The 56,081-nt window shown below is 71.6% G+C and carries 55 protein-coding genes and 1 tRNA gene (2 of these 56 running past the window's edge); 28 read left to right on the forward strand and 28 right to left on the reverse strand.

The window, feature by feature from the left end:
• Both metX and C8E83_RS04185 read right to left on the reverse strand, forming a co-directional pair.
• Window positions 1–1,031, reverse strand: partial view of a homoserine O-acetyltransferase MetX gene (gene metX / locus C8E83_RS04180; RefSeq protein WP_121368579.1) — the 5' portion only. 217 nt of this gene lie to the left of the window's left edge; only the first 1,031 of its 1,248 coding nucleotides appear in the window; the start codon lies at window positions 1,029–1,031; its stop codon lies beyond the left edge, outside the window.
• A gap of 109 nt (window positions 1,032–1,140) precedes the next feature.
• Window positions 1,141–2,469, reverse strand: a complete 1,329-nt coding sequence (locus tag C8E83_RS04185; RefSeq protein ID WP_121371725.1) for a bifunctional o-acetylhomoserine/o-acetylserine sulfhydrylase — start codon at window positions 2,467–2,469, stop codon at window positions 1,141–1,143.
• 140 nt (window positions 2,470–2,609) lie between these two features.
• On the opposite strand from C8E83_RS04185, the gene C8E83_RS04190 reads away from it, so the two are divergent.
• Window positions 2,610–3,380 (forward strand): SDR family oxidoreductase, encoded by a 771-nt coding sequence (locus C8E83_RS04190; RefSeq protein ID WP_121368580.1) that lies wholly within the window; start codon window positions 2,610–2,612, stop codon window positions 3,378–3,380.
• A gap of 37 nt (window positions 3,381–3,417) precedes the next feature.
• Here the strand turns inward: C8E83_RS04190 and C8E83_RS04195 are convergent, their stop codons facing one another.
• Together C8E83_RS04195 and C8E83_RS19380 are read right to left on the reverse strand one after the other, a co-directional pair.
• Window positions 3,418–4,209, reverse strand: coding sequence for a transglutaminase-like domain-containing protein (locus tag C8E83_RS04195; protein ID WP_121368581.1), 792 nt, complete (start codon window positions 4,207–4,209; stop codon window positions 3,418–3,420).
• Window positions 4,206–5,810 (reverse strand): outer membrane protein assembly factor BamB family protein, encoded by a 1,605-nt coding sequence (locus C8E83_RS19380; RefSeq protein ID WP_170159838.1) that lies wholly within the window; start codon window positions 5,808–5,810, stop codon window positions 4,206–4,208. Before C8E83_RS19380 ends, C8E83_RS04195 begins: the two co-directional genes overlap by 4 nt.
• Before the next feature lie 93 nt (window positions 5,811–5,903).
• Between C8E83_RS19380 and C8E83_RS04205 the strand changes: the two genes are divergently transcribed.
• From C8E83_RS04205 to C8E83_RS04230, 6 genes are read left to right on the forward strand one after another with little or no spacing between them, the layout of a single operon-like run.
• Window positions 5,904–7,484 carry an FAD-dependent oxidoreductase gene (locus tag C8E83_RS04205; RefSeq protein WP_170159839.1) on the forward strand — a complete coding sequence of 527 codons (1,581 nt, stop codon included), beginning with the start codon at window positions 5,904–5,906 and terminating at the stop codon, window positions 7,482–7,484.
• 32 nt (window positions 7,485–7,516) lie between these two features.
• Complete coding sequence (locus tag C8E83_RS04210; RefSeq protein ID WP_121371726.1) at window positions 7,517–8,161, forward strand: alpha-ketoglutarate-dependent dioxygenase AlkB; 645 nt, start codon at window positions 7,517–7,519, stop codon at window positions 8,159–8,161.
• A 57-nt stretch (window positions 8,162–8,218) separates the two neighbouring features.
• The gene (locus C8E83_RS04215) at window positions 8,219–8,734 is read left to right on the forward strand and encodes a phosphoribosyltransferase (RefSeq protein WP_121368583.1); all 516 of its coding nucleotides are present in this window, start codon (window positions 8,219–8,221) and stop codon (window positions 8,732–8,734) included.
• Entirely contained in the window at window positions 8,731–9,474 is a 744-nt protein-coding gene (locus tag C8E83_RS04220; RefSeq protein ID WP_245981401.1) for a Type 1 glutamine amidotransferase-like domain-containing protein, read from the forward strand. The genes C8E83_RS04215 and C8E83_RS04220 overlap by 4 nt, the downstream gene beginning before the upstream one ends.
• 2 nt (window positions 9,475–9,476) lie before the next feature.
• A complete protein-coding gene (locus C8E83_RS04225) occupies window positions 9,477–10,178 on the forward strand; it encodes a uracil-DNA glycosylase (protein WP_121368584.1) in 702 nt (233 codons plus the stop codon).
• A 4-nt stretch (window positions 10,179–10,182) separates the two neighbouring features.
• Window positions 10,183–10,782 (forward strand): GNAT family N-acetyltransferase, encoded by a 600-nt coding sequence (locus tag C8E83_RS04230; protein WP_121368585.1) that lies wholly within the window; start codon window positions 10,183–10,185, stop codon window positions 10,780–10,782.
• Window positions 10,783–10,807: 25 nt separating this feature from the next.
• Here C8E83_RS04230 and C8E83_RS04235 read toward each other — a convergent pair whose 3' ends face one another.
• The 3 genes from C8E83_RS04235 to C8E83_RS19385 form a co-directional block, all read right to left on the reverse strand.
• Window positions 10,808–11,164 carry a DMT family transporter gene (locus C8E83_RS04235; RefSeq protein WP_121368586.1) on the reverse strand — a complete coding sequence of 119 codons (357 nt, stop codon included), beginning with the start codon at window positions 11,162–11,164 and terminating at the stop codon, window positions 10,808–10,810.
• Between the two features lie 370 nt (window positions 11,165–11,534).
• Window positions 11,535–13,478: a chaplin family protein gene (locus tag C8E83_RS04240; protein WP_170159840.1), complete on the reverse strand. Its 1,944-nt coding sequence runs from the start codon at window positions 13,476–13,478 to the stop codon at window positions 11,535–11,537.
• Between the two features lie 164 nt (window positions 13,479–13,642).
• Window positions 13,643–15,082 carry a hypothetical protein gene (locus C8E83_RS19385; RefSeq protein WP_170159841.1) on the reverse strand — a complete coding sequence of 480 codons (1,440 nt, stop codon included), beginning with the start codon at window positions 15,080–15,082 and terminating at the stop codon, window positions 13,643–13,645.
• A 202-nt stretch (window positions 15,083–15,284) separates the two neighbouring features.
• Between C8E83_RS19385 and C8E83_RS04250 the strand changes: the two genes are divergently transcribed.
• Window positions 15,285–16,706 carry an amidase gene (locus C8E83_RS04250; RefSeq protein ID WP_121368588.1) on the forward strand — a complete coding sequence of 474 codons (1,422 nt, stop codon included), beginning with the start codon at window positions 15,285–15,287 and terminating at the stop codon, window positions 16,704–16,706.
• 237 nt (window positions 16,707–16,943) lie between these two features.
• On the opposite strand, the gene C8E83_RS04260 is transcribed toward C8E83_RS04250, so the two are convergent.
• From C8E83_RS04260 to C8E83_RS04280, 5 genes are read right to left on the reverse strand one after another with little or no spacing between them, the layout of a single operon-like run.
• Window positions 16,944–17,732 (reverse strand): ATP-binding cassette domain-containing protein, encoded by a 789-nt coding sequence (locus tag C8E83_RS04260; protein ID WP_121368589.1) that lies wholly within the window; start codon window positions 17,730–17,732, stop codon window positions 16,944–16,946.
• Window positions 17,729–18,508: an ABC transporter ATP-binding protein gene (locus C8E83_RS04265; RefSeq protein WP_121368590.1), complete on the reverse strand. Its 780-nt coding sequence runs from the start codon at window positions 18,506–18,508 to the stop codon at window positions 17,729–17,731. Before C8E83_RS04265 ends, C8E83_RS04260 begins: the two co-directional genes overlap by 4 nt.
• Window positions 18,505–19,371 carry an ABC transporter permease gene (locus C8E83_RS04270; RefSeq protein WP_121368591.1) on the reverse strand — a complete coding sequence of 289 codons (867 nt, stop codon included), beginning with the start codon at window positions 19,369–19,371 and terminating at the stop codon, window positions 18,505–18,507. Before C8E83_RS04270 ends, C8E83_RS04265 begins: the two co-directional genes overlap by 4 nt.
• A gap of 2 nt (window positions 19,372–19,373) precedes the next feature.
• On the reverse strand, window positions 19,374–20,327 hold the full coding sequence (locus C8E83_RS04275) for an ABC transporter permease (RefSeq protein WP_121368592.1): 954 nt from the start codon (window positions 20,325–20,327) through the stop codon (window positions 19,374–19,376).
• Window positions 20,328–20,330: 3 nt separating this feature from the next.
• Window positions 20,331–21,899 carry an ABC transporter substrate-binding protein gene (locus tag C8E83_RS04280; protein ID WP_121371728.1) on the reverse strand — a complete coding sequence of 523 codons (1,569 nt, stop codon included), beginning with the start codon at window positions 21,897–21,899 and terminating at the stop codon, window positions 20,331–20,333.
• A gap of 309 nt (window positions 21,900–22,208) precedes the next feature.
• On the opposite strand from C8E83_RS04280, the gene C8E83_RS04285 reads away from it, so the two are divergent.
• Both C8E83_RS04285 and C8E83_RS04290 read left to right on the forward strand, forming a co-directional pair.
• On the forward strand, window positions 22,209–22,634 hold the full coding sequence (locus C8E83_RS04285; protein ID WP_121368593.1) for an SIP domain-containing protein: 426 nt from the start codon (window positions 22,209–22,211) through the stop codon (window positions 22,632–22,634).
• A gap of 74 nt (window positions 22,635–22,708) precedes the next feature.
• The gene (locus C8E83_RS04290; protein ID WP_170159842.1) at window positions 22,709–23,542 is read left to right on the forward strand and encodes a DMT family transporter; all 834 of its coding nucleotides are present in this window, start codon (window positions 22,709–22,711) and stop codon (window positions 23,540–23,542) included.
• A 13-nt stretch (window positions 23,543–23,555) separates the two neighbouring features.
• On the opposite strand, the gene C8E83_RS04295 is transcribed toward C8E83_RS04290, so the two are convergent.
• A complete protein-coding gene (locus C8E83_RS04295) occupies window positions 23,556–24,212 on the reverse strand; it encodes a hypothetical protein (RefSeq protein WP_121368595.1) in 657 nt (218 codons plus the stop codon).
• Between the two features lie 94 nt (window positions 24,213–24,306).
• On the opposite strand from C8E83_RS04295, the gene C8E83_RS04300 reads away from it, so the two are divergent.
• The 3 genes from C8E83_RS04300 to C8E83_RS04310 all read left to right on the forward strand — a co-directional run bounded on the left by C8E83_RS04300 (window position 24,307) and on the right by C8E83_RS04310 (window position 26,489).
• Window positions 24,307–25,083, forward strand: coding sequence for an SGNH/GDSL hydrolase family protein (locus C8E83_RS04300; RefSeq protein WP_121368596.1), 777 nt, complete (start codon window positions 24,307–24,309; stop codon window positions 25,081–25,083).
• A gap of 122 nt (window positions 25,084–25,205) precedes the next feature.
• Window positions 25,206–25,622: a hypothetical protein gene (locus tag C8E83_RS04305; RefSeq protein WP_121368597.1), complete on the forward strand. Its 417-nt coding sequence runs from the start codon at window positions 25,206–25,208 to the stop codon at window positions 25,620–25,622.
• A gap of 168 nt (window positions 25,623–25,790) precedes the next feature.
• Window positions 25,791–26,489, forward strand: coding sequence for a phosphotransferase (locus C8E83_RS04310; protein WP_245981404.1), 699 nt, complete (start codon window positions 25,791–25,793; stop codon window positions 26,487–26,489).
• A gap of 146 nt (window positions 26,490–26,635) precedes the next feature.
• Here the strand turns inward: C8E83_RS04310 and C8E83_RS04315 are convergent, their stop codons facing one another.
• From C8E83_RS04315 to C8E83_RS04355, 9 genes are all read right to left on the reverse strand, one after another.
• Complete coding sequence (locus C8E83_RS04315; protein ID WP_121368599.1) at window positions 26,636–27,100, reverse strand: hypothetical protein; 465 nt, start codon at window positions 27,098–27,100, stop codon at window positions 26,636–26,638.
• Between the two features lie 97 nt (window positions 27,101–27,197).
• A complete protein-coding gene (locus C8E83_RS04320; protein ID WP_121368600.1) occupies window positions 27,198–27,986 on the reverse strand; it encodes an ABC transporter ATP-binding protein in 789 nt (262 codons plus the stop codon).
• Entirely contained in the window at window positions 27,986–29,056 is a 1,071-nt protein-coding gene (locus C8E83_RS04325; RefSeq protein WP_211331660.1) for a FecCD family ABC transporter permease, read from the reverse strand. The genes C8E83_RS04320 and C8E83_RS04325 overlap by 1 nt, the downstream gene beginning before the upstream one ends.
• The gene (locus C8E83_RS04330) at window positions 29,053–30,111 is read right to left on the reverse strand and encodes a FecCD family ABC transporter permease (protein WP_121368601.1); all 1,059 of its coding nucleotides are present in this window, start codon (window positions 30,109–30,111) and stop codon (window positions 29,053–29,055) included. The genes C8E83_RS04325 and C8E83_RS04330 overlap by 4 nt, the downstream gene beginning before the upstream one ends.
• A complete protein-coding gene (locus C8E83_RS04335; protein WP_170159843.1) occupies window positions 30,104–31,165 on the reverse strand; it encodes an iron-siderophore ABC transporter substrate-binding protein in 1,062 nt (353 codons plus the stop codon). The genes C8E83_RS04330 and C8E83_RS04335 overlap by 8 nt, the downstream gene beginning before the upstream one ends.
• A 100-nt stretch (window positions 31,166–31,265) precedes the next feature.
• Window positions 31,266–32,165 (reverse strand): siderophore-interacting protein, encoded by a 900-nt coding sequence (locus tag C8E83_RS04340; protein ID WP_245981406.1) that lies wholly within the window; start codon window positions 32,163–32,165, stop codon window positions 31,266–31,268.
• 97 nt (window positions 32,166–32,262) lie between these two features.
• Window positions 32,263–33,120, reverse strand: coding sequence for an SDR family NAD(P)-dependent oxidoreductase (locus C8E83_RS04345; protein ID WP_121368604.1), 858 nt, complete (start codon window positions 33,118–33,120; stop codon window positions 32,263–32,265).
• A complete protein-coding gene (locus tag C8E83_RS04350; protein WP_121368605.1) occupies window positions 33,117–33,473 on the reverse strand; it encodes a Fe-S oxidoreductase in 357 nt (118 codons plus the stop codon). The genes C8E83_RS04345 and C8E83_RS04350 overlap by 4 nt, the downstream gene beginning before the upstream one ends.
• A gap of 36 nt (window positions 33,474–33,509) precedes the next feature.
• On the reverse strand, window positions 33,510–34,913 hold the full coding sequence (locus C8E83_RS04355) for a dihydrolipoyl dehydrogenase family protein (protein ID WP_121368606.1): 1,404 nt from the start codon (window positions 34,911–34,913) through the stop codon (window positions 33,510–33,512).
• 146 nt (window positions 34,914–35,059) lie between these two features.
• Between C8E83_RS04355 and C8E83_RS04360 the strand changes: the two genes are divergently transcribed.
• Window positions 35,060–35,233 (forward strand): CsbD family protein, encoded by a 174-nt coding sequence (locus C8E83_RS04360; RefSeq protein WP_121368607.1) that lies wholly within the window; start codon window positions 35,060–35,062, stop codon window positions 35,231–35,233.
• Between the two features lie 66 nt (window positions 35,234–35,299).
• On the opposite strand, the gene C8E83_RS04365 is transcribed toward C8E83_RS04360, so the two are convergent.
• The 4 genes from C8E83_RS04365 to C8E83_RS19730 form a co-directional block, all read right to left on the reverse strand.
• Window positions 35,300–36,124, reverse strand: coding sequence for a crotonase/enoyl-CoA hydratase family protein (locus C8E83_RS04365; protein WP_121368608.1), 825 nt, complete (start codon window positions 36,122–36,124; stop codon window positions 35,300–35,302).
• 13 nt (window positions 36,125–36,137) lie between these two features.
• The gene (locus tag C8E83_RS04370) at window positions 36,138–36,923 is read right to left on the reverse strand and encodes an arginase family protein (protein WP_245981408.1); all 786 of its coding nucleotides are present in this window, start codon (window positions 36,921–36,923) and stop codon (window positions 36,138–36,140) included.
• Window positions 36,924–36,995: 72 nt separating this feature from the next.
• A complete protein-coding gene (locus C8E83_RS04375; RefSeq protein WP_121368610.1) occupies window positions 36,996–37,754 on the reverse strand; it encodes a PspA/IM30 family protein in 759 nt (252 codons plus the stop codon).
• An 81-nt stretch (window positions 37,755–37,835) separates the two neighbouring features.
• A complete protein-coding gene (locus C8E83_RS19730) occupies window positions 37,836–39,917 on the reverse strand; it encodes a TPM domain-containing protein (protein ID WP_121368611.1) in 2,082 nt (693 codons plus the stop codon).
• A 129-nt stretch (window positions 39,918–40,046) separates the two neighbouring features.
• Between C8E83_RS19730 and C8E83_RS04385 the strand changes: the two genes are divergently transcribed.
• Together C8E83_RS04385 and C8E83_RS04390 are read left to right on the forward strand one after the other, a co-directional pair.
• Entirely contained in the window at window positions 40,047–40,928 is an 882-nt protein-coding gene (locus C8E83_RS04385; protein ID WP_121368612.1) for an EamA family transporter, read from the forward strand.
• Window positions 40,929–41,071: 143 nt separating this feature from the next.
• Entirely contained in the window at window positions 41,072–41,287 is a 216-nt protein-coding gene (locus C8E83_RS04390) for a hypothetical protein (RefSeq protein WP_121368613.1), read from the forward strand.
• Between the two features lie 127 nt (window positions 41,288–41,414).
• On the opposite strand, the gene C8E83_RS04395 is transcribed toward C8E83_RS04390, so the two are convergent.
• A tRNA-Arg gene (locus C8E83_RS04395) sits at window positions 41,415–41,486 on the reverse strand.
• Between the two features lie 64 nt (window positions 41,487–41,550).
• Between C8E83_RS04395 and C8E83_RS04400 the strand changes: the two genes are divergently transcribed.
• Window positions 41,551–42,222 (forward strand): pyridoxine/pyridoxamine 5'-phosphate oxidase, encoded by a 672-nt coding sequence (locus C8E83_RS04400; RefSeq protein WP_121368614.1) that lies wholly within the window; start codon window positions 41,551–41,553, stop codon window positions 42,220–42,222.
• Between the two features lie 43 nt (window positions 42,223–42,265).
• Here C8E83_RS04400 and C8E83_RS04405 read toward each other — a convergent pair whose 3' ends face one another.
• Window positions 42,266–42,907: a hypothetical protein gene (locus tag C8E83_RS04405; protein WP_147430081.1), complete on the reverse strand. Its 642-nt coding sequence runs from the start codon at window positions 42,905–42,907 to the stop codon at window positions 42,266–42,268.
• Between the two features lie 70 nt (window positions 42,908–42,977).
• Here C8E83_RS04405 and argS point away from each other — a divergent pair, with 70 nt between their 5' ends.
• From argS to C8E83_RS04460, 11 genes are all read left to right on the forward strand, one after another.
• Entirely contained in the window at window positions 42,978–44,654 is a 1,677-nt protein-coding gene (argS, locus tag C8E83_RS04410) for an arginine--tRNA ligase (protein WP_121371730.1), read from the forward strand.
• 2 nt (window positions 44,655–44,656) lie between these two features.
• The gene (locus C8E83_RS04415) at window positions 44,657–45,448 is read left to right on the forward strand and encodes an LmeA family phospholipid-binding protein (protein WP_121368616.1); all 792 of its coding nucleotides are present in this window, start codon (window positions 44,657–44,659) and stop codon (window positions 45,446–45,448) included.
• On the forward strand, window positions 45,448–46,869 hold the full coding sequence (gene lysA, locus C8E83_RS04420) for a diaminopimelate decarboxylase (RefSeq protein WP_121368617.1): 1,422 nt from the start codon (window positions 45,448–45,450) through the stop codon (window positions 46,867–46,869). The genes C8E83_RS04415 and lysA overlap by 1 nt, the downstream gene beginning before the upstream one ends.
• On the forward strand, window positions 46,866–48,218 hold the full coding sequence (locus C8E83_RS04425; RefSeq protein ID WP_121368618.1) for a homoserine dehydrogenase: 1,353 nt from the start codon (window positions 46,866–46,868) through the stop codon (window positions 48,216–48,218). Before lysA ends, C8E83_RS04425 begins: the two co-directional genes overlap by 4 nt.
• Before the next feature lie 54 nt (window positions 48,219–48,272).
• Window positions 48,273–49,355, forward strand: a complete 1,083-nt coding sequence (gene thrC / locus C8E83_RS04430) for a threonine synthase (protein WP_121368619.1) — start codon at window positions 48,273–48,275, stop codon at window positions 49,353–49,355.
• On the forward strand, window positions 49,352–50,314 hold the full coding sequence (gene thrB / locus C8E83_RS04435) for a homoserine kinase (protein WP_121368620.1): 963 nt from the start codon (window positions 49,352–49,354) through the stop codon (window positions 50,312–50,314). Before thrC ends, thrB begins: the two co-directional genes overlap by 4 nt.
• 207 nt (window positions 50,315–50,521) lie before the next feature.
• Complete coding sequence (gene rho / locus C8E83_RS04440) at window positions 50,522–52,771, forward strand: transcription termination factor Rho (protein WP_121368621.1); 2,250 nt, start codon at window positions 50,522–50,524, stop codon at window positions 52,769–52,771.
• A 2-nt stretch (window positions 52,772–52,773) separates the two neighbouring features.
• Window positions 52,774–53,856, forward strand: a complete 1,083-nt coding sequence (prfA, locus tag C8E83_RS04445; RefSeq protein WP_121368622.1) for a peptide chain release factor 1 — start codon at window positions 52,774–52,776, stop codon at window positions 53,854–53,856.
• Window positions 53,853–54,746: a peptide chain release factor N(5)-glutamine methyltransferase gene (prmC, locus tag C8E83_RS04450; RefSeq protein WP_425454750.1), complete on the forward strand. Its 894-nt coding sequence runs from the start codon at window positions 53,853–53,855 to the stop codon at window positions 54,744–54,746. The genes prfA and prmC overlap by 4 nt, the downstream gene beginning before the upstream one ends.
• A 37-nt stretch (window positions 54,747–54,783) precedes the next feature.
• The gene (locus tag C8E83_RS04455) at window positions 54,784–55,461 is read left to right on the forward strand and encodes an L-threonylcarbamoyladenylate synthase (protein WP_121371732.1); all 678 of its coding nucleotides are present in this window, start codon (window positions 54,784–54,786) and stop codon (window positions 55,459–55,461) included.
• A 28-nt stretch (window positions 55,462–55,489) separates the two neighbouring features.
• Window positions 55,490–56,081 carry the beginning of an MraY family glycosyltransferase gene (locus tag C8E83_RS04460; RefSeq protein ID WP_121368623.1) on the forward strand. Its footprint extends 788 nt past the window's final position, so 592 of the gene's 1,380 nt are visible here — the first part of the coding sequence; it begins with the start codon at window positions 55,490–55,492; the stop codon falls past the right edge of the window.

The raw sequence follows: 56,081 nt of genomic DNA on the forward strand, positions 1-56,081 counted from the left end.
AGGATCAGCGACTTCGCCGTCACGCGCTGCAGCGCCGTCTCGACGCCGCCGCGGTCGCGCCCGAGGTCGTGCGAGTTCATGGCCCGGGCCAGGGTGATGTAGCTGTTCGCGTCGAAGCGGCGCGTGAACTTGTTGCCGTGGAAGTCGAGGTAGCTCGCGACGGCGAAGCGGCCCTGGCCGACCATCGGCGACAGCTCGCTCTGCCAGGATCGGCCGAAGCGGTCGTTGAGCTCGTCGGGCGAGCGGTAGCTGAGCAGCGCCATGCGCCGCGCGAGGGCGAGGCCGCGGTAGGGGCCGTCGCCGTCGGGGGCGTCGTAGTAGTCGCCGCCGGAGAATGAGGGGTCCATGTGGATCGCCTCGATCTGGACGATGTTCTGCGCGATCTGGTCGGCGCTCGTGAACGACGTGGTCGACAGGGCTGCGAGGCGCTCGACGCGGTCGGGGAACGTGACGGCCCATTCGAGCGCGTGCATGCCGCCCATCGACCCGCCGACGACGGCGGCGAAGCGGTCGATGCCGAGGGCGTCGGCGAAGCGGGCCTGCGCCTCGACCTGGTCGCGGATCGTGAGGTGCGGGAATCTCGCGCCCCACTCGCGGCCGGAGTCGTCGAGGGAGGCGGGGCCGGTCGACCCCTGGCAGCCGCCGAGCATGTTCGGGGCGACGACGAACCAGCGGTCGGTGTCGACGGCGAGCCCCGGACCGACGATGCCGGTCCACCAGCCGGCGGTGGCGTGCCCGGCCGAGGCGTCGCCGATCACGTGGCTGTCGCCGGTGAGGGCGTGGAGCAGCAGGATCACGTTGGAGTCGTCGGCCGCCCGCTCGCCGAAGGTCTCGTAGGCGATGCGCGGCTTCGTGAGGACGTCGCCGCTCTCGAGAGCGAGGTCGTCGATCGTGACGAAGCGTCGGCCGCCCACGGGGTCGCCCTCGCGCCAGGCGCCGGTGGCCGGCGGCTTGCCCAGCATCGACCTGCGTGCCCGGTCGGTCACGACGCTCGAGGGCACCGTGTCTTCGGAGGTTGTCTGCCAGTCCATCGGTCTCAGTGTGACAGGAGACGGGCCGCGCCCGCGAAGTGTGACGCGATGTGCGGCACGCGGGTCGCGGCCCGTCTCGACGGTGTCGGAGCGGTCGCAGGATCTCGGGTCAGCTCGACTTGAGGAGCCCCTCCGTCACCTGCCGCGCGGCTTCGAACCCGGCCTCGAGGTCGGCCTTGAGGTCGTCGACGTTCTCGAGCCCGACGCTGAGGCGCACGAGGCCGGGCGTCACGCCGGTGGTGAGCTGCTGCTCCGGCGTCAGCTGCGAGTGGGTGGTCGAGGCGGGGTGGATGACGAGCGAGCGCACGTCGCCGATGTTCGCCAGGTGGCTGAACAGCGACAGCCCGTCGACGAGGGCGCGGCCGGCGTCGACGCCGCCCTTCAGTTCGAACGAGAGGACCGCGCCGACGCCTCGGGGCGCGTACTTGTTGGCGGCGGCGTACCAGGGGCTCGTCGGCAGGCCGGCGTAGTAGACCGTCGAGACGTCGTCGCGGGCGTCGAGCCACTCGGCGATCTCCTGAGCGTTCTGCACGTGGCGCTCGATGCGGAGGCTGAGCGTCTCGATGCCCTGGATGAGGGCGAAGGCCGTGTCGGCCGAGTTCGACGAGCCGAGGTCGCGGAGCAGCTGGACGCGCGCCTTGATGATGTAGGCGAGCGGGTCGCCGACGGCCGCGGTGTAGCTGGCGCCGTGGTACGAGGGGTCGGGCTCGGTGAGCTCGGGGAACTTCTCGACGTTCTTCGACCACTCGAACCTGCCGCCGTCGACGATGAGGCCGCCGATGACGGTGCCGTGGCCGCCGAGGAACTTCGTCGCCGAGTGCACGACGATGTCGGCGCCGTGCTCGAACGGGCGGATCAGGTACGGGGTGGCGATCGTGTTGTCGACGATCAGCGGGACGCCGTTCTCGTGGGCGATGCCCGACGCGAGCTCGATGTCGAGGACGTTGATCTTCGGGTTGCCGATCGTCTCGGCGAAGAACAGCTTCGTGTTGGGGCGGACCGCGCGGCGCCACTCCTCGGCGTCGTCCTGGTTCTCGATGAAGGTCGTCTCGATGCCGAGCTTCGCGAGCGTGTACTTGAAGAGGTTGTAGGTGCCGCCGTAGATCGACGACGACGACACGATGTGGTCGCCGGCCTTCGCGATGTTGAGCACGGCGAACGTCTCGGCCGCCTGGCCGGACGCCACCAGGAGCGCGCCCGTGCCGCCCTCGAGCGCGGCGATGCGCTGCTCCACGACGTCGTGGGTGGGGTTCATGATGCGCGAGTAGATGTTGCCGAACTCGGCCAGCGCGAAGAGGTTCTTCGCCTGCTCGGAGTCGCGGAAGACGTACGAGGTCGTCTTGTAGATCGGGGTGGCGCGGGCGTGCGTGGTCGGGTCGGGCTGGGCCCCGGCATGGATCTGCTGGGTCTCGAACTTCCAGGCGGGCTGGTCGGTCATCATGGCTCCTGACTGTGGGTTGCCTGAAGCGTAGGAGCGTCCCCTACGAGCGGGCAATGGATCGGACATGCGACGTAATCTCACGCGGGCCGGGTCGACTAGCGTTGCTGACGAAACCACGTCGAGAGGAACATGTCAGCATGGCGAAACGCGTACTGGTCACCGGAGCGAGTTCGGGCATCGGGGAGGCGACCGTGGAGCTGTTCCGCGCGCGCGGCTGGGACGTCCTCGCCGTGGCCCGCCGTGAGGACCGCCTGCAGGAGCTCGCGGAACGCACCGGCGCCGAGTGGTTCCGCGCCGACGTCACGAGCGACGCCGACATGGAGGCCCTCCGCGACCACGTCGAGGCCACCGGTCCGCTCCACGCCCTCATCAACAACGCCGGCGGAGCCTTCGGCCTCGCCACGGTCGAGGAGGGCTCGATCGACGACTGGCGGAACATGTACGAGGTCAACGTGATCGGCACGAAGCGCACGATCTCGCTGCTCCTGCCGGCCCTCCGTCGCGGAGCCGACGACGCTGGCTCCGGCGACATCGTGAACATCACCTCGATCGCCGGGCACAGCGTGTACGAGAAGGGCGCGGGCTACAACGCCGCCAAATTCGCCGAGCACGCCCTCACCGCGGTCCTGCGCCTCGAGCTGAACGGCGAGCCGCTCCGCGTCATCGAGGTGGCGCCGGGCATGGTCAAGACCGACTTCTCGCTCGTGCGGTTCGAGGGCGACCAGGCCAAGGCCGACGCCGTCTACGACGGAGTGGTCGCGCCGCTCACCGCCGACGACATCGCCGAGGCCATCGTCCACTCGGTCGAGCTGCCCAGCCACGTCAACATCGACCTCGTCACCGTCAAGCCCGTGGCCCAGGCCGCGTCGACGAAGCTCGCGCGGGGCGAGCTCGTCACGAAAAAGTAGCGGGCGGCGACGAGCGATCGGCCGGTGCGCCGAGCGCTCAGCCGATCGACACGAAGTCGCGGACGTCGTCGCGGGGAAGCTCGTCGACGACGGCGCCGACCTCGAGGTCGAGCAGCTTCACCCAGCCGCCGGAGGACGACAGGAACGCCGTGTCGGACGCGTCCCGCCCCGTCGCGATCCGGATCAGGCTCTGCCGCGGAGCCAGCGCCGTCGCATCGACGACGAACCAGGTGCCCTCGACGAGCGCCTCGGCAACCGCGTGGAAGTCCATCGGGTACAGCCCGGGCGCGTACACCGAGACCAGCCTGGCCGGCACGTCGAGTGCTCGCAGGAGCGCGACGACGAGGTGCGCGTAGTCGCGGCAGACGCCCCGACGGTCGAGGAACGTCTGCACCGCGCCGTCCGTCGGCGCGCTCGACCCGGGCACGTACGACAGGTGCGCGCCCACCCACGAGGACACCGCGGAGACGAGCTCGCGTCCTGCGAGGCCCGCGAACTCGCTGCGCGCGGTCGGGAACAGTGTGTCGGACTCGCAGTAGCGACTCGGGCGGAGGTACTGGATCTCGTCGAGCGGGACTGTCGCGATCGGCTCCTGCCGCCCCTCGACCTCGACCCGGTAGTCGATCTCGCAGGTGCCTGGCTGCATCTCGGCGACGTGCAGCCGCGTGCCCCGGTCGTCGACGATCTCGCGGACGTCGAGCGGCGCGCCGCCCTGTGACACCGACAGGGTCTCGGAGATCCGCTGGCCGTCGGAGGCCGCGACCGACAGGACCAGCGAGGCCGGCGCCTGGGCGCTGAGGGTCATCCGCGAGAAGGCGCTGCGCTTCATCCTGCGAGCATGCCATGCCCGACGGGCGCTCCGTCGCGCTGTGCGTCGTGCGCAGAGACCGACACCAGCTCGTGCGAGACGCCGTCGGAGCCCGTCTCGACCAGGTGGCCGCCCCAGAGGGCGATGGACTTCGCCCGGTACGTCCATAGCTGGTGCCCGCTGGCGACGTCGAACGCGATGAGGGAGTCGGAGTCGGCCAGAGACGAGTCGATCGCATACCCCGTTCCCACCGACTGCCCGACCACGACCGCTCCGCGCGGCAGCGTCGTGGTGAACCGGGTCCGCCCCGTGGCCCCGTCGACCTCCGACACCGTCAGAGTGCTGTCGGTCGAGCGCACCAGGCCGACCGTCTCGACGTCCGACGTCGTGGCGCCGGTCGGGGTGCCCAGGGGCGAGCCGGTGAAGTCCGTCGACCACCGCACCGCGCCCGAGGACGGGTCCAGGCAGGTCAGCTTCGACGTGACCGAGGTCATCATCACGCACGACCGCGACGTCGTGAGGCTCGTCACCGCCAGCGCCGGCACCTGCCAGATCGACCGCCCCGAGGGGTCGAGGCGCACCACGTACGACCCCAGCCCCACGCCCTCCGCGATCGTCACCCCCAGCACCGAGTCGCCGACGACCCGGATGCTCGACAGCTCACGCAGATCGCTGCCCCAGCGCGACACCCGCCCGGTCGCCCCGTCGACCGCGATCGTGCCCGTCGTCAACGGCACGAGCAGACGATCGCGCAGGAGCTGCGGAGACACCGACTGCGACACCGTCTGCCGCCACACCACCCGCCCGAGCGATCGCGCTCGCCGCAGCTCGTACGTCGTCAGCTCGCCGCCCTGGTTCGGCTCGGCGCTCAGCACCAGGTCGCCCGAGACGCCGAAGTTGACTGCGGCGTCGGAGTTCGCCACCGCGGAGTGGTCGACGACCCGGCCCGTGCGCGTGTCGACGAGCACGAGAAACGAGCCGTCCGCTCCGTTCACGCCCACCACCACGCCGTGGACCGACGCCGCCGCATGCCTCACGATCGAGAAGACCGTCGTGTGCAGGAACGCACCGAGATCGAGACGCCACAGCGTGCGCCCCGTGTCGGGATCGACCATCATGATCCGCCCGGTCTGCTCCACCGCCTTCGACTCGCACGACGCGTTCTGACCGGCGGGCCCGACGCTCGGCAGCAGCGCGGTCACCAGCTCGTGCCCGGCATCGATCTGCCCGGTGTCGACGCGCAGACAGCCGCGCGAGAGGGACGGCGCCAGCCGATGGGGGAGATCGGCACTCCAGCCCGACGCCGTCGGCGCCGACCGCAGGTCGTCGAGGGACGTGCCGCCGAACGGAGCCTCGGAACCGTAGACGGGCTGCGTCGCCACCCCGGCGACGACGACGAGCGCCACCACGACCAGGAGCGCGCCGTACGCCACGGCGATCGCCCGCCCCGGCGAGAACCGCCGCACCGGACGACGCCGGGCCGACCCGACAGGCTCCTCCGACACCGAGCCCTCCGCGTTGGAACGCCCCGCAGCGTGCTCGACCGGCCACCCGGCCTGCTCGCCGAACCGCGCCGTCGTCCGGTCGAGCCCCTCGGGGCGGGCGGGACTCCACGCCGTCATCCTCGACCACCTCCGCCCGACCTCGTCACCCCATCCTCGTCCACGCCGCACCCGCTCGTCGACGCACGGCACCGGGCACGTAGGGTCGAGGTGATGCCACAGAGAACACGACGCACGACCATCGACCGACGGACCTTCCTCGCCGGGGGAGCAGCCGCGGGCGCATTGGCGCTCGCGGGATGCACTGCGCCTGCTCCTGCGCCCACCACGTCGCCCTCGGCCACGGCGACCGCCACCGGGCCCGACGACTGGACCTCGCTCGCCTCGGCGGTCCGCGGCACGCTGCTGCGCCCCACCTCCAGCGGGTACGCGACCGCGCGACTCACCGAGAATCCGCGATTCGACGACGCGAAGCCACTCGGGGTCCTCGAGGCGGCCTCGGCGGCGGACGTCGCAGCCGGCCTCGCCTTCGCCCGCAACACCAGGACGCCCCTCGCCGTCCGCTCGGGCGGACACAACTACGCCGGCTGGTCGGCCGGAGGGGCGTCCGGCACCGACGTGAAGCCGTCGCTCGTCATCTCGACCGCGGGGCTCGACGATGTGCGGATCTCGGGCGAGGGCACGCTCACCGTGGGGCCCGGCGCCTCCATGGCGAAGGTGTACGCCGCGCTCGGCGAGGCGGGGAGGGCGATCGGCGCAGGCTCCTGCGCCACCGTGGCCATCGGCGGGCTGACCCTCGGCGGCGGAGTCGGCGTGCTCGCACGCTCGTTCGGCCTCACCTGCGACCAGCTGACCGGCGTCGAGATCGTCACCGCCGACGGCGCCGTCCACCACTGCACCGCCACGAGCGACGCCGACCTGTTCTGGGCCAGCCGCGGCGGCGGAGGGGGCGTCACCGGCGTCGTCACATCGATGACCTTCGACACGCAGGCCGCACCGCAGGTGACGATGTTCGCCCTCACCTGGCCCTGGTCGGCCGCCGCGCAGGTCGTCGCCGCCTGGCAGGACTGGGCGCTCGCCGAAGGCGCGCCCGATCAGCTCTGGTCGACGCTCAAGCTGCTGGGCGGGCAGACGCACCCCTCGGGCCCCGCCCTCACGGTGTCGGGCACCTGGACCGGCGACTCGGCCGCGCTCGCAGCCCAGCTGGCGCCGCTGCTGAAGGCCGTGAAGACGGCGCCCACGAGCAATGTCGCGACCTCGCACACCTACCAGGACGCCATGTTCCGGTACGCAGGATGCGCGGACCAGCCCGCCTCGAAGTGCACCACCGCTCCCGGCGGCGTCCTCGACCGCGTCGCCGAGTCGGGCACGTCGCATCTGCCGACCACGACCTTGCCGGCCGCCGGGATCGCCGCTCTCGTGGCCAAGGTCGAGGCCGCGCAGAGCGTCGTCGGCCTCACCGAGGGCGGCATCTCGCTCGACGCGCTCGGCGGTGCGGTGTCGCGCGTCGGGGCCGCCGACACGGCGTTCGCCCACCGCTCGGCGCTCATGAGCGTGCAGTACACGGCCACGTTCGCCGACGGCGCCTCGCCAGCCGCCTACGACTCGTACGTGCGCGGCTTCCGCACGGCGATGGGGCAGTACTGGAGCGACACCGCCTACGTCAACTACGCGGACCCGTCGCTCAGCGACCCCGGGCAGGCGTACTTCGGCGACAATCTAGCGGGGCTGAAGTCCATCGCCAAGAAGGTGGACCCCGACGGCATCTTCGCGCAGCCGCACCTGCTCGACTAGAACATACGTTCGAACGCGCGTAGGGTGTGGGCATGTCCCTTTCCTTCCAGGCCTCGCTCTTCGACTCGCTCGACGACACCCCGTCGCCGCGACTCGGCGCCCTCGGCTCGGCCGTCGAGCGCATCGAGCTCGACAGCGGCGCCTGGCTCGATCTGCGACCCGGCTGGGTCGCGGGCTCCGACGAGCTGTTCGAGCGTCTCGTCGAGCACGTGCCGTGGAAGGCCGACCGTCGCGAGATGTACGACCGCGTCGTCGACGTGCCGCGCCTCGTCTCCTGGTTCGGGCCCGGCGCCCCGCTGCCCGACCCGACGCTGCCCGAGGCCATGGACCGCCTCAACGACCACTACGGCCGGCCACCCCGTCAGGTGTTCGAGACGGCGGGTCTGTGCTTCTACCGCACCGGCGACGACAGCATCGCCTGGCACGGCGATCGCGTCGGGCCGGCCATCGACCGCGACACGATGGTGGCGATCGTGTCGGTCGGCGCCGCCCGCACGCTGGCGGTGCGGTCGCGGGCGACGGGAGTCGTGCGGCGGTTCCCGCTCGGCCACGGCGATCTGCTCGTTATGGGCGGCAGCTGCCAGCGGACGCAGGAGCACGCGATCGCCAAGACGAGGTCGGCCGTCGGGCCGCGGATCAGCATCCAGTACCGCCCCGTCTGGGCCCGTTCGGTCTGACGTCGGTCGCGTCGTCGGCGTTCCCTCGGGGTCGCGCGTGCCGCTACGGTAGAGCGCATGGTTCTGGTACCCGATGAGACCCCGATCGCGGCCCGCGACTCGACCAGAGAGATCCTGGGCTGGCTGGAATTCGGCGAAGCGGCTCGCGACCTGGCGCAGGACGTCCTCGGCTCCGGCTTCCGCCCGGACGTCATCGTGGCCATCGCCCGTGGCGGCCTCGTGCTCGCCGGCGCCATCGCCTACGCGCTCGACACGAAGATGTGCGGCTCGATCAACGTCGAGTTCTACACCGGCGTGAACTCCGTGCTCGACGCCCCGGTCGTGCTGCCCCCGGCCCTCGACGCGCCGTCGCTGGCGGGCAAGCGCGTGCTGCTCGTCGACGACGTCTCCGACTCGGGCCGCACTCTCGAGCTCGTCCGCAACCTGCTGCGCGAGATCGGCGCCGACGTCCACACGGTGTGCCTCTACGCGAAGCCGCGCACGATCCTCGAGCCCGACCACGTGTGGCGTCACACCGCCGACTGGATCACCTTCCCGTGGAGCGCTCTGCCCCCGGTGACGGTGTCCACGTGAGCATCCACCTCGTCGGTGGGGGCTGGTCGGCCGAGTCGACCGAGGTCTACGAGCTGTTCGTCGCCGAGGCGGCGACCCGCGCCGCGCGCGTCGGTCGCGACGTGCCCCGCATCGCGGTCCTGATCGTCGTCGAGGACGACGTGCCGTCGGAGGAGTTCCGTACGGGCTATCCGGCCATGCTGGCGTCGGTGGGTCCGTGCGAACCCCTGGTCCACGAGGTCGACGGCGGTGAGGCGTTCGACACGGTCGTGCTCTCCGACATCGACGCGCTCCTCGTCGCCGGCGGCATGACGCCGGCGTACTTCGACGCGGTGATGCCGATCGTCGATCAGGTGCGGCTCCTCGTCGCCGACGGGCTGCCCTACCTGGGGTTCTCGGCCGGCGCGATGATCGCCGCCGACACCGCGATCCTCGGCGGCTACATGATCGGCGGCGTCGAGGTGTGCCCGGCCGACGCGGCGGAGGACCTCGACGAGGTGACGCTCGTGCAGGGCCTCGGCCTGGTCGACCTGGCGATCGACGTGCACGCGGCCCAGTGGGGCACGCTGACGCGCCTCATCGCGGCGACCGAAGCGGGCATGGTCACGGGCGGCGTCGCGATCGACGAGAACACCGTGCTCGTGGTCGGCGAGGGCGCCCTCGCCGTGATCGGCTCCGGCAGCGTGTGGCGGGTCGAGCCGCAGATCGACGACGACGGCGAGATCACGGGCGTCTCCGTCGGCACGATCGGCGTCGACTGACCGTGGAACCCCGTCCCGTCGCAGACCTCGTCGACCCGGGCTGGGCGGCCGCTCTCGAGCCGGTCAGCGGTCGGATCGCCGAGATGGGCTCGTTCCTGCGGGCCGAGGTCGCGGCCGGTCGGCACTATCTTCCGGCCGGGTCGTCGGTGCTCCGGGCGTTCACGTACCCCTTCGACGAGGTCAAGGTGCTGATCGTGGGGCAGGACCCCTACCCGACGCCGGGGCACCCGATCGGACTCTCGTTCGCCGTCGACCCGCACGTCCGCCCCGTTCCGCGGAGCCTCGCCAACATCTACCGCGAGCTGCAGACCGACCTCGGCATCGAGCCCGTCCCTCACGGCGACCTGCGGGCGTGGTCGTCGCGCGGCGTCATGCTTTTGAACCGGGTGCTCACCGTGGCCCCGGGCGACGCCGGCTCGCACCGCGGCAAGGGCTGGGAGGCCGTCACCGAGCAGGCGATCCGGGCCCTGGCGGCTCGACGTGGGCCCCTGGTCGCCGTGCTGTGGGGGCGGCCGGCGCAGGAGCTGAAGCCTCTCCTCGGCGACGTCCCCACCGTCGAGTCCCCCCATCCGTCGCCGTTGTCCGCGTCGCGCGGCTTCTTCGGGTCCCGGCCGTTCAGTCGCGTCAACGCGCTGCTCGAGAAGCAGGGCGCCGAACCCGTCGACTGGCGGCTGGACTCGGTTCCGCCCGACGTGGCAGGGTGAGCGGGTGCTTGAAGAGGAATACCAGCCCAGGCGCCAGCTGCCTCGCCACCTGAGGCCTGCGCCGGCTCCTGAGCCCGAGTTCTCGTTCGAGATCAGGCCCGCGACGGCGACCGACATGCCTGCGGTGCGCGACGTCTACAACCTCTACGTGGCGAACTCGACGGTGACATTCGACTCGCGGCAGAAGTCGCTAGGCGAATGGCGGGCCGTCTTCGCTCGCGCCACCCGGCTGCGACTGCCGTTCCTCGTGGCAGTGTCGCCTGCCGGCACCGTGCTCGGCTACGCCCACGTCGAGCCGTGGCAGGGGCGGGAGACGAACCGCTCGATCGTCGAGACGTCGATCTACCTCGGGCCGGCGGCGACCGGGAAGGGACTCGGGCGAGCGCTGCTGGCGGCGCTGCTCGACGCCTGCCAGGAGGCCGGGATCCGGCAGATCATCGCGATCATCGCCGACCAGGGCGCCGACGCGTCGATCCGGTTGCACGCGTCGCTCGGGTTCAAGGAGATCGGCCGGATGGGGCGGGTCGGCTTCAAGTTCGACCGGTGGCTGGGCACCGTGACGATGCAGAAGAACCTGAAGAAGAAGTCGCGGGTCGGGCGCTAGGAGTCGCGGCGAGTCGATCGCGGCGCTAGTGCGTCGCGGCCGCGCTGTGCCGCCCGCCGACCTCGAGGAGCGCGACGCCGGCGATGACGAGCACCATGCCGCCGATCTGCACGAGGGTGAGCGACTCGTGGAACACCAGCCACGAGATCACGGCGACCAGGACGACGCCGACCCCGGCCCAGATCGCGTACGAGATGCCCAGCGGGATGCCCTGGTTGAGGGCGCGCTGCAGGAGCACGAACGAGGCGATGTAGCCGACGGCGACGATGGCGTACGGCCACACGGGCGCCTTGCCCTCGGCGCCGGGGGTGCTCGTGACGCGGAGGAACGTGGTCGCGACCACTTCGCTGACGATCGCCGCGGCGAGGAGGAGGTAGCCCATGGCTCTCACCGTAGCGTCTCGCCGTGAATGACTCGTGCCGTGCCGGGCGTGGTCGCCGTCGCTAGTGGCTCCTCGCTCATCGCTTTTCCCTGCGCGGCTGCCAGTCGTCGCCGGGGAGGTTGTCCCATGGACGTTCTTCAGGTTCGCCTGAATTCAGGAATTCCTGAAGCTGGCCTCACCCTTCACCTGAACCCCAATTTCAGGTTCGCCTGAATTCAGGCGAACCTGAAAGACGCCCTGCGGCATACCTGCCCGCGGCCGGTGCTGTAGGGGGGCGCAACAGTGTCGACCGGGCGGACCCCTGATCCCGTGCAGGCCAAACGGCCCGACCGGCGGGAGGATGCCGGCGGGCCGATCGGCCTCGCTCGACTCAGCGGTGCAGGCGTGCCCTGAGGGCCAGGGCCAGGCCTCCCATCACGAGAAGCGCCGCTGCGACGAGACCCGCGAGCGGGTTCGCGCTGCCGGTGTAGGCGAGGGTGCCGGAGTCGGCGAGGGCGGTGGTCCCGCCCAGGCCGGCCATAGTGGCGTTCCCCGCCAGCGAGGTGTCGAGGGAGCCGGTGACGACGTCACCCGTTCCCGAGCCGATCCCGGAACCCGAGGTGGACGAGCCGCCCGGGATGGTGGAGGTTCCGGGGTCGGAGGTGCTTCCGCCCGTGTTGCCGCCGGTCGAGCCGCCCGTGTTGCCGCCGGTCGAGCCGCCGGTCGAGCCGCCAGTGTTGCCGCCGGTCGAGCCACCCGTGTTGCCGCCGGTCGAGCCACCGGTCGAGCCGCCAGTGTTGCCGCCGGTCGAGCCACCCGTGTTGCCGCCGGTCGAGCCACCGGTCGAGCCGCTGCCCGTCGACGTGGTCGAGCTGTCGCCGATCACCGAGACGGCGTCGCCGCCCACGGTCACCGGCAGCGAGATCACGGGGGTGATCTGCGTGCCGCTCAGCAGGCCTCCGTCACCGGTGGTTGTGCTGCCCGCGGTGGTTCCGGTCGCAGGATCCGAGGCGGTCGTCGACCCGGTCGAGGTCGCGTCGCCGAGCACCGACACGGCGTCGCCCGTCGCCGTGACCGGAGCGGTCAGCGTCGGGGCGATCTGCGTGCCGGAGGCGGTGCCGTCCGAGCCGGTCGTGCTGTCACCGGCGGTAGTGCCGGTGCCGGTGCCGGTCGAGGTGCCGGTGGTCGGCGCCGAGGCGCCGCCCGTCGTCGAGCCGGTCGAGGTCGCGTCGCCCAGCACCGAGATGCCGTTGCCCGAGACGGTGACCGGTGCGGTCACGTCGGGGACGATCTGCGTTCCCGAGGCGATGCCGCTGGTGCCCGAGGTGGTGTCGCCCGATCCTGCGCCCGGAGCCGGCGCAGCCGACCCCGCAGGAGTGCCCGAGGCCGTCGACGACCCGGTCGACGACGAGTCGCCCAGCACCGAGATGCCGTTGCCGGCGATCGTGATCGGCACGTCGAGCCCGATCAGCGCCTGGGTGCCGCCGAGCGTCGACGAGTCGCCGCTGGTCGTGGCCGGCGAGCCGGTCGCAGGAGCCGCGGCAGAGCCGCCCGCCCCCGCGTTCGACCCGCTCGATGACGAGTCCCCGATCACCGAGATGCCGTTGCCCGACACCGTCACCGGCACCGTCAGCCCGATGAGGGCCTGCGTGCCGCTGGCCGTTCCGTCGCTGCCCGACGTCGTCGGAGCGGCGGCCGAGGCCGCGGCCGGAGCCAAGCCGGAGGTCGGCGTAGGAGCCGCGTTCGACCCGCTCGAGGACGAGTCCCCGATCACCGAGATGCCGTTGCCGGACACCATCACCGGCGCGGACACGGTCGGGGCGACCTGGGTGCCGGAGGCGGTGCCGTCGGAGCCCGAGGTGCTGGGCGCGGCGGCCGGAGTGACAGCCGACGAGGCGGGCGCGGGGGTCGAGGAGGCCGGCGCGGCCGAGGCCGTGGAGCCGGTCGACGTGGACGATCCTGCGACCGAGACGGCGTTGCCCGAGACGGTGACGGGCAGGTGCACGGAGACGATGCCCTGCGTGCCCGAGAGCAGACCGTTCGAGCCGGTCGTCGTCGGAGCGGCGGCGGGCGTGGTCGCCGCCGGCGCTGCCGCGGCCGAGGCCGGAGCAGGTGTCGCGGCGGGTGCCGCCGACGTGCTGACGGCGTGGCCGAGGACGCTGATGGCGTTGCCCGCGGCCGTGACGGGGGCGGTGATGCCGCCCGTGACCTGGGTGCCCGACGCGATGCCGTCGTTCCCCGAGGTCGTGGCGGCGTTGGCCGCCGTGGCGCCGAGGGCCCAGAGGCCTCCGACGAAGCAGGCTCCGATGAGCCCGCGGAAGACGTACTTGTTCATGGTGAGAACTCCTGATTCGCGGATGCGATGCATCCCGGGTGCGAAGACACGCGGCCGGTGGCCGGGTGCGAAGTGACCTTGCCTGGCACTGCGCGAGGCGGTGCCGACGATGCCGCGACAAGGCGGCGGGGCTTCAGGCCGCGCTGGAGGCGGCCGAGCCGAGGTCAGTCAGGAGTGGTGTCGGACTCGAAGGTCGGCGCCGCCGGCGCGGTGAGGTCGGCGGCGCGAAGTGCGAGGGTGAGGCTGAGTGCGGGGCGCGCGAACCCATCGGTCGTGACGGCCGCCGTCGTGCTGCCAGCCGAGGCTGCGCCCGCCGTTCCGCCGCTCATGGTGCCCGCGGGAGTCCCCGGGGTCGGGCCCTGCGGCGCCGGCGACGTCGGCGCCGTGGCCGGGGCGGTCGGCTGTTGAGTCGAGCCGAGGCCTGCGCCGGCCGAGACGGTCGACGTGGCCGGGATCACGGTCGCAGGAGCAGCCGACACGTTCGCCGTGGAGATGCCCGGGGCGGCGAGGAGGGTCGCCGCCCCGGGCGTGCCGGCAGCGGTCGTCGTCGTGGCGGCCGGCGGCAGCTCGGAGAGGATCGGGGACGTCGGGAGGATGGTCGGCGGGAGGACGACCGGGCCCGTCGGCGCGGTGGAGGCGAGGCCGCCGGCGAGGGCCGAGACGGTGTCGTCGACGGTGCTGACGAGCGGTGCGGTGAGGGTCGCGACGGGCGCCGACCCGGTGAGAGATCTGACCAGCGGGACCGCGTCGACGACAGAGTCGAGGGTCGAGGCAAGGGGGGTGACGACGCTGCCGACGAGCCCCGGCCGAACGGGCGACGAGGCGGACGCAGGCGCCGCAGGCGCCGCGGTCGTGGGGGTCGAGGAGGGTGCAGATGCCGCGGTCGTCGTGGTCGACGACGGGGCGGGCGTCGCGGTCGCGACCGGCGCCGGGGCGGGTGCGACGTCGCTGAGGAGGCTGCCGACCGTCGCTCCGACGGTGGACGCGACGGGGACGGTGACCTGCTGGGTCAGCGGGGTCGTGATGGCCGAGACGACGTGCGCGAGGCTGCCGACGAGGCCGGGGTCCGCCTGTGCGGCGGCTGCGGGGCCTGCTGTCGGCGTCGCCGCCGGGCGTGTCGCGACCGTCGAGCGCGGGGCGGGCGCCGCGGCTGGAGTGGCTGCTGGGCGAGCCGGGACCGCCGGTCGCGCGGCCGGCGCGGACACCGTGGCGGGCGCGGCCGGCGTGTGCGCGGCCGCGGCGGGCGCGGAGACCGCGTGGGTGGCCGGTGCCGCGGCGACCGCGGGCGCGGAGACCGCCGAAGCCTGCGCCGGCGCCGCAGAGGCCGGCGTGATCGCCTTCACGACGTCGTGCACGACGCCCGCCAGGGTCGACCCCAGCGTCGGTGTGCTCTGCGCGACAGATGTCGTCTGGGACGTCGACGGGACAGTCGACGCGGCGCCCTCGGCGGTGGCGGCCGAAGCCGACTGCGGCGAGAAGAAGATGCTGATCACGACCCAGATGGCACCGGCGAGCGCGGCGAGGAGAAGGACGCGCAGAAGGCGCGTCGACCCCAGGGGTCGCCTCGCTGTCGCTGCCGCCTGATCCACGGCGATCACCTTCACTGGTCGATCGTGCTGATGTGGGCCAGAGTGGTTGGCTCGGGCCCCGCGCGCTGGTTGGACGCGTGATGTCGTCACCATACGCTTCGGTACGGTGGCGTGTCCAGATTGGTGGGGCGGCGCTGCGGTTCGGGTTCGAGTGGCCGCGCGGCGATCGCGATCCTGCACCCTGAATGGGCCCTGGGCCCTGGATAAGCTCGGGGCGATGTTCGAACTCCACCACCTCACCGCGCAGGAGCAGTACGACTGGCTGCGCCGCCGCGAGGTCTCGCCGCGCGAGCTCGCCGACCACTACCTCGGCCGCATCGAGCGGATCGACCCGGGGCTCGGGGCCTTCGCGACCGTCACCGCCGACCGAGCGAGGGCACGCGCCGACGAGCTGACCGCCGCCGGGCCCGGCCCGCAGCCGCTGTGGGGGCTGCCTCTCGCCGACAAAGACCTGTACGACCGAGCGGATGTGCCGACCGGGTCGGGGTCGAGGCTGTCGAGGGGCAGGATCCCGCGGGTGTCGTCGCCGATCGTCGCGGCGGTCGACGAGGCGGGCGCGGTGAGTCTCGGCAAGACGGCGACGCCCGAGTTCGGTCTCACCAGCTACACCGAGAGCCTCGTCGGCCCTCCGGCGCGGAATCCGTTCGACCTCGATCGCAACGCGGGAGGGTCGAGCGGGGGAGCAGCGGCAGCGGTCGCGGCCGGACTCGTGCCGTTCGCTCCGGGGTCGGACGGCGGCGGCAGCATCCGTATTCCCGCAGCGGCATGCGGCCTCGTCGGGCTCAAGCCGAGCCGTGGCCGCGTGCCCGCGCAGTCGGGCATCGCCAGCCTCGGCGGGCTCAGCGTCGGCGGCCCGATCGCTCGGACGGTGGCCGACGCCGGAATGCTGCTCGACGCGCTCGTCTCGCCCGACTCCGGCCCGGCGCGCCACCCGTACAGCCTGCGCGCGCCCGAGAACCCCGAGGGGTCGTTCCTCGGCGCGGCCGTCCGTGGTGAGGGCAGATTCCAGATCGGTGTGATGACGACGAGCCCGTGGGACTCCGAGTACGACGTCCGCCTCGACCCGAGCGTGCTGGACGCCCTCGGTGTGGCGACGCGTGAACTCGAGGCCGTCGGGCACGGACTCGACGAGACCGCTCTCGGGCCGTCGGACTACGGACGGTGGTTCCGGGTGCTCTGGCAGGCCGGCGCCGCATCGATCCCGGCCGAGGGCGCCGACCTCGGGCTGCTGGAGCCGATCACCCGCTGGCTCGTCGAGCGGGGGCGCGCGATGTCGGCGCGGACCCTCGCGGAGGCGCTGTCCGGGCTCCTGGCGTTCGAGCGGTCGGTCATCGCGCAGTTCGATGCGTTCGACGCGGTCCTCACGCCGACGCTCGCGCTGCCGAGCCGGCCGAACGGCTGGTACGACACTGAGGACGCCGAGCGGAACTTCGATCAGCAGTGCCTCTACGCGCCGTTCACGTCGTTCGTGAACGTCTCGGGCCTCCCGGCGATCACGCTGCCCGTGCACGAGGCCGACGGACTGCCGGTCGGCGTGCAGCTGATCGGCCGCCCCGGGCGTGAGGACGTCCTGCTCGCGATCGGCGCGCAGCTCGAGCGGCGCCTGCGCTGGCAGCGTCGGCACCCGCCCCAGTGGTGACCCGCTGACGCGCGCCCTGCCGCCGCCTGCCCCCGCCTATCCCGCCCCGCCCCCGCCCACCCCGCCCCCGCCCACCCCGCCGAGTGGCAGAAAAGTGCTGATCAACAAGCTCTCGATCAGCACTTTTCTGCCACTCGGCGGAGGTCGGGCGGCGGAGGTCGGGCGGAGGCGGAGGGTGGGGCGGAGGCGGAGGGTGGGGCGGAGGTCGGGCCGGCGGGGCGGGAGGGAGCGGACCCGCTAGGCGGGGAGGGTCGGCACGGCGGCGATGAGCGCGCGCGTGTAGGGGTCCTTCGGCGCCCGGAGGACGGCCTCCGTCGCCCCCTGCTCGACGATCCGGCCGGCGCGCATCACCGCGACCCGATCGGCGAGGTGGTTCACCAGCCCGAGGTCGTGCGACACGATCAGCATCGCCAGCCCGCGCTCGTCGCGCAGTTCGCGGAGCAGCTGCAGGATCTGCGCCCGCACCGTGACGTCGAGCGCGCTCAGCGGCTCGTCGCCGACGAGCAGGCGCGGCCCGTGCACGAGGGCCCGGGCGAGGGCGATGCGCTGCCGCTGACCACCCGAGAACTCGTGCGGGTAGCGGTCCGCCGCCGCGCTCGGGAGTCCGACTCGGTCGAGCATCTCGGCGACGAGCGCACGGTGCGAACCCGGGACGTCGAGGGCCCGCAGCGGCTCGCGGACGGTGTCGAAGACGCGCATGCGCGGGTCGAGCGAGGCGTACGGATCCTGCAGCACGACGCCCGTCTGGCGCCGGAACCAGCGCAGCGCCCCGGCGCGACCGGGTGCGACCGGTCGGCCGTCGAACTGCACCCGACCCGTCGTCGGGGTGTCGAGGGCCAGCAGGATCCTCACGAGCGTCGACTTGCCGCTGCCCGACTCGCCGATGAGGCCCACCGTCTCGCCGTCGCCCACCTCGAGCGACGCGTCGACGACGGCGTGCCTCACCGCGCCCGGGGTGAAGAGCGACTGCCGCGGCAGCGTGAAGTCGCGCCCGATGCCGCTGCCCGCGAGGAGAGCGCCGCTCACGAGGCGCTCCAGGTGGTGTCTCGGGCGGCGGCCACGAGGCCCTGCGTGACGGGATGCGTCGGCGAGTGCAGCAGCGTGTCGAGGGCACCGGTCTCGACCGCACGCCCGTTCGCCAGGACGACCGCGTCGGTGACGATCTGCGAGAGCACAGCCAGGTCGTGGGTGACGAAGAGCAGCGACATGCCGCGCTCCTCGACGAGGCGGTGCAGCAGCGCGAGCACCTCGGCCTGCGTCGTGACGTCGAGCGCGGTCGTCGGCTCGTCGGCGAGCAGGATCGCGGGGCGTCCGATCAGCGCCATGGCGATGCCGACCCGCTGCCGCTGACCGCCCGAGAGCTGGTGCGGGTAGAGGTCGACGATCGTCTCGGGGTCGGGGAGGTTCACCTCGCGGGCGGCCTCGACCGCACGGGTGCGGGCGGCCGCGGCGGAGAGCCGCTCGTGGATCCGCAGGGTCTCGCCGATCTGACGCCCGACGGTGCGGAGCGGGTTGAGGGCGGCGAGGGGATCCTGGAACACCATCGCGACGTCGCTGCCGCGCAGCCGGGCGAGGGCGCGCTCGGGGAGGCCGACGAGCTCGCGGCCGTCGAGCCGGACGCTGCCCGTGACCTCGGCCTCGTCGGGCGCGAGTCCGACGAGCGAGAGGAGCGTGAGCGACTTGCCCGAGCCGGACTCGCCGATGAGGCCGAGCCGGTCGCCGTCGCCGAGAGTGAACGCGAGGTCGTCGACGAGGCGGGTGCCGCCGATCGACACGGTGAGGCCGGAGACGCTGAGGGTCATGAGTCCTTCCGATCCTGCGAACGCGACTGCGCCCTGGATCGCGACACCCGCAGCCGAGGGTCGCTTGCCTCGCGGATCGCGTCGCCGAGCAGGTTGAACGCGAGCACGGTGAGGGTGATGGCGGCGCCGGGCCAGACGACGCTGCCGGGGTGGATCGCGATGTAGACCTGGAGGTCGTTCAGCAGGCGACCCCACGACGCCGTCGAGGCGGACGCCCCGTAGCCGAGGTACGACAGGCCGGCCTCGGCCAGGATCGACGTGGCCATGGCCAGCGACAGCTGCACGACGAACACCGGTGCCACGTTCGGCAGGATGTGGCGCACCAGCACGCCGCCCGACGAGACGCCACCCGCCCGGGCCGCCAGCACGTAGTCGGTGCCGCGCACCCGCCGGATCTCGCCCCGGGTCACGCGGGCGATGTTGACGCCGTAGCCGATGCCGACCGCTGTGATCACGACTCCGAGCGACCCGCCGAGGATCGACGACAGCAGCATGGCGATGAGGATCACCGGGAACGCGATGAGGATGTCGATGAGCACCGCCATCGCCTCGCGCACCCACCGCGCGGTGAGAGACCCGAGAGCCGCCAGCCCGATGCCGACGAGCGACGCGAGCACGCCCGCCAGCACGGCCACGATCAGGGTCGTGCGGGTGGCGGCGAAGACGTACGAGAAGATGTCGCGCCCGATGCCGTCCGTGCCGAACAGGTGCGCGGGCGACGGGGTCTCCCACTGGTGGTACGGGTCGGTCGCGAACGGGTCGTGCGGGGTCCAGAAGGTCGACACGACCGCGCTGATCACGAGCAGCAGGATCCACACGCCGGCCGCCACACCGGCCGGCCGCCGGAGAAGCTCCCTCACCATCCTCACGAGTCGACCGCCCGCTGCCGGGGGTCCACGAGCCGGTGGACGATGTCGACGGCGAACCCCAGCACCAGCACGAGGCCGGTGAGCGCGAACAGCTCGCCCTGGACCTTCGTCAGATCGCGCACGCCCACGTCGGAGACGAGCATGCGGCCGACGCCGGGCAGGGCGAAGAGCTGCTCGACGAGCACGGCGCCGACGAGCAGACCCGCGATCTGCACGCCGAGCACCGACACGACGCTCAGCATGACGTTCGGCAGCCCGTGGCGGATCACGGCCTGAGTGCGGGTGAGGCCCTTCGCCGCCGCGGTGCGGACGTAGTCCTGGCCGAGGGCGTCGAGCGTGGCCGAGCGGGTGAAGCGCAGGATCACGGCACCCTCGATGATCCCGATCGTCAGCGCCGGCAGGATGAGGCTCCGGAGCGCGAGGCCCGGCTGAGCCCAGCCGGCGGTCGGGTAGCCCTGCGTCGGCAGGAGCTTCAGCTGGACCGCGAACACGGCGATGAGGATCATTCCGCCCCAGACGGCAGGGACGGCGGCGAGGGCCTGGGCGATCACCGAGAGGGCGGTGCCCCCGATCCTGCGACGGTTGAGAGCCGAGATCACGCCCAGGGGCACGCCGAACGCGAGGCCGAAGACGAGGGCCAGCCCGGCGAGGGGAAGCGTGACGGACATCTTCTGGACGAGCTGGCTCGAGACCGACGAGCCCGTGACGAGCGACCTGCCGAGGTCGCCGTGAACAAGCCCGCCGAGCCAGGCACCGTACTGCACCACGAGCGGCCGGTCGAGCCCCAGCGATCGCCGGATCGCGGCGACCTGCGCCGGGGTGCCCTGCGTGCCGGCGATGACCTGCGCCACGTCGCCCGAGAGCAGGCGGAGCGTGAAGAAGATCAGGGCGCTGGCGACGACGAGGCCCAGCAGCAGCAGGACGACGCGCGACAGGACGAAGCGGAGCATCCGCTACGACTTGGCGAGGTTCGCGAGGTTCAGGCGGGCCGAGGTGCTCGACGTCGGGAACCCGGTGATTCCCGAGTGGATCGCCGTGATGGTCGTCGCGGTGTAGAGCCACTCGGCCGGTGCGTCGTCCGCCACGATCTTCGCGGCCTGCCGGAGCTTCGCGTCGGCCTCGGCCTGCGTCGTCGCGGTCTGCGACTCGGCGTAGAGCGTCTGCACCTCTTTGTTGTCGTAGCCGAAGTAGTACGACGGGTCGGCCCACTCTCCGAAGTCGTGCGACTCGGCGTGGTCGACCATGCTCAGCTGGTACGTCGGCAGGCCTGTCTTCGGCACCGTGAACACGTCGTTCAGCCAGGTCGTGAAGTCGACCTGCTTGACCTTGAGGGTGATGCCGACGGCCTTGAGCTGCGTCGTCAGCACGTCGCCGATCGAGGCCGGGTAGATGTTCGGGTACTCGAGCGTGAGGGTGAGGTCGGTCTTGCCGGCCTCCTTCAGCAGCTTCTTCGCGTTCGCAGGATCGTAGGCATCGACCGAGTCGAGGTTCTCGTACCCGGGGTCGAGCTCGGGGATCGGGCCGCCCTGGCGCACGCCGGCACCGCCGAGGGCCTTGATGAGCGCCTTCGTGTCGATCGCCTCGCGGATCGCCTTCCGCACGCGGATGTCGGTGAACGGGGCCACCTTGTTGTTGAACGCGAGCGTGTACTTGTCGGTCGTCTTGCCCGTCTTGAGCGCGATGTCGCTCGAGCCCTTGAGCTGCGCCGACAGTGTCGGATCGACGGCGGTCTGGACGTCGACGTCGCCCGACTGCACCGCGTTGATGGCGGCGGACGGGCTCGTGTAGTACTTGAAGACCACTCCGGCGACCTTCGCCTTCTTCCCCCAGTACGCCGAGTTGCGCACGAGATGGATGCTGTCGCCCTGCTTCCAGTTCTGCAGCTTGTACGGGCCGGTGCCGTTCGCCGTCGTCTTGAGGTCGTTCGTCGCGGCCTTCTCGAGCACGAGGCCGGCGCGACCGGAGAGCGCCCAGAGCAGGCCCGAGTCGGGCTGCTTGAGCTTCAGCTGCACCGTGTCGGCCGATGGCGACGAGATGCTGGTGACGTCGGCGAGGTCGGCCGTGTTCTGGAAGGTCGGGGTGTCCTTCACCTGCTCGAGCGACCAGACGACGTCGGCGGCGGTCATGGCTGCGCCGTCGTCGAACTTCACGCCCTGCTGCAGCGTGAACGTGTAGGTGAGGCCGTCGGTGGAGATCGTGTGGCTCTTCGCGAGCACGTTGACGATGCCGTTCGTCGAGGTGCGCCCGACGAGTCCCTGGTAGACGTTGTCGATGAGGACCTGTTCGAGCGCGATGCCCGAGGTGGTGCGGATGTCGAGGTCGGTGGGCTCGAGGACGAGCCCCACGTTCACCGTCGCGCCCGTGTCGGGCTTGGTCGACGAGCCGTTGCCGCCCCCTGCGCCCGACGTGCAGCCGGCGAGGACGAGAGCGGTCGCGGCGGCGACGGCCGCGAGGGGGAGGAGGCGTCGGCGGGCGACGGAGAGTCGACCGGAGCCGAGAGCAGGGCGCTGGGACAGGCGCATGTGCGGGTGCAGACCTTTCGGGACGTGCTGCGGCGACACAGGGGTCGTGGTCGTCGCAGGACTGACGGACCACCGTGTCGTCGGTGAGCACGGTGCTGCGGAGGGCTCCAGGTGCTGTGGAACGCGTGTCGCTTGCGGACACGGAGCCGTGCGGAGTCTCGCGTCGCTGGTGAACGCGAGACCGCTCTCCACCACGGGTCGCTGCTGAACCCGAGGCCAGCAAGAAAAGTACCACGGGGCCTGCGAGTTTCCTCGGATGTGACGCCGCCGGTAGCGACGTAGGTAAGCCTTACCTATAGTGAGAGGGACATGTTCCTCGATACCCGTGAGCCCGCTCTGCAGCCCAGCGCCACCCGCATCCTGTTCGCCGGCGACAGCTCGTCGATCGACGACATCCAGACGATGCTCGAGGTGCTTCCCATCTGCGCGCGCGGCCAGGTGTTCATCGAGGTCGCCGACGCGTCCGAGATCGTGCCCGTCACCGCTCCCGGTCGCGTGAGCGTCACCTGGCTCGATCGGTCCCGCCGCTCCGGCCGGCCGGGCACGGGCGAGCGGTGCACCAGCGGCGTCGCTCTCGACCGGGCCGTCCGCGCCTGGGTGGAGGAGTTCTTCGTCGACCGCGAATCTCTGGTCGACGGCGACTACGTCTTCTGGATCGGCGGCCCGGCGGGCTTCGCCTACGATCTGCGGCACGACCTCGCCGAGGCGTTCAACGCGGCGCCGAGCGCGCTCTAGATCCTGCGCCCGGGGTCGGCCGCCGCTCCGGCCGTCTTGGCGGTTCCTCAGACTGCGTCTGCCACGATCTTTTCGTGGGGATACTTCTTGCGTTGATCGGGGCGATCTGCCTGGCCGTCGGCACCGACGTGCAGCATCGCGGCGTCCATCAGAGCGCAGGATCGAGGGGCCGCACGACCGAGGGCTCTCTCGGCAGCCGGGGGCTCGCCCGCCTCCTCGCGAACCCGGTGTGGGTCGGGGGCACCCTCTTGATCGGGCTGTCGACGATCCTGCAGCTGGCGTCGCTCCTCACCGCGCCGCTCGTCGTGGTGCAGCCCCTCGGCGTCGTGGGGCTCGTCGTCACGGCGTGGCTCACCTCCCGGCGCACGCGGCAGCCGCTGCCGCAGCGGCGGCGACTCGGCATCGCGCTGTGCATCATCGGTATCGGCGCGTTCGTGGTGACGGCGCTGGCGGTGGGGCAGGATCCCACGGTCACGAACGGCAGGGTCGTCGCGGTCGTCGCGGTGCTGGTGGTGTGCGCGGGTCTCGGGTTCGTCGTCCATCGCGTCACCCGGCGAGCCATGTCGTACTCGCTCGCCGGTGCAGTCATGTTCGGCTTCGTCGCGACGCTGGCGCAGGTGCTGCTCAAGGCCTGGCAGAACGGCGCGCTCGGCTGGATCAGCCTGCTCGCCCTCGCCGGCTGGATCGTCGCGCTGCTGCTCGGCATGAGCTGGGTGCAGCAGGCACACGCGAAGGGCACCTCGACGCTCGTGCTCGCGGGACTGACCGTGGTCGACCCGCTCGCCGGGGTCGTGCTCACGGGGACGCTCTTCGGCGAGCTGTCGGCGGCGCCGGCCGGGGCGATCGTCGGGATGCTGGCCGCGGGGGCCGTCGCCGTCGTCGGCGTGACGCTCGTGCAGCACGACTGAGGGTGCGGGGGCGTCAGCCGCCCAGGGCAGCGAGCCAGCAGACGAGTATGACCAGGGCGGAGAACGCCAGGAACGCGATCAGGCACGCGAAGCTCACTGCGATGCGTCGTGCCGCGGCACGCCAGCCCGGGACGCGCGCGACGCCCAGCAGGTCCGTCTCGATGGCGTAGTCGTTGTCGCCCATCGTGTTCGTCGTCACCAGCAGGAAGCCGTGCGGGCGGCCGAACAGAGCCACGAAGTGCGACTTGCCGCCGCGCCCCTCGATGGCGAAACGAAGCACGCGAGCCGTCGAGAGATCGACGGCACGGCGCCCGAGAACGGTGCGGCCGACCATCAGATCGCCTTCGCGTCGGGTCATCGAGAGCCAGGCGGTCGGCAGCACCACGTACCACGAGAGGATGCCGAGAACGAGCGAGATGCCCATCGCGGACTGCGAGAGCGGGGTGCCGTCGCCGCCGTGTGCATCGAGGCTGTCGAACGTGGTCCCCGTGGCGCGGCAGAGACCGATGGTCACGAGCATCGCCGCGATGAGGGCGCGACCGAACCAGATCCAGGTCGTGGGCCACACACGGCGCCACGCGCGGACGATCCAGCTCCCCACGAGTTCGAGCCCGTGGAGACCTCGCTCGTCGAAAGGACGCGACTGGCGGGGGTCGGCGGCGTGGCTCACGGCAGAATCCTAGGTCTCGGTCGGGGCCGCCACGCCGCGCGGCACCCGCACTGGGGGAGGCGGCGCGCCGGGCCGGTGGCTTAGACAGGGTGGCATGGCATCGTTCACCGACCCGGTCGTGAGGCCGAGGATGCAGGGCAAGGCGCGTGGGATCCTGCGCGCCGGATTTCCCGTCACACCGCTCACGTCGCCCGTCACAGTCGACGGCACCGCCTCCGTCTCCACCGCGGGCGAGAACCCCGACCGCGTGCTGCTCGTGGGCAACGGCCCGCTGAGCGGGTGGGGCGTCCCCTCGCAGGAGGAGGCGATCCCCGGTCACCTCGCCCGCGAGCTCTCGTACCGCACCGCCCGCGCCGTCGAGGTCGACCTCGTCGTCGACCTCGCCGCCCGGATCGAGACGGCCTCGACGCTCGTCGACGACGTCGACCTCCACTCGTTCGACGCCGTCGTGGTCGTGCTCGGGGTGAGCGACGCGCTGCAGCTCCTGCCGCAGTCGCAGTGGCGCGACGGGCTCGCGTCGTTCGCGCAGACGCTCCTCGGCGGGGTGTCGGCGGCCGTCGACGTCGTGTTCGTCGGCATTCAGTCCCCGAGCTCGGTGCCGTTCCTCGGGCTGCCCGTCGGAGGGCGCGTCGATCGAGCGGCGTCCGACTTCAACGCGGTGACGCGTTCCCTGTGCGGCGACCGTCTCCGCTACCTCGAGCCGCCGGCTCTCGACCGGATCGGGCCTGCGCGGCCGGACGTGCCCGGGGCTCCTGCGCCCTCGGACCCCCGTGAGATCGCCCAGGTCTCGGCCGGCTACAACGTGTGGGCGGTCGCGATCGCCGACACCCTGGCGCGTCTTCGGGCGCAGAACGTGGCCTGGTCGCGCTAGAGTTATGCTCCCGCTCGGCGTTCGGCCGGGCCCGGTGATGGCTCGCGTCCGCCGCCAAGGGCGCTTTCGATGAACAGCATTCGCATCATTTCCGACAGCAGGGGCGGCTTCACGCCCGTCCGGTGAGTCGCACGGCGCGGTCGCCGCGCTACCGGCCCGCCATCTGGTCCCCTGCCGGCATCGAGCCGCTCGAGACCGGTACCGAGGCCAGGATTGACGTGGTCGTGGCCGGCACAGAGGTCAAGCTGGCCGCAGCTGCGATCCACGAGGCCATTCGGCGTCCGCTGCGCTCAGTCATCGTGCACACGGTGGCTGAGCGCGTCGCCGCACTCGACGGATTCGACGAGTGCGACCGTCTGCTCGACGAGCTGCAGGTCGATACCCTCGTCGCGCGCTTGCGGCTGGCCGAGCTCGCCCGCTGGCTCTGCCGTTTCGGCCCCGACGACCGGCACCTCGAGGTCGGCATCCTGCTGCTGTCGAGCCTCGACGCGCCCCTCGATCGGCTGACCCTGGCGCGCCTGGACCCCTGGAGTTCGTAGCCGCAGCGCTCCTGAGACACCCGCGACCCGACGCATCGGGGCGCAGCAGCAGCGAGAAGTGTCGGGTCAAGGGTGTCTCGCGCGCGGCGACGGTAGCCTCGGGGGATGAGCGACGGTTTCCCTCGGGCAGGCGGCGCTGTGCCCTCTGTCCGCCTTTCAGGCGGCAATATGAACGCCGTCCGCCGCGAGGGCGACACCGTCACGCGCCAGGCCGGGCCGTGGACGCCGACCGTGCACCGCTACCTCCGATACCTCGAGCGGGCCGGCGTCACGTGGGCGCCGAAGCCGCTCGGAGTCGAGGGCGACCGCGAACGCCTCACCTTCCTCGACGCCGACGTGCCGGTGTACCCGCTGCCGGAGTGGGTGTGGGCCGACCACGTGCTGGACGAGGGCGCGCGGATGCTGCGCGAGCTCCACGACGCCAGCGTCGGCTTCGGCCTCGAAGGCGCCGTCTGGCAGTCCGCGACGAGGGTGCCCGCTGAGGTGATCTGCCACGACGACTTCTCACCGCACAACCTCGGTTTCCGTGACGGGCACCTCGTCGGGGCGATCGACTTCGACATGTGCTCGCCGGGGCCGCGGCTGTGGGACATCGCGTACTTCGCCACGCGCGTCGTGCCGCTGACCGACGATCCGCCGGTCGGGGCGCCGACGATGGGCGACGCTCCTGCGAGGGTGTCTCGGATCCTGCGGGCCTACGGCTCGGACGCCACGTACGACGACGTGCTGCGCGTCGCGATCATCCGCCTCTGGGATCTCGCCGAGCTGTCGCGCGACAAGGCACGCGAACTCGGCAAGCCCGAGCTGAATGGCCACGCCGACATGTACGAGCGCGAGGCGCGCTACCTCGCCGCCCGCCGCCCCTGACCGCCGCTTCGATCGCGCGCTCGGGAGGAAATGTCTCCTGCCGAGCGAGCCGACGCGACAAAACGCGACACCTGCGACGTGCGGGGACGTCGCAGGTGTCGCGTTTCGTCGCACGGGCCGGGAAGGGGCAAGCGGGAGGCAGGGCGCTACAGCCCAAGCAGCGCACCCCACTGCGACGTCGCCGTCGCGATGTCGAGGACGCGGTGCAGCGCCACCCCGTCGAAGTCCCACAGCTCGAGGTCGAGGTCGAGGTCGTCGGCACCCGGCTCGGCGAGCGTGATGCGCAACAGCGGCGCGAAGACCTCCGGCTCGATCACGGGCTCGGTGGCGGTCGTGATGCCGGTGACGCGCGAGGTCTCGATCGACGCGACGCGCCACGTGGGTGCGACGCCGGCGTAGAAGATCAGCGATCCGTCGACGACGACGGCGGTGAGGTAGGACTCTCCGACGACCGGCAGCTCGCGGTGCCCGGTCTCCTCCTTCTCGACCGCGCGCAGCACGATCCGTGCCGGGAAGGTGGCCCGCACGTGGTGCCGTTCCACCCCCGGGTGCATGTCGGCGACCTCGGCGTCGCGGGCGATGGCTTCTTCGTCGTGAGCTTTGGTGGGCATTGCTCGAACCTACGCGCGACTGCTGTTGCTCCTCCCAAAAACGACTCCTCGCACCCGAATCGCGGTGTGCAGAGTCGTTTTTGGGAGGATCAACGGGCTACCGAACACCCGCACGGGCCAGAGGCACCACCATCGGCGTGCCCGTCTGCGGGTCGGGGTGGATCTCGCAGGGGAGCCCGAAGACGTCCTCGACCAGTTCGGCGGTGAGGACTCCGGCCGGATCGCCTTCCGCGACGATCCTGCCCTCCTTCATCACCACGAGGTGCGTGGCGTAGCGCGCGGCCTGGTTGAGGTCGTGCAGCACCGCGACGAGGGTGCGGCCCTGCCGGTGCAGCGACGCGCAGAGCTCGAGCACGTCGTACTGGTGGGCGATGTCGAGGTAGGTGGTCGGCTCGTCGAGCAGCAGGAGCGACGTCTCCTGCGCCAGCGCGAGCGCGATCCAGGCGCGCTGCCGCTGCCCGCCGGAGAGCTCGGCGACGTGCCGGTCGGCGAGGTCGACTACGCCGGTCGCGAGAAGGGCGGCGTAGACGGCGGCCTCGTCGGCGGCCGACCACTGCCGGAACAGCGTCTGGTGCGGAAACCGCCCGCGGCCGACGAGGTCGCGGACGACGATGCCCTCGGGCGCGATCGGCGACTGCGGCAGCATGCCGATCCGCCTGGCGACGTCCTTGCTGCGGTAGTCGCGCAGCGGTCTGCCGTCGAGGGTCACGGTGCCGGCCGCGGGCTTGAGGGTGCGCGCGAGCGCCTTCAGCAGCGTCGACTTGCCGCAGGCGTTCGGCCCGATGATCACGGTGAGCTCGCCGTCGGGCACGTCGAAGTCGAGCTCCTCGGCGATCACCCGGTCGTCGTAGGCGAGCGTGAGCCCGCGGGCGCTGAGGGTGGCCATCAGACCGTTCCTTTCTTCCACTCGCGCACGAGCAGGTAGCCGAGGTAGAGCCCGCCGATGCAGGCGGTGAGCAGGCCCACCGGCAGCTGCGACCCGAACGGCGACTGCTGCACGAGGAGGTCGGCGAGCACCATCATGAACGCACCCATGAGGGCCGAGAGGGTCACGCTCGCCCCGGGGGTCCGGGCGAGACGGCGGGCGACCTGGGGTGCGGTGAGGGCGACGAACGAGATCGGCCCGGCGGCGGCGACGGCGGCCGTCGAGAGGCCGAGGGCGGTGAGGACCACCAGGGTGCGGGTCCGCGAGCTCCTGCCGCCCAGGGCGTCGGCCAGCTCGTCGCCCATCTCGATGAGGTCGAGCCGCCGGGCGAGGGCCAGAGCGCACGGGCCGAGCACCGCGATCGTGATCCAGACGACGGCGACGTCTCCCCACGAGCGGTCGGCCAGCGTGCCCGAGATGTACGCGCCGAGCACGACGGCGTCCTGCGACGACACCGCGGTGATGACGAACTGCACGTAGGCGAGCGCCATGGCGGCCACGCCGATGCCGACGAGGATCATTCGCGACGGCGAGGTGAAGCCCCGACCCGTGCCGAAGTAGACCAGCGCGATGGCTGCGAGCGAGCCGAGCAGGGCTCCGACGGGCAGCGGCAGGATCCCGGGCAGCAGCAGCCCGAACGTCGCGGCCCCCGCGCTCGCCCCCGACGAGAGCCCGATCACGTCGGGGCTGCCGAGCGGGTTCCGGGTCACCGTCTGGAACAGCGCGCCCGCCACGCCGAACGCCGCGCCGACGCCGATGGCCGTGACCAGCCGCGGCCCGCGATAGACGTTCAGGATGAACGCCGCCCGCGCGTCCGGGTGGGCGATCGACGCGGCGAGCTGCCCGAGCGGGATCCCGAGCGACCCGAGCGTCAGGGTGAGCAGGCTCGCGGCGAGGAGGGCGAGGGCGAGCACGCCGCCGACCACCGTCGCCCGGCGGGCGATCGGCACCGCGAGCCAGGTTCCGGCGCGCAGGATCGGGCGGGGGCGCGGCCGTGCCGCTGCTCCTGCGCCCAGAGGCTTCGCGCTCACGATCGCCCCCGCATCCGCCGCACGGCCAGCAGCAGCACCGGCGCCCCGAGGAACGCCGTGATCACGCCGACCTCGATCTCGGCGGGGGCCGCGATCACCCGGCCGAGGACGTCGGCGAGCAGCAGCAGGGCTGGCCCGACGAGCGCCGAGAAAGGCATGAGCCAGCGGTGGTCGGCCCCGGTGAACGATCGCACGATGTGGGGCACGGCGAGGCCGACGAACGAGATGGGGCCGACGGCTGCGGTCGACCCGGCGCAGAGCAGTGCGGCGGCGACGCCGCCGATGAGGCGCGTCCGGCCGACCTTCGCCCCGAGCGCGGTCGCGGTGTCGTCGCCGAGCGCGAGGGCGTTGAGCGACGACGGCAGGATCGCCGACAGCGCGAACCCGAGAACGAGGTACGGCAGCACCTGCCCGACGAGCGACGCGTCGCGGCCCGCGAGCGAGCCGACGACCCAGAAGCGGTAATCGTCGAAGACCTGCGGGTAGCTGAGGCTGACGGCCTGGATGTACGCGCCGACGACGGCGGTGATGACGGCGCCGGCGAGCACGAGCCGCACGGGCGTGGCGCCCCGGCGGCCGGAGCCGAGGGCGAAGACGGCGGCAGTGGCGGCGAAGGCTCCGGGGAGGGCGAGCCACACGCGCTCCTGTCCGGTGCCCGCGGAGAAGAACGCGATGCCGGTGACGAGCGTGGCGCTCGCGCCGACGTTGACGCCGAGGAGTCCGGGGTCACCGAGCGGGTTGCGGGTGAGGCCCTGGACCACCACGCCGGAGACCGAGAGGGCCGCGCCGCAGAGGAGGCCGAGGAGGGTGCGCGGGATCCTGCTCTGCACGACCGTGTCGTCGTAGGCGTGGCCTGGGCTCACGAGCGCCTGCCACACGGTGCCGAGGGGCACGTGCTGCTGGCCGACGGAGAGGCTCAGGAACACGGCGAACAGGAGGACGCCCCCCGCCAGCGCGAGCGCGGGCAGCAGCGTGCGCGCACGGGGCGACGCCCGTCGCGGGCCGGACTGCGAGAGTCCGGCCCGCGGGGGCGCCGCTGTGGCCGTGTCAGCCAACGTTCGAGGCGGCCTTCTTGATCATCTTCACGTAGCGCGGCAGGGCGTACGGCACGCTCAGCGGCGTGATGAAGGTCGACGCCATGGCGAGCTTCTGGTCGACGTTCGGAACGTAGGAGCCGCGCTTGACGGCGGGGATCTGCGCGAACAGGGGCTGCGCCTCGATCTGCTTCTCGTTCGCCTCGTCGTTGAACCAGGTGAAGAGGATGTCGGTCTTGTCGAGCAGGTTCGCCTTCTCGAGGCCGATGTCGCTGGTGAACGTGTCCTTCGAGGCGGGGAGAGCCGCGATGGACGGCGTCTCGGTGAGCCCGAGCGCCTTGATCACCTCGACCCGGGGGTCGCCCTGCTGGTAGATCGACAGCGATCCCGGCTGAGCCGAGTAGACGTAGGCGAAGGTGAGGCCCTTGAACTCGGGGTTCTTGGTCGAGTAGTTCGCGAGCGTCGTCTTGAGGTCCGCGATCTGCTTGTTCACCAGGGTCGTCTTGCCGAGGGCCTTGCCGATGAGGCGCATCTGGGTGTCCCACTTCGTCTGCCACGGCTGGCCGGGGTAGGCGACCGTCGGCGCCAGGGCGCTGAGCGTCTTGTACTGCGCGGCCGTGATGCCGGACTGCGGCGCCAGGATCAGGTCGGGGTTGAGCGCCGCGATGGCCGACACGTCGATGTCGGGGTAGACGTTGAACGTCGCGGGGATCGCACCGCCCATCTTCTTGATGGCCGCGGTGTCCCACGGGTAGTCGCCGGTCGAGTCGTTGCCGAACGTCTGCTTCTCGATGCCGACCGGCACGACGCCGAGCGAGATCGCGGTGTCGGTCGAGCCCCAGCCGATCGTGACGACGCGCTTCGGCGCCTTGGTGATGGTCGCCGAGCCGAGGGCCGACTTGATCGTGACCGGGAAGGCGCCCTTGTCGGTGCCGGAGGTCGACGACGAGCTGCTCGCCGACGATCCGGCCGAGGTGGGGGTGCTGCAGGCCGCGAGGCCGATCACGAGGCCGGCCGCGACGGCGACGGCTGCGATGCGGCGCGCGGTCTTCGACAGCGCTGTGGGGGTGAACACGGGAGGGTTGTTCCTTTCGGGAGATCGGGCGGCAGGAGCCGAGATTCTCGGCTCCGGGAGACGCGCCCGGTGGTCTGAGGTCGCCTGGTGCGACGCAGTGCTAGTTCTCGGCCTTGCCCTGCCGCCAGTACCCCATGAACGCCACCTGCTGGCGGTCGAGGCCGACCTCCGAGACGAGGAAGCGGCGCAGGGTCTTGATGGCGGAGGCCTCGCCGGCGAAGAACGCGTAGAGGTCGGCGCCGGCGGCGGAGCCGTCGGGCACCTCCCAGAGGATCTCGTGGTCGACGTCGATGTCGGCGAGCGTCGAGGCGTCGACGGGGTGCCCGTGATGCTGGGCCGTGACGTAGCGGCCGGTCCAGTCACGGACGGCGGCCACGAGGGCGTCGCCGTAGGGGAGCGGGCCGGCCGAGGGAGCGTCGCGGGGGAGCCAGTGCACGTCGACGGCGTCCGGCACGATGAGCGGCAGGATGTCGGCGCGGGTCGGGACCTCGAGGAAGACGCAGCCCCGTGCATCCTGCGCCAGGGTCTCCAGGATCGCCGCGATGGCCGGCACGGCGGTCTCGTCGCCGGCGAGCAGCACCGTCGCAGCGTCGCCCGGGTTCCACTCGATGCCCATCGGCGGCTGGCCGCTTCGGGCGTCGGGGCCCACGACGACGAGCTCGTCGCCGACGCGCGCTCGGCCGACCCAGGCGGAGGCGGGGCCACCGTCGCCGTGGGTGACGAAGTCGACGTCGATCTCGCCCTCGTGGCGGCGGATCGAGCGGGCCGTGTAGGTGCGGATCGGGTTCTGACGCTCGGCGGGGAGCTCGCGCCACGCCTGCCACCAGCCCCAGTCGTCGCTCTCGTCGTCGTTCGTGGGGAACGTGTCGAAGCCCGAGTCGGCCAGGGGCAGCACGACCTTGATCCGCTGGTCGAGGCCGCGATCCGAGAAGTGCTCGAGCTCGGGCGCCGCCAGCGTGACCCGGACGAAGTTCGGGCTGAGCCTGGAGAGACGGCTCACCTGAACCCGGTAGGGTCGCTGGGTCGGCCGGGTTCGGGTGGAAGTTAGCACACCCTAACTATGGCATGCCTTACCTAACCTGCTGCAACCCGGCAGGTCACAGGTCGCTCGGAATCGAGACAAGCCGACTGGAGGTCTCCCACACCACCTCGGCCAGGATCCGATCCTTCGCCTGGGGCGCCTGTCGCCCGTACGGCTTCAGCTGATCGAAGTAGGTGCCGCTCGGCACGCCCACGGTGGTGGGGCCCGAGAGCGTCGCCAGGGGCACGGCGCCGGCGTCGGCGGAGATGCCGTAGCTGCCGCCGGTGAGCGTGTTCAGCACCCGCATCGACGCCGAGTCGCTGCCGAAGCTCGTCGACACGAAGCCGGGGTGGAACGCGTAGGCCTGGATGGGCGAGCGGGCCGCGAGCTGGCTGATGAACATGTTGGTCAGGAGCTTGCTGGTCCCGTAGGCGAGCCACCCACCGGCCCACGGGCGCTTGCGCCAGTTGAGATCGTCGAGACGGACTCGGCCGAAGAGGTTGGCCGTGCTCGACGTGGAGACGACGCGGCCTGCGCTCTCGACGATCCTCGGCAGCAGCAGCCGGGTGAGGAGGAACGGCGCGAGGTGGTTCGACTGCAGCGTGCGCTCGAAGCCGTCGGTCGTTTCGGAGCGGTGGCTCACGAGGCCGCCGGCGTTGTTCGCCAGGACGTCGATCCGCGGGTTCTCGTCGAGGAGGCGCTGCGCGAGGTCGCGGACCTCGTCGAGGCGGTCGAAGTCGGCCACGTGGGCGGTGCCGCCGATCCTGCTCGCCACCTCCTTGGTGCGCGCCGTGTTGCGGCCCACGACGACCACGTGCGCGCCGCCCTCGGCCAGCGTCGCGGCCGCCTTCGCGCCGATGCCGCTCGACGCACCCGTCATGATCACCGTGCGCAGATCGCTTGGCTGGTGCACTGCCTGCACGTCGTCGGTCACCGGTAGCCGCCCTTCTCGAGTCCCGCCTCGACTTCGAACCGGTTCGTGTGCGGGTCACGACCGGCGATGGCGTACAGGATCGGCATCAGCAGCCCGTACCGCTGCCACTGGCGCACGTGCACGGCCTCGTGCTCGAGCACGTCGTCGCCGTCGTTGTCGCGCGTCAGATAGACGCGACCCACCGTGGTCCCGCCGCGGCCGAACACCCACCGGGGGAGCCCGGTGCAGACGATGAGATCGCCGACGACCCGGATCCGGCCCGTGCTGAGCGGCGCGCCGATGACGAGCACCAGGGCCGTGGCGACGGCGCAGCCCGCCCGCGACACGGGGGAGTCGAGCAGGGGATTCTTCACGAGGGGCCTTCGTCGTGCGACAGGGACCCCTCGTGCTTACTCCGGTCGGCCGTATGCGTCCAGAAGACGCAGCCACACCTCGGTGACCGTGGGGTACGACGGGACCGCGTGCCAGAGGCGATCGATCGGCACCTCCGCCACGACGGCGACCGTCGCGGCGTGAAGGAGGTCGGAGACCTCGGGGCCGACGAACGTCGCGCCGACGAGCACCTTGCGCGACTCGTCGACGACGATGCGCGCCTGCCCCTTGTAAGTGTCGGACTTCAGGCTGGAGCCGGCCACCTGGGCCATGTCGTAGTCGACGACCTTCACGTCCATGCCCTGCTGCTCGGCCTGCGCCGCGGTCAGCCCGACGCTCGCGACCTCGGGGCTGGTGAAGGTGACCTGGGGGACGGCCGCGTGGTCGGCGGTCGCGACGTGGGCGCCCCACGGCTCGGCGTGGACCGGCTTGCCGAGCGCGCGGGCGGCGATGACCACGCCGGCGGCTCTTGCCTGGTACTTGCCCTGGTGGGTGAGGAGGGCGCGGTGGTTGACGTCGCCGACGGCGTAGAGCCAGTCGGTGCCCTCGACCAGGAGGGTGTCGTCGGTGTGGAGCCAGTCGCCGGGGGTGAGGCCGACGGTCTCGAGGCCGAGCGACTGCGTCCGCGGCACGCGGCCGGTCGCGACGAGGAGCTCGTCGGTGACCACGGTCGTGCCGTCGGACAGCGTCGTGGTGACGAGGCCGTGCTCGTCGCGGTCGACGCGGGTCGGGCTGGTGTTCAGCCGCAGGTCCACTCCGAGGTCGCGCAGGGAGTCGGCGACCATCTCGCCGGCGAACGGCTCGTTGCCGCCCAGGAGCCCGGAGCGCGCCGCGAGCGTCACCTTCGCGCCGAGCTGCTGATAGGCCGTCGCCAGCTCGGCCGCGACCACGCCGCCGCCGATCACCATGAGGCTCGACGGGATCGACTGGGCGCTCGTGGCTTCCTTGTTCGACCACGGCTTGGAGTCGATCAGGCCCGGGATGTCGGGCAGGAGCGCGTCGGAGCCCACGACCGCCGCGACCGCGTGCGTCGCCGTGTACACCGTGTCGCCGACGGTGACCTCGCGGACGCCCGTGATCGTGGCGTGCCCGCGGATCAGGTCGATGCCGGCGCCGGCGACCCAGTCGGCCTGCCCCTGGTCGTCCCAGTTGCTCGTGAACGAGTTGCGGCGGTTCAGCACCGCCTGCACGTCGAGTTCGCCGGTCACCGCCTGGCGGGCGCCGTCGACGGCCTTCGCGCCGTCGAGCACGGTCGAGCTCATGAGCAGCGCCTTCGACGGCATGCAGGCCCAGTACGAGCACTCGCCGCCGACGAGGTCGGACTCGACGAGCGCGACCTTGAGACCCCCTCGGGTGGCGTAGTCCGCCACGTTCTCGCCGACCGCGCCGGCTCCGATCACGATGAGGTCATAGGTCGTCATGGGTCGAACGTATCGTGCCGCACGTGGCTCGGCTCGCCGAAGTCCTTACGACGCCGGAACATCGCCTGGGAAGCCGGTGTACCCCGGGGCGTACGGTGCAGGCGTCGACGCGATCGCGTCGACACCACCGACCACAGGAGGTCACCATGGGACTCAGCGACAAGATCCAGAACGCCGCCCAAGACGTGTCCGGCAAGGCGAAGGAAGCCGCCGGCAAGGCCACCGACAACCCGAAGCTCGAAGCCGAGGGACACAAGGATCAGGCGGCCGCGTCAGCGAAGAAGATCGGCGAGGACGTCAAAGACGCCTTCAAGTCCTGATCAGCCGCGTTCTGAGGCCCGTCGCACTTCGGTGCGGCGGGCCTTCGCGCATCCTGCGGCCGTGCCCTAGTGGCCGGTGAAGGTCGCCTCGCCCCGCTGCTGGAACGACTGCATGCCCAGGCGGGAGTCCTCGGTCTGCATGAGACGCACGAGCTCGGACTGCAGAAGATTCTCGGCTGCGGCCTCGCCAGCACGTACGGCGATGCGCGCGTTGGCGAGCGTCGCCTGGACGGCGAGGGGAGCCTGCTCGGCGATGCGGTGCGCGAGGTCGTACGCGCGGTTGTAGACCTGGTCGTTGAAGACGACCTCCTGCACGAGGCCGATGCGCAGCGCCTCTTTGGCGTCGAAGGTCTCGCCGGTCAGCATCCAGCGCATCGCGTTGCCCCAGCCGACGCGCGCCGGGAACCGCGTGGTCGCGCCGCCGAACGGCAGGATGCCTCGACGCACCTCCATCTGGCCGAAGCGGCTGGTCTTCGCCGAGATGACGATGTCGCTCACCAGGGCGAGCTCGACGCCGAGCGTGAGGCACGTGCCCTGCACCGCCATGACGACCGGCTTCGACAGCTGCGTGCCGTCGACCTGCCACGGGTTGATGCCGCCCTCGGGCACGATGTCGAGGCCGTCCGGGGTCACGGCCTTGGCCACGTCGGCCAGGTCGAGGCCGGCGGTGAAGTGCTCGCCCTTGGCGTGCAGGAGCCCGCACCACAGGTCGGGATCTCTCTCGAGCAGCCCGTACGCGAGGGACAGCTCGTGCAGCATCCGCAGGTCTGCCGCGTTCCGCTTCTCCTCGCGGTCGAGCCCGATGATGAGCACGTGGCCGTCGCGTTCGACGGTGACGCGCGGCCGGTCGGGATCGAGGTCGGCGAGCTTCTTAGCCTTGCTGGGGGTCATGAGGCGATCGTAGTCAGCGGGCCAAGGCCCCGACGATGCGGAGGATCGTCCCCATGTCGTCGGCCGCGGCCTCGGGGGTGGCCGGCGCGAACGAGCAGAGGCCGGCGCCGACGAGCTCGAAGCGGGCCCGCAGCTCCTGGATCGTCTGCACCAGGGTGGCCGGCGCGAGACCGAAGGGCTGCGGGTCGAGGAGGCCGTCGAACTCCGACGGGTCGAGCACGTCGAGATCGACGTGGATGTACACCGAGGATGCCCCCGTCGCGGCCACGGCCTCGACGACCTCGGCCGGGTCCAGCTCGAACGCCGACACCGTCGTGATGCCGGCCTCCTCGATGTAGGCGTCTTCGGCGTCGTCGTAGGTGCGGGCCCCGGCGAGGACGACCCGGCTCGGCTCGAGCCGCGGAGTGCCCGCCGCTGCCGCGGGCAGGGACGCAGCCGCGAACTCGCCGTCGGCGCGCCCCAGCAGAGCCCCGAGCACCATGCCGCTGAACGCGCCGCTCTCGCTGGTCGCGGGCGAGTTGAGGTCGGGATGCGCGTCGAACCAGACGACCGCCGTGTCGTCGCGCAGAGCGTGCCGGACCGCCGTGAACTCCACACCGCAGTCGCCGCCGACCACGAGCGCGACCTCGGTCGACTCGTCGAGCACTCGCGAGAGGTCGTTCGACACGGCGGCCACCGACGACAGCCGGTGGATCGCCGTGCCGAGACCGTCGCCGGCGCCGACCGGCACCTCGACCATCGCGCTCGCCTTCGCGGGCAGGTCTCCGAAGATCGCGTTGGCGCCCTCGGACAGTCTCATCGCACGCGGCGAAGGAGACCCCTGCCACTGCGGTACGGCGACGAACCTCATCCCGTCAGCATGGCATACGGGTCAGGATCCGAGAGGCTTCGACTCCCACTCCTCGACCGGCGCGGCGCCCCCGCCGAGCTTGAGCTGCGCGAGACGGGCCTCGACCTCGGTCTGGGCGTCGAGATTCTCGAGGCTCTCGAACTGCGCGTCGAGACTGGAGGCCTGGAGCTCCTGCTGGCCCATGACCTTGGCCTCCTCGCGACGGATCTTGTCCTCGAAGCGGCCGAGGTCGCTGGTCGGGTCGAGCACGTTGATGCTGCCGATGGCGTCGTTGACCTTCGACTGGGCCGACGCCATCTTGGAGCGGGCGACGAGCTCGTTGCGCTTGTTGTTGAGGTCTTGGAGCTTCTGCTCCATCTGCGACAGGCCGGTCTTCAGCTTGTCGACGACCTGGGTCTGCTGGGCGATGGTCGGCTCGGCGTCCTTGGCCTCCTTCTCGCTCGACATCTGGCGGCCGATCGCGACCTTGGCCAGGTTGTCGAACTTGTCGGCCTCGGTCGTGTTTCCGGCGGTGCGCAGCTCGTCGGCCTTCTTCGAGGCGGCGAGGGCCTTGTTGCCCCAGTCGGCCGCGGCGTCGACGTCTTCCTTGTGGTCCTGCTCGAGGAGGCGGAGGTTGCCGATCGTCTCCGCGACGGCGTCCTTTGCGTCGGCGATGGAGTTCGTGTAGTCGCGGACCAGCTGGTCGAGCATCAGCTTGGGGTCTTCGGCCTGATCGATGAGGTTGTTGATGTTCGCCTTCGTGAGCTGCGCGATGCGCCCGAAGATCGACTGCTTAGCCATCGGTGCTTTCCTTTCGTGATGCCCCGCGTGGGGCGTGAGTGTTCACCTGTCGTCCGAACTGCGCGTCGTGCCGGTCTCCGGTCAGAAGCGGCCTCCGCTGGAGTCGAAGCCGCCGCCGCCGCCTCCGCCTCCGCCGCCTCCGCCGCCTCCGCCCCCGAAGCCGCCGCCTCCGCCGAAGCCGCCCCCGCCGAAGCCGCCCCCGCCGAAGCCGCCGCCGCCACCCCAGCCGCCGCCTCCGCCGCCGCCGTTGAGGAGACCGCCGATGATGACGCCGGTGAGGATGCCGCCGAGGTTGGCGCCGCCCTGGCCGCGACCCATGCCGCCGCCGAGACCGCCCATGCCGAAGCCCTGCTGTTGGTACATGCCGACCTCGTCGTTGGCGTCGTTGGCCGCCGCAGAGGCCATGGCCGCCGCCTGCTGCGCCTCGGCGACCGCAGTGTTCGGGTCGTTCGTGGCCAGGCCGACGGCGGTCTGCAGGTGCCGCTCGGCCTCGGAGAGCCGGGTGCGCGGCCCCGCGGAGATGGCGCCGCGCCTCGTCTCGATGAAGTCCCGCGCGGCCGAGATCTGACTGCGCGCGTTGAGGAGGGCCTGGTCGAGCGTGGCCTGGGCGCGCTGCCGAGACACCTCGACGTCGCGGACCGCCGCCATCGCCGTGTCGATCGACGTGTTGGCGGCCGTCAGCCGGTCGAGCACCGCCAGCGGGTCGTCACGGTTGGCGTCGGCGAAGCCGAGCGCGGCCTGGACCTCCGACACCGCGGGCGCGAGACCCGTGCCCTGCGTGGCGTCGGCGGCCGGCACCTTCTGAGCGGCCACGAGGTCCTGGCGGAGGTCCTGCGAGGCCGCTTCGATCGAGGCCTGGGCTGTGCCGAGCGACGTGCCGGCCTTGTCGATGGCATCGAGCAGCTGGACCACCTGGACGAGCGCCTGCTGACCGCGCTGCACGCTGCCGACGGCCTCGCCCTTATTGTCCGCGGCGATCTGGCCCTCGGCCTCGGTCGCGGTCTGCTCGACGAACTCGAGCAGGCGGTCGGCCTGGTCGGGGTTCTGGGCGACGCTCGCCACCGCCTTGGCCGAGTAGGTGGAGGTCAGCGACGCGAGTGTCTTCTCGGCCGAGTCGGCGCGCTGCTTCAGCTCGGCCGCCGACGTGTGCAGGCGCGCGGTGTCGTCCACGACGGTGGCCTCCGAGGCGCGGAGCTTGTCGTAGGCCTCGGACTGCGCCTCGATGTCGGCGTGCGCGCCCTCGCAGAGCTCGATGATCTGCTCCGTCCACGACCGGGTCTCCTCGGGCGTGTCGGGAATGTCGTCGTCGAGCTTCTGGCGCAGCTCGAAGGCCTGGCGGACCTTCTGCTTCGCGGAGTCGACGGCCCGCGCGAAGGGTTCGGCGGCGGCGGAGCCGAACTGAGCCGACGCGAAGTCGACCTCCTGGGTGGCCTGCGTGATCTGGTCGTCGATGCCGACGAGGAGGGCCGCGGCTCTGCGGGTGAGGTCGGCCTGGGACGCGCGGCTCTTCTCGAGCTCCTGCGCCCTGGAGCGCCGCCGGCGGACCGACACGATGATCACGATCACGACGATGATGACGACGACGATGCCGAGGACGATCGGGATCCAGGTGAGGTTCGGCGGCCCTGCGGCCTTGTCGATGCCCGAGGCCATCGCGGTGGCGGCGGCCGCCCAGTGCGAGTCGCGCAGCTGCGGCACGAGGTCGTTCGTCTCGATCGAGGCGAGGTCGGAGTTGGAGAGCTTCGACGCGGTGTTCTTCTCGACGTCGTACTGGCGATCCTGCACGGCGATCGACAGGAGGATGTCGTTGGCGCCGAGGTTGTTCAGCTTCGCGGTCGCGGCACCCCACGAGGTGCGATCGGACGGGTTGGAGAACGTCGGCACGTAGACGACGAGCAGGTTGATGCCCGTGTCGGAGTTCAGCTTGTTGAGCGACGTCGTGATCGTGGCCTTGTCGCTGCCCGACAGCACGCCCGCCTGGTCGAGGACGTAGGCGCCGTTCAGGTCGACAGGCGACGTCGCCTGCGCCGCAGGCGCGGGGCCGACGAGGGCGACGGCGGCCGCGGCGACGAGGAGGCCGTACGTCGCCAGACGGAGGCGGAGAGGGGCGGGCCGGCGCCCAGACCTCGCGCCGGTGCCGATCGGTGTGGGTTCCCGGAACACTGTTCTCTCCTGGATCGTCGCGACACGCCGCGGTGGCGCGGAAAAACGGTTGCCTGGCGCCCACGCTATCCGCGAAACGACGCCGATGGCCGGGAGTTTAGCCAGGAGTCTCGTGCGCTGTATGTCTTAATGGGGAGCGTGCCTCGCGTCCCCGCTCCGCTGCTGGCGGTGGCGGCGATCTTCTCCGTCCAGTTCGGCAGCGCTTTCGCCCGTCTGCACTTCGACGAGGTCGGTCCGACGGGGGCCGCCACGCTGCGACTCGTCTTCGGTGCGGTGATCCTCGTGGTGGCCGTGCGGCCCCGGGTCGGGCGCTGGCGTCTGCGGCAGTGGGTGGCCGCGATCCTGCTCGGGTTGGCCCTGGCCGGCATGAACTCGCTGATCTACCTGGCGCTCGCGCGGATCCCCCTCGGCGTCGCGGTGACGCTCGAGTTCACCGGGCCCCTCGCGGTCGCGCTGGCGCAGACCCGCCGCTGGCGAGACGCCGGCTGGGCCCTGCTCGCGTTCGTCGGGGTGGTGCTGCTCGGCGTGGGGTCGACCGGATCGATCGCGCTCGGGGGAGTCCTGCTCGCCTTCGGCGCGGCCGCGTTCTGGGCGGGCTACATCTTCGCCTCCTCGCACGCGGGCCGTCTCATCGACGGCATCGACGGGCTCGTGGTGGCCGTCGTGGTCGCTGCGATCGTCGTGTCGCCGTTCGGCGCCGGTCGCGCCTGGCACGCGGTGGTGCAGGAGCCGACGCTGGTCGCCGTGTTCCTCGCGGTCGCCCTTCTCACGTCGGCCCTGCCCTACGCCCTGGAGATGGTCGCCCTCCGCCGCATCGAGACGAGGGTCTTCGGAGTGCTCTCGAGTCTCGGCCCCGCGGTCGCTGCCCTGGCCGGTCTCGTCGTCGTGCACCAGGCCCTCGACGCACGCGAGATCGTCGCGCTCGTGCTCGTGACGGCCGCCTCCGTGGGCGTTACGGTGACGAGGCGGTCAACCGGTTCTGCGATGTCCCACGATGTCAGCCTCGGCTGAATCGATGTAACCCGAAAAACCCCGTCTTGCCAGGCGATTCTGGGGATCGGAGGGGTGTTTTGTCCCCCTGGCCGAGGGTACAGTTCTGTCTAGACGGTCGCTGGTGGTCCCGGCGGCAAACAGCGTCGTTGAGGGAGGACACCATGGGAGCTGTTCTGGAGCGCACATCGCAGGCGGAGGTCGTTCCGCTGGGCGACGGATACAGCCGAGTCTCGACGCCCACTGCGGGTGTCATCGGCTTCGTGAAGGAGAGCGCCGGGCGCTACGAGGTCCTGCGCGGTCGGGTGCGGAGCGCCACTCGCGCTGAGGGTGCCTACGGCTCGCTCGACGTCGCGGTCATCGCACTGACGTACTCCTGATCGGCGCCTGCTGATCCATCGCGGCTGCGGGGCGACCGACTGGTCGCCTGCCCTGCGAACACTTCGAGCGGCTCGGAGCCTCACGGTTCCGGGCCGCTTCTCGCTGCCCGGACCGTGGCGTGGAATGTGCCCCCAGTAGGATTCGAACCTACGCCCCTGCCTCCGGAGGGCAGTGCTCTATCCCCTGAGCTATGGGGGCCCAGATGCTTCAACCGTAGCAGTCCTCGAGTGCCCGGTGAGCCACGACGGGGTTGAGTGGGCGCATGAGCATCGAGACGCGAGACATCCGCCGGATCCTGCGCCAGGCGAAGACCTTCCCGCCCGACATGCCCGCCTTCGACGCCGACGCGGCCCCCGACGAGCCGTTGGGGCTCCTGGTCGACTGGCTGTCCGCGGCGATCGAGGCCGGCGTCAACCAGCCGCACGCGATGACCCTGTCGACCTGCGACAGCACCGGCCACGTGACGGCCCGCACGCTACTGCTGAAGGACGTCGACGACGCCCTGTGGTTCGCGTCGAGCGACGAGAGTCCCAAGGGGCGCCAGATGGCCGAGAACCCGCACGTCGCACTGACGCTCTACTGGCGCGAGCAGGGCCGCCAGATCCGGGTCGAGGGCCAGGCGCAGCCGGGCCCGGCCGAAGTCGGTGCGGCCGACTTCACCGCGCGGCACCCCGACTCGCGCGCTGTCGCGATCGCCCTGCCGCAGTCGAGCGCCTACGACCCTGGGTCGCAGGAGCCGCAGGCCCGCCTGGCCGCCGCCCGAGAGCTCGTCGCCCAGGACGACGACTTCGCGCCCGACGACTGGACCGCCTACCGGGTCGTGCCCACCGTGGTGGAGTTCTGGCAGGCGACGACCGGGCGCGACCAGGTCCGCCTCCGCTACGACCGCGTCGGCGAGGGCACCGGCTGGACGAGCACGCGCCTCTGGCCGTGAGACGCAGCGGCTGAGAGTCGCCAGCCGCAGCGGCTGAGAGCCGCTAGCCGCGAGCCTTGAGCACGCCCAGCGCCGAGTCGACGATCGGCTCCGCCCCGCCGGGCTCGCCGAACGCGGCCGTGTCGGAGATCGCGACGACCCAGTACGACCCGGTGAACGCCTCGGCGGTGCCCGTCTTTCCGTCGAGCGAGAAGTAGCCCTCGCCGGCGTAGGTGGGCACCTGCTGGCTGGAGGTCACGAGCGCGTTCTTGAGGCGCGTGAGGCTGGCGTCCGAGTACTGCCCGACGGCGAGGGTCATCGTGTCGCCCGACGACGAGGTCCAGGTGCAGACCGTGCCGTCGTCGGCGGCGATCACGGCCGCGTCGCTCTCGGCCGGCGGCTTCGGCTTCGCGTCGGCGGTCATGCCCGAGTAGATGGTGAGGACGGACGCGGGTGCGAGCGTGTCGCAGGGGATGCTCAGGGCGGTGGCGTCAAGGGGCGCCGAGCCGGCTGCCCCGGTCGGCGTCGGCGTCGGCGTGGAGGCGGCGGACGCCTGCGGGGTGTGCGAGGCTGCGCCGGTCGGAGCGCCTGATCCTGTGCACCCGGCCAGGAGCAGCGGGACGGTCAGCGCGCCCAGCGCCACCGCCGCACCTCGAAGGCGGCGGGCGCGGTCACGGACGGGGGAGTGTCGTGTGGCCGGATGCATGCACACCATCTTCCCGTACGCCCGCCCTGTGCCGAAAAGGGCCGGTCGCGGCCCGGTAGGATTGTCGACCGTGACTCCCGCCGAACTTTCCGTCTCGCTGCTCGCCATCGTCCAGGGTGTCGTCGAGCGCCGACGCGAGGCCGACGCCGAGCTCGCCGAGGTCGCGGTCACCCCCGCCGACGCCGCCCTCGAGCGCCCGAAGAATCGCGACCACGGCGACTGGGCGTCGAACGTGGCGATGAAGTTCGCGAAGCGACTCGGCACGAACCCGCGCGCTCTCGCCGACGAGATCGCCGGCGACCTCGCCGAGGTCGACGGCATCGCCTCGGTCGACGTCGCGGGCCCGGGATTCATCAACATCACGCTCGAGGCCGCCGCCGCCGGTCTCCTCGCGAAGACCATCGTCGACCAGGGCGCCCTCTACGGCTCGGGCGACTACTACGACGGCGTGACGATCAACCTCGAGTTCGTCTCGGCCAACCCGACCGGCCCGATCCACATCGGCGGCGTCCGCTGGGCCGCCGTCGGCGACAGCCTCGCCCGCGTGTTCGAGGCGGTCGGCGGTCAGGTGACCCGCGAGTACTACTTCAACGACCACGGCGCGCAGATCGACCGCTTCGCCCGGAGCCTGGTCGCCTCCGCCCTCGGCGAGCCCACGCCGGAGGACGGCTACGGCGGCGACTACATCTCCGAGATCGCCGCGCGCGTCATCGACACCTTCGACGGCGACGTCCGCGACCTGCCCCGCGACGAGGCGCAGGAGCTCTTCCGAGCCGTCGGCGTCGAGTTCATGTTCGCCGACATCAAGGCCTCGCTGCACGACTTCGGCGTCGACTTCGACGTCTACTTCCACGAGAACTCGCTGCACGAGTCGAAGGCGGTCGAGCGCGCCGTGGCGCGGCTGCGCGAGCTCGGCCACATCTACGAGGCCGACGGCGCGACCTGGCTGCGCACCACCGAGTTCGGCGACGACCGCGACCGCGTCGTGATCAAGTCCGACGGCGAGGCCGCCTACATCGCGGGCGACATCGCGTACTACCTCGACAAGCGCGAGCGCGGCTTCGAGCGCAACATCATCATGCTCGGCGCCGACCACCACGGCTACATCGGCCGCATGATGGCGATGTGCGCGGCGTTCGGCGACACCCCGGGCGTCAACCTCGAGATCCTCATCGGCCAGCTCGTCAACCTGCTGAAGGACGGCGAGCCCGTCCGCATGTCGAAGCGTGCCGGTACCGTCGTCTCAATGGAGGACCTCGTCGACGTCGTCGGCGTCGACGCCGCCCGGTACTCGCTGGTGCGCTCGTCGATGGACTCGATGGTCGACATCGACCTCGACCTCCTCACGAAGAAGAGCAACGACAACCCCGTCTTCTACGTGCAGTACGCCCACGCGCGCACCTGCGCCGTCGACCGCAACGCGGCCGCATCCGGCGTCGACCGCTCGGCCTTCGACGCGTCGCTTCTCACCCACCCGACCGAGGCTGCTCTGCTCGGCGCGCTCAGCGAGCTCCCGCGCGTCGTCACGCAGGCCGCCGAGCTGCGCGAGCCGCACCGCGTCGCCCGCTATGTCGAAGAGGTCGCTGGCACCTACCACCGCTGGTACGACGCCTGCCGCGTCACGCCGCTGGGCGACGAAGAGGTGACCGACCTGCACCGCACGAGGCTCTGGCTGAACGACGCGGCGGGGCAGGTGATCCGCAACGGTCTCGGCCTCCTGGGCGTCTCGGCTCCCGAGCGGATGTGACGATGAGCGACGAGGCCCGACTCGAAGCCGTACCCGCCGCTGACTCGCCCGGTCGTCGGCGCCGTCGACGCCGCCGCGTGACGATCCTCGTGATCGTCCTGGTGGTGCTCGCCGCGCTCTGCGTGGCGGCCGAACTCGTCGCGCGCCACGTCGCCGAGGCCGAGGCCGAGAAGCAGATCGACTCCTCGCTGCCCGCGGGGACGACGGGCACGGTGGGCGTGAAGATCCACGGGTTCTCCGTGATCCTGCAGGCCCTGTCGGGTCATCTCGACGACGTCTCGCTGGCGTCGCACGACCTCGTCGTGCAGAAGATCCCGCTGACCTTCGACGCGACCGTGACCGACGTGCCGCTGAAGCAGGGCGGCACGACCGGGCCGATCGACGCGACGGTCGTCATCGACCAGAAGGCGCTCAACGACTCGAAGCTGCTCCAGAACGCGTCGGGCAACATCGCGCTCGGCAGCGGCACCTTCTCGTACGACTCGTCGATCAACATCCTCGGCCTGCAGCTGCAGTACAAGCTGACGGCGAAGCCCAGCGTGACGTCGAACGGCAAGTCGGTCGTGCTCACCCCGACGAACGCGGCGATCTCGTCGTCGAACTCGTCGATCGACGTGTCGAGCCTCCTGCAGTACCTCAAGACCCAGCCGCCCACGATCTGCGTGGCGTCGTCGCTGCCGACGAGCGCGACCCTCACCGGCATCGGCGTCACGCCGGGCGTGGCGACGTTCCACCTGCACTCGACCGGCCTGCCGCTCGACTCCGCCGCCCTGTCTGAGAAGGGGACCTGCTGATGCCCGGAGCGAACCCGCTCGCACCCGACTGGCTCGACCTGCCCGACGACGCCAACGACCTCGTGCCGTCGGTCTGGTCGTCGACCGCGTCGCGCGACGCGGCGGGCGCGCTCACGTTCGGCGGCGTCTCGGCCGAGGCTCTCGCCACCGAGTTCGGCACGCCGCTCTACGTCGTGGACGAGGCCGACTTCCGAGGGCGCGCCAAGGCTGCCATCGAGGCCTTCGAGCAGGAGCTCGCGCGAATCGGCTCACGGGCCAAGGTCTACTACGCCGGCAAGGCCTTCCTCTCGGCGGAGGTCTGCCGCTGGGTGAGCGAGCTCGGCCTGAACGTCGACGTCTGCACCGGCGGAGAACTCGCCGTAGCCCTCGCGGCCGGCGTCGACCCGGCCCGCATCGGATTCCACGGCAACAACAAGTCCCGCGCCGAGATCGACCGCGCGGTCGCCGCCGGCGTCGGCGCCATCGTCATCGACAGCCTGGTCGAGATCGGCAGGATCGCCGAGGCCGCACGGCGACACGGTCGCGTCCAGCCGGTGCGCCTCCGCGTGAACAGCGGAGTGCACGCGTCCACGCACGAGTACCTCGCCACCGCCCGGGAAGACCAGAAGTTCGGCATCACGCTCGCCGACACACCCGCCGCCGTGCGCGAGATCCGAGGCCACGAGGGCCTGACGTTCCTCGGCCTGCACTCGCACATCGGCTCGCAGATCTTCGGCACCGACGGGTTCGCCGAGGCCGCCCGCCGCCTCCTCGCGGTCCACGCCTCCCTCCTCGAGGGCGGCGCGGTGCCCGAGCTGAACCTCGGCGGCGGCTTCGGCGTCAACTACACGCGAGTCGACGACGCAGCCCCGATCGCCGATCTGGCGCGCGGCATCGCCGACGTGGTGGCGGCCGAGTGCGCGGCGCTCGGCATCGACGTGCCGGTGATCGCGGTCGAGCCGGGCCGGGTGATCGCCGGGCCCGCCGGCGCCACGCTGTACACGGTCGGCACGGTGAAGGACGTCCAGGTCGCGACCGACGACTCGGGTTCCAGCGCGGTCCGCCGGTACGTGAGCGTCGACGGCGGCATGAGCGACAACGCGCGCACGGCGCTGTACCGGGCCGACTACTCGGTGCGGATCGCGAACCGGGTGAGCACGTCGGCTCCTGCGCTCGTCCGCATCGCCGGGAAGCACTGCGAGTCGGGCGACCTCGTCGTCCTCGACGACTACCTCCCCGGCGACGTCGAGCCCGACGACCTCGTCGCCGTGCCCGTCACGGGCGCCTACTGCTGGAGCCTCGCCAGCAACTACAACCACGTCGGCCGACCGCCGGTGGTCGCCGTCCGCGACGGAGCGGCCCGCGTCATCGTCCGGGGCGAGACCGAGAGCGATCTGCTGGCGCGTGACGCCGGCCTCGACACAGAAAGCACCACAGCATGATCGAATACCGCAACGTCCGCGTCGCCCTCCTCGGCGCCGGGTCCGTCGGCAGCCAGGTCGCACGCCTCCTGCTCGAGCACGGCGACGAGCTCGCGGGGCGCGCGACCGCCGGCCTCGAGCTCGTGGGCATCGCCGTCCGCGACCTCGACGCGAAGCGCGACGCCGACCTGCCGCGAGAGCTGTTCACCACCGACGCGCACTCGCTGATCCTGGGCGCCGACATCGTCGTCGAGCTGATCGGCGGCCTCGAGCCCGCCCGCACCCTGGTGCTCGAGGCTCTGGGCTCAGGAGCCGACGTCATCACCGGCAACAAGGCCCTCCTCGCCAACCACGGCCCCGAGCTCTTCGCGGCCGCCGAGCAGGTCGGCGCGCAGCTGTACTACGAGGCCGCCGTCGCCGGCGCGATCCCGATCATCCGCCCGCTGCGCGAGAGCCTCGCCGGCGACCGCGTCAAGCGCGTCATGGGCATCGTGAACGGCACGACGAACTTCATCCTCGACCGAATGGACACCCTCGGCGAGTCCCTCGAGGACGCCCTGGCGACCGCCACCGAGCTCGGCTACGCGGAGGCCGACCCGACCGCCGACATCGAGGGCTACGACGCGGCGCAGAAGGCGACGATCCTGGCGAGCCTCGCCTTCCACACCACCGTGCCGCTCGTGGCCGTGCACCGCGAGGGCATCACGCAGGTCACCCGCGAGCAGGTCGTCGCGGCGCGGAAGGCCGGCTACGTCGTGAAGCTCCTCGCGATCTGCGAGCGGCTCGTCGACACCGACGGCACCGACGGCGTGAGCGCGCGGGTCCACCCCGCCCTGGTGCCGCTCGGCCACCCGCTGGCCGCCGTGCACGGCGCCAAGAACGCCGTCTTCGTCGAGGCCGAGGCGGCCGGCGACCTCATGTTCTACGGCGCCGGCGCCGGGGGAGTGGAGACCGCGTCGGCGGTGCTCGGCGACCTCGTCTCCGCCGCCCGCCGGCACGTCATCGGCGGGCCGGGCCTCGCCGAGTCCACCCACGCCAACCTCCGCGTGCTGCCGATGGGCAGCGTGACGACCAGCTACCAGATCACCCTCGACGTCGCCGACCAGCCCGGCGTCCTCGCGACCGTGGCGGGGCTCCTCGCGCAGCACGGCGTGAGCGTCGAGACGGTCGAGCAGACATCGGGCGTCGTGTCGTCGGGCGTCACGGCGTCGTCCGGCGTCACAGGGCAGGGCGCCGGCGAGGCCACCGCTACGCTGGTGATCGGCACCCACCCGGCCCGAGAGTCCGCTCTCGCGGCCACGGTCGAGGCGCTGACCACCGCAGCCGTCGTGAACTCCGTCACGAGCGTGCTCCGGGTCGAAGGGGCCTGACGTGCCCCGCCGCACCACCGAACACGACAGTCATAACGAAGCAAGGGGAGCCTGATGGCCCACCAGTGGCAGGGTGTCCTGCGCGAGTACGCCGACCGCCTCGACGTGACGGAGGCGACTCCGATCGTGACTCTGGGCGAGGGCGGCACGCCGCTCATCCCGGCGCGCGCCCTCTCCGAGCGCACGGGTGCGAACGTCTACGTCAAGTACGAGGGCATCAACCCCACCGGCTCGTTCAAAGACCGCGGCATGACGATGGCGATCTCGAAGGCCGTCGAGCACGGCGCGAAGGCCGTCATCTGCGCCTCGACCGGCAACACGTCGGCCTCCGCCGCCGCCTATGCCGCGCACGCCGGCATCACCGCCGCCGTCCTCGTGCCCGAGGGCAAGATCGCCATGGGCAAGCTCAGCCAGGCAGTCGCCCACAACGGCCAGCTGCTGCAGATCCAGGGCAACTTCGACGACTGTCTCGACATCGCCCGCGACCTCGCCGCGAACTACCCCGTGCACCTCGTCAATTCGGTCAACAACGACCGCATCGAGGGTCAGAAGACGGCCGCGTTCGAGATCGTCGACGTTCTCGGCGACGCGCCCGACTTCCACTTCCTGCCGGTCGGCAACGCCGGCAACTACACCGCCTACACGCGCGGCTACCGCGAAGACCTCGAGGCCTCGCGCGCGACGAAGCTGCCCCGCATGTTCGGCTTCCAGGCCGCGGGCAGCGCCCCCATCGTCTCGGGCGAGGTCGTCAAGCACCCCGAGACCATCGCCAGCGCGATCCGCATCGGCAACCCCGCGTCGTGGCAGCTCGCCCTCGACGCGCGTGAGCTGACCGACGGCTACTTCGGTGCGATCGACGATGCGGCGATCCTGCGCGCTCAGAAGATCCTGTCGAGCGAGGTCGGCGTCTTCGTCGAGCCGGCGTCGGCGATCAGCGTCGCCGGACTCCTCGAGCGGCACGAGGCCGGCCAGGTCCCCGCAGGAGCAACCGTGGTGCTGACGGTCACCGGCCACGGCCTCAAAGACCCCCAGTGGGCCCTCCGCACCGACGACGGCGGCGAGGTCACGCCGACCGTGGTCCCCGTCGACACGGCCGCCGTCGCCGACGTGCTCGGCCTCGCCCGGGCGTCTGCATGACCCACATGCCCGAGGCGGCATCCGTCCTCGTGAAGGTGCCCGCGACCAGCGCCAACCTCGGTCCGGGCTTCGACACGCTGGGTGTCGCCCTGTCGCACTACGACGAGCTCGTCGTCACGGCGACCCCGGTCTCCGAGGGCGTGCCCCGCACGGTCTCGGTCGAGGTCCACGGCGTCGGCGAGGGCGAGGTGCCCACCGACGAGTCGAACCTCGTCGTGCGCGCGATCGACTACGCCTTCACACAGCTGGGCGTCGACCTGCCGAGCCTCGCGCTGGTCGCGCACAACTCGATCCCGCACGGCCGCGGCCTCGGGTCGAGCGCCGCCGCGATCGTGTCCGGCATCATGGCGGTCAAGGGTCTGCTCGAGGGAGTCGTCGAGGTCTCGTCGTCGACGCTGCTGGGGCTCGCGACCGATCTCGAGGGTCACCCCGATAACGTCGCTCCGGCACTGTTCGGCGGCCTGACGATCGCGTGGACCACGCCCGAGGGGCCGTCGCACAAGCGCCTCCTCGTGCACCGAGGCGTGTCGCCCGTGCTGTTCGTGCCCGAGTCGACCCTCTCGACGAAGGTGGCCAGGGCGCTGCAGCCCGCGTCCGTGCCGCACGCCGACGCCACCTTCAACGTCTCGCGGTCGGCGCTGCTCGTCGCGGCCCTCATCCAGAGCCCCGAGCTGCTCCTTGCGGCCACGGAAGACCGGCTGCACCAGAGCTACCGGGCGAGCGCGATGCCCGAGACCGACAGCCTGATCCGGGTGCTGCGGGAGGCGGGGCTGGCCGCGGTCGTGTCGGGCGCAGGCCCCTCGATCCTGGTGCTCGGGTCGGACCCCGCGCAGAGGCTGCTGGCCGCCGATCTCGTGGCCGAACACGCCGTCGGCGCCTGGCGGCCGCTCATGCTGGCCGTCGACCTCAGGGGTGCTACAGTGGTGCCGCACCCGGTAGAAGCCGAGCCGCACGCGTAGCAACCGCTACGCCGCGACCGTTGCAGGCCCGGGTTGCACGTTTCTTCTGTACTCACCCAAGCGCGCACTCTCCTTCGAATCGCTGTGCACCCGTACAGCTTCATCGAGTCGCCGTGTTCCCACGCGGCAGTCGCGTGGTCGTCGCCCGAGGCGCGACCGGCTCACCCCCGCCGATCCGTGCGGGGGCGCGAAAGGAAACCACTCAACGTGACCGATATCACCACCGATCAGACCGCCGACCTGACGTCGAGGCGTCTGCCCGAGCTCCAGGCTCTCGCCTCGACCCTCGGCATCAGCGGCATCTCCAAGCTCCGCAAGGGCGACCTCGTCGCCGCCATCGTCGCCGCGCAGAGCAGCGCCGGCGACGCGGCCGCCGAGCAGCCCGCGGCCGCTGCGCCCGAGGCCGCCGCCGAGCAGGCCGCCCCCGAGGCGACCGCCGCCGAGGCCCCGGCCGCGGAGGCCCCCGCTCGCGCCAAGCGCGCTCCGCGTCGAGCGACCTCCACCAGCACCGCACCCGTGGCGGCCGCCGACCACAGCCACCAGGGCGAGTCCGGCGTCCAGCCCCTCCTCGACCTCCCGACCGAGACGCCCGTGAGCGTCGAGGCCGAGGCCGCCGAGGCCGACACCGACTCCGAGGTCGTCTCCGGCGACTCCGCCGCCGCGTCGACCGGCGGATCGAACCGCCGCCGTCGCGGATCGCGCCGTGCCACCGACCAGACCGTCGCGGCCGAGCAGGCTGCGGCCCCGGCCGGCGAGTCGGCTGCTCCTGCCACCCCCGCCCAGATCGACCTCGATCTGCCCCCGCGCCAGTCGCGCGCCGACCGAACCCGCGCCGAGCAGGCGCGCCTCCGCGAGCAGCGCGAGGCCGAGGCCGCCGCGTCGGCCGCCGTCGACTCCGCCGCCGACGCGCAGCACGGCAGCGCCCAGCAGGGCAAGGACGCCCAGGGCAAGGACACGCAGAACAAGGAAGCACAGGGCAACAGCCAGCAGGGCAACGGCAACCAGGCCGAGGCCCAGGGCGACCAGCCCACCGGCGGAAGCCGTCGCAGCCGCAACCGCAACCGCGGCGGCAACCAGAACCAGCAGAACCAGCAGAACCAGCAGGCCGGTCAGGCCGCCGAGGGCGACGACGAGTCGCGCAAGCAGGGCGGCAACCAGCAGCCGCAGCAGAACGGCGGAAACCAGAGCCAGGCCGCCGCTCAGCAGGCCGAGGGCGAGGGCCGCTCGGCCCGCAGCCGCCAGCGCGACCGCAAGCGCGGCCGCTCGAACCAGAACGACGACTTCGAGCCCGAGATCACCGAGGACGACGTGCTGATCCCGGTCGCCGGAATCCTCGACGTCCTCGACAACTACGCGTTCGTCCGCACCACCGGCTACCTGCCGGGTGCCAGCGACGTGTACGTCTCGCTCGGCCAGGTGAAGAAGTACCACCTGCGCAAGGGCGACGCGATCGTCGGCGCGATCCGCCAGCCGCGCGAGGGCGACAACCAGCAGGGTCGCCAGAAGTACAACGCGATCGTCCGCATCGACTCGATCAACGGCCAGACCATCGACGACGCCTCCAAGCGCGTCGAGTTCTCGAAGCTGACGCCGCTCTACCCGCAGGAGCGCCTGCGCCTCGAGACCGACGCGTCGAAGCTCTCGACCCGCATCATCGACCTGGTGTCGCCGATCGGCAAGGGCCAGCGCGGCCTCATCGTCTCGCCGCCCAAGGCCGGCAAGACGCTCGTGCTGCAGGCAATCGCCAACGCCATCGCGCAGAACAACCCCGAGGTCCACCTCATGGTCGTGCTCGTCGACGAGCGCCCCGAAGAGGTCACCGACATGCAGCGGACGGTCAAGGGCGAGGTCATCGCCTCGACCTTCGACCGCCCCGCGGAGGACCACACGACGGTCGCCGAGCTCGCCATCGAGCGTGCGAAGCGCCTCGTCGAGCTGGGCCACGACGTCGTCGTGCTGCTCGACTCGATCACCCGCCTCGGCCGCGCCTACAACCTCTCGACCCCGGCCTCGGGCCGCGTGCTCTCGGGCGGCGTCGACTCGTCGGCGCTCTACCCCCCGAAGCGCTTCTTCGGAGCCGCGCGCAACATCGAGAACGGCGGCTCGCTGACCATCCTGGCCACCGCCCTCGTCGAGACCGGCTCGAAGATGGACGAGGTGATCTTCGAGGAGTTCAAGGGCACCGGCAACATGGAGCTCCGCCTCTCGCGCCACCTCGCCGACAAGCGCATCTTCCCCGCCGTCGACGTCAACGCCTCCGGCACGCGTCGCGAGGAGATGCTGCTCAGCCCCGACGAGGTCAAGATCACCTGGCGTCTGCGCCGGGCCCTCGCCGGGCTCGACCAGCAGCAGGCCCTCGAGATCATCCTCCGCAACCTCAAAGAGACCCAGTCGAACACGGAGTTCCTCGTGCAGGTGCAGAAGTCGGTCCCGGCGGCCTCGGGTCACCAGGAGTAATCGTGTTCGAGTCAGTAGCCGTGCTGCTGGCCGAGCACGAAGATCTGCAGAATCAGCTCGCTGATCCTGCCGTTCACGCGGATGCGGCCCGGGCTAAGAAGATCAACCGCCGGTACGCCGAGCTCAGCCGGATCGTCGCCGCGCACACCGCGTGGCAGGGCGCCGGGGAGGACCTCGAGGCCGCTCGCGAGCTCGCCCGCGAGGATGAAGCGTTCGCCGACGAGGTGCCCGCGCTCGAGGAGGCGCTCGACACGGCGCAGGAGAAGCTGCGTCGCCTGCTGATCCCGCGCGACCCCGACGACGGCCGCGACGTCATCATGGAGATCAAGGGCGGCGAGGGCGGAGCCGAGAGCGCGCTCTTCGCGGCCGACCTCCTGCGCATGTACACGCACTACGCCGAGTCGAAGGGCTGGAAGACCGAGCTCCTCGAGCGCGACGAGTCCGACCTCGGCGGCTACAAGAACGTCCAGGTGGCGATCAAGTCGAACGCCTCCGACCCGTCGCAGGGCGTCTGGGCGCACCTGAAGTACGAGGGCGGCGTGCACCGCGTGCAGCGCGTGCCCGCGACCGAGTCGCAGGGGCGCATCCACACCTCGACGACGGGCGTGCTCGTCTTCCCCGAGGTCGACGAGCCCGAAGAGGTCGAGATCAACCAGTCCGACCTCAAGATCGACGTCTACCGCTCGTCCGGCCCCGGCGGCCAGTCGGTCAACACGACCGACTCCGCCGTGCGCATCACGCACCTGCCGACCGGCATCGTCGTGGCGATGCAGAACGAGAAGTCGCAGCTGCAGAACCGCGAGGCCGGCATGCGCGTGCTGCGTGCCCGCATCCTGGCGCGTCAGGCGGAAGAGCAGGCGGCCGTGGCCTCCGACGCGCGCAAGAGCCAGATCCGCGGCATGGACCGCTCCGAGCGCATCCGCACCTACAACTTCCCCGAGAACCGCATCGCCGACCACCGCACCGGCTACAAGGCGTACAACCTCGACGCCGTCATGGACGGCGCCCTCGAGCCCGTCATCGATTCCTGCATCCAGGCCGACGAAGAGGCGCGTCTGGCAGAGATCGGCGATCAGGGGGAGTGACCGCAGGCGATCTGCCCGATCCTGCGTCCGCCGCCCCGGTGACGATCTCGTCGCTGGTGGAGACAGGGCGCAGGATCCTCGCCGAGGCCGGCATCCCGACCCCCGCCGTCGACACCGAGCTGCTGCTCGCGCACGTGCTCGGCAGGTCGCGTGGCGAAGTGGCCGTCCAGTCGCTCGTCGGAGGCTCGGCCTCGGCTGACCAGGCCGCCGCCTTCACCGCCCTGCTCGCACGCCGCGCCGCGCGCGAGCCGCTGCAGCACCTCACCGGGCTCGCGCCGTTCCGGGCGCTGGAGCTGCGGGTCGGCCCCGGCGTGTTCGTCCCGCGCCCCGAGACCGAGGGCGTGGCTCAGATCGCGATCGACGCGCTCACCGCGCGCGCCGAGGAGACCCCGATCGCGGTGGACCTCTGCACCGGCAGCGGCGCCATCGCGCTCGCGCTCTCGACCGAGGTGCCGCGCGCCCGGGTCTACGCCGTCGAGCTCTCGACGGAGGCCGCCGTGTGGACGCAGCGCAACATCGACGCGGTCGACCCGTCGGTGACCCTCGCCGTCGGCGATCTCGCCGACGCTCTCCCGGAGCTCGACGGGACGGTCTCGGTCGTCGTGTCGAATCCGCCGTACATCCCTGTCGGGATGGTGCCGCGCGACCCCGAGGTGCGACTCCATGATCCTGCGCTCGCGCTCTTCGGCGGACCCGACGGGCTCGACGTGGTGCGCAGCCTCTCGCAGCGGGCTCTCCGCTTGCTCGTGCCCGGCGGCACTCTCGTGATCGAGCACGGCGAGGAGCAGGGGAGCGCGATCCGCGACCTGCTCACGGCCGACGGCTGGCGAGCCGCCGCGACGTTCCCTGATCTCACCCGCCGCGACCGGACCACGACGGCGCTCCGATGAAGTCGCTCGGGTGACGGCCAGTACACTGGCGCACGACATGCCTACGATCTACGACTGCTCCGTCGACGCCGACCTGCTCACCGGAATGCGACTCGCCCGCCAGGCGATCTCGCGCGGCGAGCTCGTCGTGCTCCCCACCGACACCGTCTACGGTCTCGCCGCGGACGCCTTCGACGCGGCCGCGGTGCAGCGCCTCCTCGACGCCAAGGGGCGCACGCGCCAGTCGCCGCCGCCGGTGCTGGTCAAAGGCCCCGAGACGCTCGCCGCGCTGGCGGAGAGCGTCCCGTCGCTCGTGCAGCCGCTCATCGACGAGTTCTGGCCGGGCGGACTCACGGTGATCCTGCGGGCTCAGCCGTCGCTGATGTGGGATCTCGGCGAGACCCGCGGCACCGTGGCGCTCCGCCAGCCGAGCAACCACCTCGTGCTCGAGCTGCTGGAGGAGACCGGGCCCCTCGCCGTGTCGAGCGCCAACCTCACCGGCAAGCCCGCCGCGACGACCGCAGCACAGGCCGCGCAGATGCTGGGGGAGGCGGTCTCCGTCTACCTCGACGGCGGCGAGGCCGGCACCGCGTACGAGCAGCGCCCCGGGGCGAACTCCGGCTCGACGATCGTCGACGCGACCGGCGCCGACGACGGCGTACTGCGCATCGTGCGACACGGGGTGATCTCCGACGACGACATCCGCCGAGTGGCGGGAAGCGACGTGGTCGTATGACCTCCGTCGCACCCCCGAGGTCCGGGCCATGAGGTACTACCTGCTCGCGGCGGCGATCTCGGCCGTCGTCAGCTTCGCGCTCTCCGTGCTGGCCTGGCGGCTCGGCACGAAGTACCGCCTGGCCCCGAAGATCCGAGAGCGCGACGTCCACACCAACCCGACGCCCCGGCTCGGCGGCGTCGCCATGTTCGCCGGCGTCGTGGTGGCGCTGCTGTCGGCCTGGCTCGTCTTCCCGCTGATCGCGCACGTCGACTACTTCCGGCTCGTCTTCGAGTCGCCCGGCCACGTGATCGCGATCCTCGCGGCGGCCGCCATCATCGTCGTGATCGGGGTCATCGACGACCTCTTCGACCTCGACTGGATGACCAAGCTCGCGGGCCAGATCATCGCCGCGGGCCTCCTCGCCTGGCAGGGCGTGCAGCTGGTGTCGCTTCCGATCGGCGGGCTCACCATCGGGTCGAGCTACATGTCGCTGATCCTGACGGTCCTCGCCGTCGTCCTCGTCATGAACGCGGTGAACTTCATCGACGGGCTCGACGGCCTGGTCGCCGGCGTGACGATCATCGCCAACGGCGTGTTCTTCATCTACAGCTTCGTGCTCGCCTCCACCAGCGAGTACG

This window comes from Frondihabitans australicus (genome assembly GCF_003634555.1).
Classification (GTDB): Bacteria; Actinomycetota; Actinomycetes; order Actinomycetales; family Microbacteriaceae; genus Frondihabitans; species Frondihabitans australicus.

Coding starts and splice junctions, on each gene's coding strand:
- C8E83_RS04400 (WP_121368614.1), top strand. CDS start 41,551: ATGAGCATCGAGACGCGAGACATCCGCCGGATCCTGCGCCAGGCGAAG.
- C8E83_RS04240 (WP_170159840.1), bottom strand. CDS start 13,478: ATGAACAAGTACGTCTTCCGCGGGCTCATCGGAGCCTGCTTCGTCGGA.
- C8E83_RS04250 (WP_121368588.1), top strand. CDS start 15,285: ATGTTCGAACTCCACCACCTCACCGCGCAGGAGCAGTACGACTGGCTG.
- C8E83_RS04360 (WP_121368607.1), top strand. CDS start 35,060: ATGGGACTCAGCGACAAGATCCAGAACGCCGCCCAAGACGTGTCCGGC.
- C8E83_RS04235 (WP_121368586.1), bottom strand. CDS start 11,164: ATGGGCTACCTCCTCCTCGCCGCGGCGATCGTCAGCGAAGTGGTCGCG.
- C8E83_RS04195 (WP_121368581.1), bottom strand. CDS start 4,209: ATGAAGCGCAGCGCCTTCTCGCGGATGACCCTCAGCGCCCAGGCGCCG.
- C8E83_RS19380 (WP_170159838.1), bottom strand. CDS start 5,810: ATGACGGCGTGGAGTCCCGCCCGCCCCGAGGGGCTCGACCGGACGACG.
- C8E83_RS04355 (WP_121368606.1), bottom strand. CDS start 34,913: ATGACGACCTATGACCTCATCGTGATCGGAGCCGGCGCGGTCGGCGAG.
- C8E83_RS04265 (WP_121368590.1), bottom strand. CDS start 18,508: ATGACCCTCAGCGTCTCCGGCCTCACCGTGTCGATCGGCGGCACCCGC.
- C8E83_RS04310 (WP_245981404.1), top strand. CDS start 25,791: ATGAACGCCGTCCGCCGCGAGGGCGACACCGTCACGCGCCAGGCCGGG.
- C8E83_RS04285 (WP_121368593.1), top strand. CDS start 22,209: ATGTTCCTCGATACCCGTGAGCCCGCTCTGCAGCCCAGCGCCACCCGC.
- thrB (WP_121368620.1), top strand. CDS start 49,352: ATGACCCACATGCCCGAGGCGGCATCCGTCCTCGTGAAGGTGCCCGCG.
- C8E83_RS04385 (WP_121368612.1), top strand. CDS start 40,047: ATGGGGAGCGTGCCTCGCGTCCCCGCTCCGCTGCTGGCGGTGGCGGCG.
- C8E83_RS04210 (WP_121371726.1), top strand. CDS start 7,517: ATGTCCCTTTCCTTCCAGGCCTCGCTCTTCGACTCGCTCGACGACACC.
- C8E83_RS04425 (WP_121368618.1), top strand. CDS start 46,866: ATGATCGAATACCGCAACGTCCGCGTCGCCCTCCTCGGCGCCGGGTCC.
- C8E83_RS04375 (WP_121368610.1), bottom strand. CDS start 37,754: ATGGCTAAGCAGTCGATCTTCGGGCGCATCGCGCAGCTCACGAAGGCG.
- C8E83_RS04270 (WP_121368591.1), bottom strand. CDS start 19,371: ATGGTGAGGGAGCTTCTCCGGCGGCCGGCCGGTGTGGCGGCCGGCGTG.
- C8E83_RS04190 (WP_121368580.1), top strand. CDS start 2,610: ATGGCGAAACGCGTACTGGTCACCGGAGCGAGTTCGGGCATCGGGGAG.
- C8E83_RS04215 (WP_121368583.1), top strand. CDS start 8,219: ATGGTTCTGGTACCCGATGAGACCCCGATCGCGGCCCGCGACTCGACC.
- C8E83_RS04205 (WP_170159839.1), top strand. CDS start 5,904: ATGCCACAGAGAACACGACGCACGACCATCGACCGACGGACCTTCCTC.
- C8E83_RS04275 (WP_121368592.1), bottom strand. CDS start 20,327: ATGCTCCGCTTCGTCCTGTCGCGCGTCGTCCTGCTGCTGCTGGGCCTC.
- C8E83_RS04280 (WP_121371728.1), bottom strand. CDS start 21,899: ATGCGCCTGTCCCAGCGCCCTGCTCTCGGCTCCGGTCGACTCTCCGTC.
- C8E83_RS04365 (WP_121368608.1), bottom strand. CDS start 36,124: ATGACCCCCAGCAAGGCTAAGAAGCTCGCCGACCTCGATCCCGACCGG.
- thrC (WP_121368619.1), top strand. CDS start 48,273: ATGGCCCACCAGTGGCAGGGTGTCCTGCGCGAGTACGCCGACCGCCTC.
- C8E83_RS04370 (WP_245981408.1), bottom strand. CDS start 36,923: ATGAGACTGTCCGAGGGCGCCAACGCGATCTTCGGAGACCTGCCCGCG.
- C8E83_RS04320 (WP_121368600.1), bottom strand. CDS start 27,986: ATGGCCACCCTCAGCGCCCGCGGGCTCACGCTCGCCTACGACGACCGG.
- C8E83_RS04390 (WP_121368613.1), top strand. CDS start 41,072: ATGGGAGCTGTTCTGGAGCGCACATCGCAGGCGGAGGTCGTTCCGCTG.
- C8E83_RS04415 (WP_121368616.1), top strand. CDS start 44,657: ATGAGCGACGAGGCCCGACTCGAAGCCGTACCCGCCGCTGACTCGCCC.
- C8E83_RS04455 (WP_121371732.1), top strand. CDS start 54,784: ATGCCTACGATCTACGACTGCTCCGTCGACGCCGACCTGCTCACCGGA.
- C8E83_RS04315 (WP_121368599.1), bottom strand. CDS start 27,100: ATGCCCACCAAAGCTCACGACGAAGAAGCCATCGCCCGCGACGCCGAG.
- lysA (WP_121368617.1), top strand. CDS start 45,448: ATGCCCGGAGCGAACCCGCTCGCACCCGACTGGCTCGACCTGCCCGAC.
- C8E83_RS04300 (WP_121368596.1), top strand. CDS start 24,307: ATGGCATCGTTCACCGACCCGGTCGTGAGGCCGAGGATGCAGGGCAAG.
- C8E83_RS04185 (WP_121371725.1), bottom strand. CDS start 2,469: ATGACCGACCAGCCCGCCTGGAAGTTCGAGACCCAGCAGATCCATGCC.
- C8E83_RS04405 (WP_147430081.1), bottom strand. CDS start 42,907: ATGCATCCGGCCACACGACACTCCCCCGTCCGTGACCGCGCCCGCCGC.